This window comes from Pseudoalteromonas sp. T1lg65 (assembly GCF_051930985.1).
Lineage (GTDB): Bacteria > Pseudomonadota > Gammaproteobacteria > Enterobacterales > Alteromonadaceae > Pseudoalteromonas.
This window is the reverse complement of record NZ_CP196837.1, coordinates 1269217-1326887: the sequence shown is the minus strand read 5'-3', so window position 1 is coordinate 1326887 and position 57671 is coordinate 1269217. Positions and strand designations below refer to the sequence as shown.

Annotated in this window: 59 protein-coding genes and 1 tRNA gene (2 of these 60 only partly in view); 10 read left to right on the top strand and 50 right to left on the bottom strand. The window is 42.3% G+C overall.

Annotated elements, in window-relative coordinates; genetic code table 11:
• The 29 genes from ACSLBF_RS05640 to ACSLBF_RS05500 form a co-directional block, all read right to left on the bottom strand.
• Positions 1-180 carry the beginning of a class I adenylate-forming enzyme family protein gene (locus ACSLBF_RS05640; protein ID WP_440055627.1) on the bottom strand. 1323 nt of this gene lie to the left of the window's left edge, so only the first 180 of its 1503 coding nucleotides appear in the window; the start codon lies at positions 178-180; the stop codon falls past the left edge of the window.
• Between the two features lie 2 nt (positions 181-182).
• On the bottom strand, positions 183-1775 hold the full coding sequence (gene pseG, locus ACSLBF_RS05635; protein WP_440055626.1) for a UDP-2,4-diacetamido-2,4,6-trideoxy-beta-L-altropyranose hydrolase: 1593 nt from the start codon (positions 1773-1775) through the stop codon (positions 183-185).
• Positions 1772-2014 carry an acyl carrier protein gene (locus tag ACSLBF_RS05630; RefSeq protein WP_440055625.1) on the bottom strand — a complete coding sequence of 81 codons (243 nt, stop codon included), beginning with the start codon at positions 2012-2014 and terminating at the stop codon, positions 1772-1774. Before ACSLBF_RS05630 ends, pseG begins: the two co-directional genes overlap by 4 nt.
• Positions 2014-3054, bottom strand: a complete 1041-nt coding sequence (pseI, locus tag ACSLBF_RS05625) for a pseudaminic acid synthase (RefSeq protein WP_440055624.1) — start codon at positions 3052-3054, stop codon at positions 2014-2016. The genes ACSLBF_RS05630 and pseI overlap by 1 nt, the downstream gene beginning before the upstream one ends.
• Positions 3055-3056: 2 nt before the next feature.
• On the bottom strand, positions 3057-3818 hold the full coding sequence (locus ACSLBF_RS05620) for a cytidylyltransferase domain-containing protein (protein ID WP_440055623.1): 762 nt from the start codon (positions 3816-3818) through the stop codon (positions 3057-3059).
• Positions 3819-5114 carry a DUF4910 domain-containing protein gene (locus tag ACSLBF_RS05615; protein ID WP_440055622.1) on the bottom strand — a complete coding sequence of 432 codons (1296 nt, stop codon included), beginning with the start codon at positions 5112-5114 and terminating at the stop codon, positions 3819-3821.
• Between the two features lie 14 nt (positions 5115-5128).
• Positions 5129-6451 (bottom strand): aminotransferase class III-fold pyridoxal phosphate-dependent enzyme, encoded by a 1323-nt coding sequence (locus ACSLBF_RS05610; protein WP_440055621.1) that lies wholly within the window; start codon positions 6449-6451, stop codon positions 5129-5131.
• Between the two features lie 68 nt (positions 6452-6519).
• Positions 6520-7023 carry a GNAT family N-acetyltransferase gene (locus tag ACSLBF_RS05605; RefSeq protein WP_440055620.1) on the bottom strand — a complete coding sequence of 168 codons (504 nt, stop codon included), beginning with the start codon at positions 7021-7023 and terminating at the stop codon, positions 6520-6522.
• Positions 7023-9092, bottom strand: a complete 2070-nt coding sequence (locus ACSLBF_RS05600; RefSeq protein WP_440055619.1) for a motility associated factor glycosyltransferase family protein — start codon at positions 9090-9092, stop codon at positions 7023-7025. Before ACSLBF_RS05600 ends, ACSLBF_RS05605 begins: the two co-directional genes overlap by 1 nt.
• A 4-nt stretch (positions 9093-9096) precedes the next feature.
• Positions 9097-9390: a hypothetical protein gene (locus ACSLBF_RS05595; protein ID WP_440055618.1), complete on the bottom strand. Its 294-nt coding sequence runs from the start codon at positions 9388-9390 to the stop codon at positions 9097-9099.
• Positions 9383-9817 carry a flagellar export chaperone FliS gene (fliS, locus tag ACSLBF_RS05590; RefSeq protein WP_440055617.1) on the bottom strand — a complete coding sequence of 145 codons (435 nt, stop codon included), beginning with the start codon at positions 9815-9817 and terminating at the stop codon, positions 9383-9385. The genes ACSLBF_RS05595 and fliS overlap by 8 nt, the downstream gene beginning before the upstream one ends.
• Before the next feature lie 16 nt (positions 9818-9833).
• A complete protein-coding gene (gene fliD, locus ACSLBF_RS05585) occupies positions 9834-11255 on the bottom strand; it encodes a flagellar filament capping protein FliD (RefSeq protein ID WP_440055616.1) in 1422 nt (473 codons plus the stop codon).
• Between the two features lie 21 nt (positions 11256-11276).
• Positions 11277-11687, bottom strand: coding sequence for a flagellar protein FlaG (locus ACSLBF_RS05580; protein WP_440055615.1), 411 nt, complete (start codon positions 11685-11687; stop codon positions 11277-11279).
• An 82-nt stretch (positions 11688-11769) separates the two neighbouring features.
• A complete protein-coding gene (locus ACSLBF_RS05575; RefSeq protein ID WP_440055614.1) occupies positions 11770-12741 on the bottom strand; it encodes a flagellin N-terminal helical domain-containing protein in 972 nt (323 codons plus the stop codon).
• Between the two features lie 150 nt (positions 12742-12891).
• Complete coding sequence (locus ACSLBF_RS05570) at positions 12892-13866, bottom strand: flagellin N-terminal helical domain-containing protein (RefSeq protein WP_440055613.1); 975 nt, start codon at positions 13864-13866, stop codon at positions 12892-12894.
• A gap of 800 nt (positions 13867-14666) precedes the next feature.
• A complete protein-coding gene (locus ACSLBF_RS05565) occupies positions 14667-15638 on the bottom strand; it encodes a flagellin N-terminal helical domain-containing protein (protein ID WP_440055612.1) in 972 nt (323 codons plus the stop codon).
• Positions 15639-15954: 316 nt separating this feature from the next.
• Entirely contained in the window at positions 15955-17190 is a 1236-nt protein-coding gene (gene flgL / locus ACSLBF_RS05560; RefSeq protein ID WP_440055611.1) for a flagellar hook-associated protein FlgL, read from the bottom strand.
• A gap of 2 nt (positions 17191-17192) precedes the next feature.
• Positions 17193-19217 (bottom strand): FlgK family flagellar hook-associated protein, encoded by a 2025-nt coding sequence (locus tag ACSLBF_RS05555; RefSeq protein ID WP_440055610.1) that lies wholly within the window; start codon positions 19215-19217, stop codon positions 17193-17195.
• A 1-nt stretch (position 19218) separates the two neighbouring features.
• On the bottom strand, positions 19219-20193 hold the full coding sequence (gene flgJ, locus ACSLBF_RS05550; protein WP_440055609.1) for a flagellar assembly peptidoglycan hydrolase FlgJ: 975 nt from the start codon (positions 20191-20193) through the stop codon (positions 19219-19221).
• A gap of 102 nt (positions 20194-20295) precedes the next feature.
• Positions 20296-21372, bottom strand: coding sequence for a flagellar basal body P-ring protein FlgI (locus tag ACSLBF_RS05545; RefSeq protein ID WP_440056196.1), 1077 nt, complete (start codon positions 21370-21372; stop codon positions 20296-20298).
• Positions 21373-21416: 44 nt separating this feature from the next.
• Positions 21417-22100 carry a flagellar basal body L-ring protein FlgH gene (gene flgH / locus ACSLBF_RS05540; protein WP_440055608.1) on the bottom strand — a complete coding sequence of 228 codons (684 nt, stop codon included), beginning with the start codon at positions 22098-22100 and terminating at the stop codon, positions 21417-21419.
• 12 nt (positions 22101-22112) lie between these two features.
• Positions 22113-22901 (bottom strand): flagellar basal-body rod protein FlgG, encoded by a 789-nt coding sequence (gene flgG / locus ACSLBF_RS05535; RefSeq protein ID WP_440055607.1) that lies wholly within the window; start codon positions 22899-22901, stop codon positions 22113-22115.
• A gap of 16 nt (positions 22902-22917) precedes the next feature.
• Positions 22918-23682: a flagellar basal body rod protein FlgF gene (locus ACSLBF_RS05530; protein ID WP_440055606.1), complete on the bottom strand. Its 765-nt coding sequence runs from the start codon at positions 23680-23682 to the stop codon at positions 22918-22920.
• A 133-nt stretch (positions 23683-23815) separates the two neighbouring features.
• Positions 23816-25216, bottom strand: a complete 1401-nt coding sequence (flgE, locus tag ACSLBF_RS05525; protein WP_440055605.1) for a flagellar hook protein FlgE — start codon at positions 25214-25216, stop codon at positions 23816-23818.
• Positions 25217-25257: 41 nt separating this feature from the next.
• Entirely contained in the window at positions 25258-25941 is a 684-nt protein-coding gene (locus ACSLBF_RS05520; RefSeq protein ID WP_440055604.1) for a flagellar hook assembly protein FlgD, read from the bottom strand.
• Positions 25942-25958: 17 nt separating this feature from the next.
• Positions 25959-26396 carry a flagellar basal body rod protein FlgC gene (gene flgC, locus ACSLBF_RS05515; RefSeq protein WP_440055603.1) on the bottom strand — a complete coding sequence of 146 codons (438 nt, stop codon included), beginning with the start codon at positions 26394-26396 and terminating at the stop codon, positions 25959-25961.
• A 2-nt stretch (positions 26397-26398) separates the two neighbouring features.
• Positions 26399-26809 (bottom strand): flagellar basal body rod protein FlgB, encoded by a 411-nt coding sequence (gene flgB / locus ACSLBF_RS05510; protein ID WP_440055602.1) that lies wholly within the window; start codon positions 26807-26809, stop codon positions 26399-26401.
• Between the two features lie 528 nt (positions 26810-27337).
• Positions 27338-28171 (bottom strand): CheR family methyltransferase, encoded by an 834-nt coding sequence (locus tag ACSLBF_RS05505; protein WP_440055601.1) that lies wholly within the window; start codon positions 28169-28171, stop codon positions 27338-27340.
• Positions 28172-28188: 17 nt separating this feature from the next.
• Positions 28189-29121: a chemotaxis protein CheV gene (locus ACSLBF_RS05500; RefSeq protein ID WP_440055600.1), complete on the bottom strand. Its 933-nt coding sequence runs from the start codon at positions 29119-29121 to the stop codon at positions 28189-28191.
• Between the two features lie 140 nt (positions 29122-29261).
• Between ACSLBF_RS05500 and flgA the strand changes: the two genes are divergently transcribed.
• The 3 genes from flgA to flgN all read left to right on the top strand — a co-directional run bounded on the left by flgA (position 29262) and on the right by flgN (position 30786).
• Positions 29262-29969 carry a flagellar basal body P-ring formation chaperone FlgA gene (gene flgA / locus ACSLBF_RS05495; RefSeq protein ID WP_440055599.1) on the top strand — a complete coding sequence of 236 codons (708 nt, stop codon included), beginning with the start codon at positions 29262-29264 and terminating at the stop codon, positions 29967-29969.
• 72 nt (positions 29970-30041) lie between these two features.
• The gene (flgM, locus tag ACSLBF_RS05490) at positions 30042-30365 is read left to right on the top strand and encodes a flagellar biosynthesis anti-sigma factor FlgM (protein WP_440055598.1); all 324 of its coding nucleotides are present in this window, start codon (positions 30042-30044) and stop codon (positions 30363-30365) included.
• Positions 30358-30786, top strand: a complete 429-nt coding sequence (gene flgN / locus ACSLBF_RS05485) for a flagellar export chaperone FlgN (protein WP_440055597.1) — start codon at positions 30358-30360, stop codon at positions 30784-30786. The genes flgM and flgN overlap by 8 nt, the downstream gene beginning before the upstream one ends.
• Positions 30787-30797: 11 nt before the next feature.
• On the opposite strand, the gene ACSLBF_RS05480 is transcribed toward flgN, so the two are convergent.
• Positions 30798-31277, bottom strand: a complete 480-nt coding sequence (locus ACSLBF_RS05480; protein WP_440055596.1) for an LPP20 family lipoprotein — start codon at positions 31275-31277, stop codon at positions 30798-30800.
• 172 nt (positions 31278-31449) lie between these two features.
• Between ACSLBF_RS05480 and ACSLBF_RS05475 the strand changes: the two genes are divergently transcribed.
• Complete coding sequence (locus ACSLBF_RS05475) at positions 31450-32655, top strand: flagellar assembly protein T N-terminal domain-containing protein (protein WP_440055595.1); 1206 nt, start codon at positions 31450-31452, stop codon at positions 32653-32655.
• Positions 32656-32801: 146 nt separating this feature from the next.
• Positions 32802-32987 carry a hypothetical protein gene (locus ACSLBF_RS05470; RefSeq protein WP_440055594.1) on the top strand — a complete coding sequence of 62 codons (186 nt, stop codon included), beginning with the start codon at positions 32802-32804 and terminating at the stop codon, positions 32985-32987.
• A 125-nt stretch (positions 32988-33112) separates the two neighbouring features.
• Here the strand turns inward: ACSLBF_RS05470 and ACSLBF_RS05465 are convergent.
• The 10 genes from ACSLBF_RS05465 to ACSLBF_RS05420 all read right to left on the bottom strand — a co-directional run bounded on the left by ACSLBF_RS05465 (position 33113) and on the right by ACSLBF_RS05420 (position 41346).
• Positions 33113-33189, bottom strand: a tRNA-Arg gene (locus tag ACSLBF_RS05465).
• 229 nt (positions 33190-33418) lie between these two features.
• Complete coding sequence (locus tag ACSLBF_RS05460) at positions 33419-34063, bottom strand: FlgO family outer membrane protein (RefSeq protein ID WP_440055593.1); 645 nt, start codon at positions 34061-34063, stop codon at positions 33419-33421.
• A gap of 9 nt (positions 34064-34072) precedes the next feature.
• Positions 34073-34729, bottom strand: a complete 657-nt coding sequence (locus ACSLBF_RS05455) for a FlgO family outer membrane protein (protein ID WP_440055592.1) — start codon at positions 34727-34729, stop codon at positions 34073-34075.
• 11 nt (positions 34730-34740) lie between these two features.
• The gene (locus tag ACSLBF_RS05450) at positions 34741-35322 is read right to left on the bottom strand and encodes a FlgO family outer membrane protein (RefSeq protein ID WP_440055591.1); all 582 of its coding nucleotides are present in this window, start codon (positions 35320-35322) and stop codon (positions 34741-34743) included.
• Between the two features lie 54 nt (positions 35323-35376).
• Positions 35377-35979 (bottom strand): SPOR domain-containing protein, encoded by a 603-nt coding sequence (locus ACSLBF_RS05445; protein ID WP_440055590.1) that lies wholly within the window; start codon positions 35977-35979, stop codon positions 35377-35379.
• Positions 35963-38893 carry an MSCRAMM family protein gene (locus tag ACSLBF_RS05440; RefSeq protein WP_440055589.1) on the bottom strand — a complete coding sequence of 977 codons (2931 nt, stop codon included), beginning with the start codon at positions 38891-38893 and terminating at the stop codon, positions 35963-35965. The genes ACSLBF_RS05445 and ACSLBF_RS05440 overlap by 17 nt, the downstream gene beginning before the upstream one ends.
• A 17-nt stretch (positions 38894-38910) precedes the next feature.
• Positions 38911-39654, bottom strand: coding sequence for a hypothetical protein (locus ACSLBF_RS05435; RefSeq protein ID WP_440055588.1), 744 nt, complete (start codon positions 39652-39654; stop codon positions 38911-38913).
• Between the two features lie 59 nt (positions 39655-39713).
• Positions 39714-40166, bottom strand: coding sequence for a DUF4402 domain-containing protein (locus ACSLBF_RS05430; RefSeq protein ID WP_440055587.1), 453 nt, complete (start codon positions 40164-40166; stop codon positions 39714-39716).
• Between the two features lie 9 nt (positions 40167-40175).
• Positions 40176-40745, bottom strand: coding sequence for a DUF4402 domain-containing protein (locus ACSLBF_RS05425; RefSeq protein WP_440055586.1), 570 nt, complete (start codon positions 40743-40745; stop codon positions 40176-40178).
• A 91-nt stretch (positions 40746-40836) separates the two neighbouring features.
• Positions 40837-41346 (bottom strand): hypothetical protein, encoded by a 510-nt coding sequence (locus tag ACSLBF_RS05420; protein ID WP_440055585.1) that lies wholly within the window; start codon positions 41344-41346, stop codon positions 40837-40839.
• Between the two features lie 453 nt (positions 41347-41799).
• Here ACSLBF_RS05420 and ACSLBF_RS05415 point away from each other — a divergent pair, with 453 nt between their 5' ends.
• Both ACSLBF_RS05415 and ACSLBF_RS05410 read left to right on the top strand, forming a co-directional pair.
• On the top strand, positions 41800-44061 hold the full coding sequence (locus ACSLBF_RS05415) for a S8 family serine peptidase (protein WP_440055584.1): 2262 nt from the start codon (positions 41800-41802) through the stop codon (positions 44059-44061).
• A gap of 60 nt (positions 44062-44121) precedes the next feature.
• On the top strand, positions 44122-44586 hold the full coding sequence (locus tag ACSLBF_RS05410; protein ID WP_440055583.1) for a hypothetical protein: 465 nt from the start codon (positions 44122-44124) through the stop codon (positions 44584-44586).
• Positions 44587-44661: 75 nt separating this feature from the next.
• On the opposite strand, the gene ACSLBF_RS05405 is transcribed toward ACSLBF_RS05410, so the two are convergent.
• From ACSLBF_RS05405 to rppH, 5 genes are read right to left on the bottom strand one after another with little or no spacing between them, the layout of a single operon-like run.
• Entirely contained in the window at positions 44662-45495 is an 834-nt protein-coding gene (locus ACSLBF_RS05405) for a thymidylate synthase (RefSeq protein WP_440055582.1), read from the bottom strand.
• 13 nt (positions 45496-45508) lie between these two features.
• Positions 45509-46321 carry a prolipoprotein diacylglyceryl transferase gene (lgt, locus tag ACSLBF_RS05400; protein ID WP_440055581.1) on the bottom strand — a complete coding sequence of 271 codons (813 nt, stop codon included), beginning with the start codon at positions 46319-46321 and terminating at the stop codon, positions 45509-45511.
• 9 nt (positions 46322-46330) lie between these two features.
• Positions 46331-47140, bottom strand: a complete 810-nt coding sequence (locus ACSLBF_RS05395) for a sulfite exporter TauE/SafE family protein (RefSeq protein WP_440055580.1) — start codon at positions 47138-47140, stop codon at positions 46331-46333.
• Positions 47141-47187: 47 nt separating this feature from the next.
• Positions 47188-49476 (bottom strand): phosphoenolpyruvate--protein phosphotransferase, encoded by a 2289-nt coding sequence (gene ptsP / locus ACSLBF_RS05390; protein WP_440055579.1) that lies wholly within the window; start codon positions 49474-49476, stop codon positions 47188-47190.
• A gap of 24 nt (positions 49477-49500) precedes the next feature.
• Positions 49501-50028, bottom strand: coding sequence for an RNA pyrophosphohydrolase (gene rppH / locus ACSLBF_RS05385; RefSeq protein ID WP_440055578.1), 528 nt, complete (start codon positions 50026-50028; stop codon positions 49501-49503).
• Between the two features lie 436 nt (positions 50029-50464).
• Between rppH and mutH the strand changes: the two genes are divergently transcribed.
• A complete protein-coding gene (mutH, locus tag ACSLBF_RS05380) occupies positions 50465-51139 on the top strand; it encodes a DNA mismatch repair endonuclease MutH (RefSeq protein ID WP_440055577.1) in 675 nt (224 codons plus the stop codon).
• Between the two features lie 132 nt (positions 51140-51271).
• A complete protein-coding gene (locus tag ACSLBF_RS05375) occupies positions 51272-51478 on the top strand; it encodes a hypothetical protein (protein ID WP_440055576.1) in 207 nt (68 codons plus the stop codon).
• 293 nt (positions 51479-51771) lie between these two features.
• On the opposite strand, the gene ACSLBF_RS05370 is transcribed toward ACSLBF_RS05375, so the two are convergent.
• Complete coding sequence (locus ACSLBF_RS05370; RefSeq protein ID WP_440055575.1) at positions 51772-52152, bottom strand: DUF4440 domain-containing protein; 381 nt, start codon at positions 52150-52152, stop codon at positions 51772-51774.
• 129 nt (positions 52153-52281) lie between these two features.
• On the opposite strand from ACSLBF_RS05370, the gene ACSLBF_RS05365 reads away from it, so the two are divergent.
• Entirely contained in the window at positions 52282-52842 is a 561-nt protein-coding gene (locus ACSLBF_RS05365; RefSeq protein ID WP_440055574.1) for a hypothetical protein, read from the top strand.
• A gap of 244 nt (positions 52843-53086) precedes the next feature.
• On the opposite strand, the gene eno is transcribed toward ACSLBF_RS05365, so the two are convergent.
• The 4 genes from eno to relA form a co-directional block, all read right to left on the bottom strand.
• Entirely contained in the window at positions 53087-54379 is a 1293-nt protein-coding gene (gene eno, locus ACSLBF_RS05360; protein WP_440055573.1) for a phosphopyruvate hydratase, read from the bottom strand.
• A gap of 307 nt (positions 54380-54686) precedes the next feature.
• Positions 54687-56321, bottom strand: a complete 1635-nt coding sequence (locus ACSLBF_RS05355) for a CTP synthase (protein WP_440055572.1) — start codon at positions 56319-56321, stop codon at positions 54687-54689.
• 133 nt (positions 56322-56454) lie between these two features.
• Positions 56455-57282, bottom strand: coding sequence for a nucleoside triphosphate pyrophosphohydrolase (gene mazG / locus ACSLBF_RS05350; RefSeq protein ID WP_440055571.1), 828 nt, complete (start codon positions 57280-57282; stop codon positions 56455-56457).
• On the bottom strand, positions 57266-57671 hold the end of the coding sequence (gene relA / locus ACSLBF_RS05345) for a GTP diphosphokinase (RefSeq protein WP_440055570.1). Its footprint extends 1745 nt past the window's final position; 406 of the gene's 2151 nt are visible here — the last part of the coding sequence; its start codon lies off the right edge, out of view; it ends in the stop codon at positions 57266-57268. Before relA ends, mazG begins: the two co-directional genes overlap by 17 nt.

Sequence of the window (57671 nt, the reverse complement as noted above, 5' to 3'; positions counted from 1 at the left end):
TGGGGCAAATAGCGCGACTCTGTGTCCAGGCTGAATGCCTAATTGTGTTAAAAAGCCAATTAAGCGCTGCGTTCTATCTATCAGTTCAGCATAACTGACGGATTCTTCTTCATAAATAACCGCCGCTTTTTGGGGCGTAGCTTTGGCGTGCGCTGCTACATATTCATAAAGGTTTTGCATCTTTACCTCACTGGCTTTTGAGCATTGCGATAGACGTAATTGAAAGCGTTAGGGTTAGCATTAGGAAAAGCCTGCTCTATCGCTTGGCTCAGTTCTGTGTCTTTGCAGCCAACGCGCTCAAAGCCCATATACTGATTAAGCAAATTAACAAATTGGTTGGATTTATCGATAACCGCTATCCACGTTGCATCGGGATGAATTTCTTGGGTATGTTTAAGCTGCCACTGCAATACTAACATGGCATGAGAGAAGTCTACCTTGCGATCACTAGTCGTAAACCAGCCACCTATTAAATAGTCACGGTCGTTATAGTTAACCAATTGATGCCAAATAATAATTCTATCGATGCCTTCTTCCATTAGCACATAAGATTGACGTCGGTTATTAAACCACCAGTTAATGTGCTCACAACGACCTACAGACGTTTTGATGGTCATTTTTTCTGCATTTGATGGATGGTTTCGAGAGGCTAGATAGAAGTTGATATCTGCATCAGTGACTTTTCTTAGCAAGAACTTTTCTGAAAGCACTTGAAAGACCTCGGGCTCAGGCTCTGGATTGTGTGCTGTGTTGGTTTGCGATTGTCCAAGCAAGCTTTGTGCTACGCGCTCTGCGCCAAATCCATCGACCGAGACCAAAGCGTTAAACACCAAGGCCGTGACTCTGTTTATGTTGTTGAGCAAACTTGCAATGGTTTTGACAATTAGCGCGGTGTCATTTTCTAACAGGTTATCAAGATGGAAATAATGCCCTAGCGGTTCAAGATCTTGCCAGTCATTTTGTTGGTTAGCCGCAATGCTAAAAGTCAGCGCCGGCGTTTTTGTTGCGGCCAATTCGTACAGGGAAGTCCCCAACGCTCCAACAAATAAACGACAAGCAGATAAATAGGGCTGGATAGAAGATGGTGAATCAATAATCTCAACTCGCTCACTGTGACTCACTAAGTTTTCAAACCAGTCGGTTCCTGTCGCAGTCGGCCCCTTTATTATTTGGATCCGATAGTCCGATAGCTCTCGACTGTCGATTAGCGCGGCTAGTAAAGGCTCTAATAAACGCCAATTTCCGCCCCCACCTAAAGAAAACAGCAGGGTATTTTGTCTTTGCGCTGTACAATTTCGATATTTGGGGTTCAGCAAACTGTACTGTGGTCCCAACAACATTTTGCATGACTCTGGGGATTTATCGGCGTATCGACGCTGCGCTCCATTGGCAACAAACTTTTGATCAATTAATACATCGGCCAGATTTTCTCGGCCAAGATCATCAATTACGACCAAGCGATGTCCGGCCTTTTTAATTTCAACCTGCCATTTTAGTCCTAGCTCATAGCTATCGAGCACCACGGTAACTGGCTCGCCGCCACAATATTGCAAAAACCACTGCGCGTCTTGTTGTTCCGACTGAAAATGGACGTCTTGATCATGCCTTGATGCAACTAGCCTTAGTGCAATTTCCGAAGTTGTCCCCTGTTGAATTTCTCTATCGCAAACAAAAAAGCATGCTGCGCCAGCTTGCTCCAGCTCAGTAGCAAGCCAATGACACCGCATCAAATGCCCAAGCCCCTGAGTATTATTTATGCGAAAGTAAAAACTCATGGTTTTTGGCATAACGTGTCAATCAACCCCTTAACAGTCGCATTTTGCTGCGCACTGAGTTCTTCTGGTGACAGTGACACCCCAAATTCGGTTTCTAACTGCATCACCATGGACAGGATCTCAAACGAATCCAATAGCCCAGACTGAACAAAATTAAACGCTAGGAGCTGCTGATCAGATACGGTAACGCCTCTCGATTCTAAGAAGTGTTCAAAAAAAGCGATTAACTCGGCCTGCATTAGTCTAAATCCCCCCAAGCCAGTTGCGTGCCTCTTGGCATGTCTTGCTTAACTTTTCGTCCAATCAAGCGAGGAATATCCTTAGGTCTGATCTCTCCACCACCGGGTCTCATTTGCACCAAGTTCTCTTCGCTTAAGCGCTCGCCCGCTTTTACATCCTGACTTAAATACACACAGCGGCGCGCTTTTGATGGCTCTGTAGGATAGTGAATCGTGCCGAGGGCTTTTTCGATTTGTCTCACTCCTTTCACCAGCTGCTCTAGTTCGTTTGGCGTCATAGAGAAGAAACTATCTGCTGTATTGTCTGACTTATCCATCACAAAGTGCTTTTCAATCATACAACCACCAACGGCAACAGAAGCCAGCGGCACATCGTTACCTAGTGTATGATCAGAAAGCCCTACTGGAACCGAAAAGGTGTCTCTTAGATGCGCCATGGTGCGCAGATTGATAGACTCAGGTGGTGCCGGATAGGTGCTGGTACATTTCAAAATACACAGCTCAGTGACACCCGCTTGCTCAGCGACTTTTACCGCTTCGGATATTTCTTCAAGTGTTGCTCCTCCAGTGGACAAAATAACGGGTTTTCCTGTTTTAGCCACATCGCGGATCAATTGATGGTCAATTAGCTCTGGTGAAGCTATTTTGTATGCCGGAGCGTCTAACTGCTGTAACAGGTCAACGGCGGTTTTATCAAACGGAGACGAAAAACACGTAATACCGATTTTGTTCGCTAGCTCGAACAACTCCGCATGAAAGTCCCAAGGCATGTAAGCGCCTTCGTAGAGGTCATACAAAAACTGCCCTTTCCATGGGCCATCTGAGATATAGAAATGCGGCAAATCACATTTCATTGTCAGGGTATCTGCACGATAGGTCTGTAATTTAATGGCGTCTGCCCCGGCTTCTTTTGCCGCATAAACCAGCTCTTTAGCGCGTGAAAGGCTCTGCCCATGGTTAGCAGACATTTCAGCAATAATGTAATTTGGGTGATCATGGCCGACCTTTCGGCCATCAATAATAAGTTCTTGCTTAAACATAGTTAGCCCACTTGTTTTTGTTCTACGTGCTGGTTGATTTCTAACAACCCCGGGGTGGAGTGAATTTTTTGCTGTAGCTCAGCAAAAGTGAAATCGACTCGGTTATCGAATAGCGCATAGATTTCATTTATCAGTTTATAATCATCGACTTCATCCAGAGTCAGACGCCAATCACTCAAATCCTGGTGATAGCTATAGTCAGCCACTCTCAGGTTCTTCGAAATGTATTGCGTGACGTGCTCTCTTTCAAAGTCAGCAGTCGCATTATTATGTGCTTCTAGTAAAGCAGAATAGGTAAAAACTTCAGTATCAAAGCCATTGGGATAACCACAATGCGGACCCGCCGACACGTAATCGAAGTGCTCTCTTATCTCAAAAAAATGCGAGATCACGTCAGCGGTCACCTGCGGATCAATCAGTGGGCAGTCGCTGGTGCAACGAACTACGACAGTTTGCTCGTTGGCGCCTACCGAATCAGCAGCAAGCATATATCGACCTAAAACATCCTCGGTATCGCCTTCAACATATTTAACATCCAATTGCTGACACAGCTCGACGATAGGTGATTGAGAGCCATCGTTGGTCGTGGCTATCACGATTTTATCTTTAAAGGGCGATAAACGATCTAGCATGGTTTCTAGTACCGTTTTACCGCGCAAAGGCAACATGACTTTTTTGGGTAATCGTGTGGATGTCATCCTCGCCTGAATAACGATGATAAAATCTTTGCTACGTAAACTTTCTAGTCGCGCATTTAAATTCATTTAATCTACCACTTCTAACAAGTTCTCAGTTACTAACTTATCGGCAATATCGAGCAGTTCAAAAGGACTCACCTGAATTAATTCAGCAATTTCCAATAGATCCATGGTGCCATCTGCGTATGCTAGAAGATTAGTCATCTTTACAACATAGGAATAGTCTTGTTGCATATCACTCACACTTGGATATAAACCGCGCTTTCCTAACTGCGGTTCACCGAGTACTGTTGTTTTGTAGCGATAGTTGTTTTCTAACAGCACAATCGCAGCCCATAAGGCGTCCGCACCACCTTGCAACCCTTTTGGGGTAACCAAAGTCAAGTCATCAAGAGAGGTGTGATACTCTGGATATTCCCCGTATTTACTTCTCATGATTGAACAAACAGGTAAATCGACACCCGGTGCGCAGTACTGTCTTTCATCACTGCCTCGTTGCAGGTAGTGATAGCTTTTATAGTCACCCGCAACACTCTTAAGTGCACTTTTTGCTGCTCTGTCCGCTAACGTATTACCGTCTCTGGAAGCAAGATAAGAGTAGGCACGTTCATCCCCGATACAAGTCACAACAAAGCCCGCCGCCAGTTTCTTCTTAAGGTGAGATAAATGACTTGCCAAGTAACTAATTGCACCGATTGTTTCTGGCACAAACAATATGCGGTAGGTAAAGCGCCGTTTTGACTGTTGCAGCAGCTTCTCAATTATCGCCATCGACACAACTGGCCCTGAAAGCTCATTATTGGCAAGCGATGGATGACAAATATAAGTCGACAGGAGTATTTCTTGCTCGCTTTCACCTGGCAAAATTAATTCACCGTAATTCAACTCACCGTCAAATAGCTTGGACTTAATGACAACCTGATATTCACCTTCTTCCAACTGTGCTCGTTGTTCCGTGGATAAACAAAATCCCCAGTTTTCTTTGTAATATGAAGTAACGTAAGGAACCGCAGTGGGTAAACTTGGAATATCATATAAGTGAGGCTGAAGCTGTTCCAACGTCATTTTTTGATTAACTGGAATGGAATAACCCATTAAATGCACGTTGAGCTGTTTAAAATCACAGATTTTTTGCCCTGATGGTGTGATGATGTATGCATCTTCAGCATACCATTCTTTTGGCACAGTCCAATCGAGGACAGATGTACCAGAAGGCACACCTTTGATCGTTAACTGAGGAAATAGCTTTTGTATGTAGCGTAAGGTCTGACGAACACCTTCGCCAGTTAAACTACGATTGATTGGAAACAAGTCTCGCGCCCAACTATGGAAGCGAAGCCCATCCTCTATCTCAAAAAACATCTTGATTTCCTTACTTAATTTAAACGCTTAAAGCCCGAAGTTGACGGCGTAATGTGTGCGAGTAATTCAGGATTGTCTTGTGCTTCTTTGATAGCGGCAAAGGCGTAATCAACCGCTTGTAAATATTGTTCTACGTGTTCGAACTGGTGCGCATACATAGCGTAATACATGTTTGTCGCAAGAATATTCTTGTCTAACATTTTTTCTATAAACAAGGCCTTTAACTTAAGTGGTTCAGGGTGTTCGAAGCCAAAGTGACAGAGTGCCGAAATGCCTGAAACATGGATCTTTAGCTGATGCTTTGCAGCTAAATCAAGCCAACCTTGTTTAATTTTTTCGCCCAAGGAAGCCAAATGCTCATGCACCTTGTTGCTTTGATAGAAATCTATTGTTGCTAGTGCGGCAACAGGCCCTACACGCTCAGTCCACATGGTACTAGAAATAAAGCTTGATTGTGCGGCATCCATCCATTTGGATTTACCTATCACAGCAGCCATCGCATAACCATTTGCCATTGCCTTTGAGAACACAGCGATGTCAGGGTTTATACCTAATTGCAAGTGAGAGCCACCGGGACATATTCTAAATCCCATTGAGATTTCATCGATGATCAAAGGAATATGTAGCTCACTAGCTAGTGCTTCGACTTGTCTCCAATACTCCGCTGACGGTGAGAAATTCCTCATTGGCTCCATCACAATCGCAGCGAGCTCTGTTCCATGGTGTGAAATCACATCTTTGAGCGCTTGAATATCGTCAAATGGGAATGGGATCGCGGTGCCTTTTAATGCTCTGGGTACGCCGCGCGGAGAAAGGCCAGGGATCAAATGATCATCTAAGTTGCCAGTATCGCTAATGTTGGCGGACAAGTACCAATCATGCCAACCATGGTAACCACAAAACGCTATTTTATCTTTGCCAGTTGCGGCACGTGCAATTCTTACCGCTACAGTCATCGCTTCGCCACCACAGCGCGCAAAACGAGCTTGTTCAGCCCAAGGGTGGATTTCACATAGTTTTTCAGCTAGCAGCACTTCTTCAGGGCAGTTTAGGCTTGAACTTACTCCGTTTGTAATAGCTTGAATCACCTCATTGTCTACTGCCGGCTCGGCGTATCCTAAGATATTTGCGCCGATCCCTGATATCGACATATCTAAATATTCATTACCATCTAAGTCCCAAACTTTCGCACCTTGCGCTTTTGAGTAATAACCCGGCCAATGTTCTGGATTGAACATATCCGGTCTCTTGGATAATAGTTGCGATAGGCCCGGAATAAGCTTTTTGGCTTTTTGTTGTAGCTCTAGGCTTTTTTTGATGTGTTTTTGATTTGTCATGAATGTGCGCCGACTCGTTGAAACTGAGTTTTATATGCAAAGCTAATACCAAATAGTACCGATACTAACTATAAAATAAGTCTCATTGTAGCGTAGTTGGGATTGTCATTACCATCCAGCTGATACTCAAAAAAGCCAATTTTCTCATAGGCTTTCATCGCTGGCTGGTTAGTACGAGCAACGCCCAACCGCAGCGATTTCAAGCCAAATTGTTCTTTTACAAACTGTCCCGCTGCGGTGATAATCTCCCCTGCCACCCCTTTTCCTCGCCAAGCATCTTCTCCGATTAAGATGCCTAACGCGGCTTCTTCAAGGTCCCATTCAATTGGTTCAAATTTCAAATTACCAATATGCTCGCCACTATCCTGCGTAAATACTCCCCAGAATAAACATGTGTCGCTGCTAAGTTTGTCGTCAATATATTCCTCAAGTGCCAACATTTCTGTAGGCTTATAGGTAATATATTCCACTGAATTTGCTTTAGAAAACCAGCTCAAATACCGCTCAGATGCGTGCTGTTTTTCTAGTATTTTAAGTACAAATCGTTCGGTTTGGATATCAGCGACTTTCATTAACGGCACTCGTTATATCTTGCTTCATATAGTTTAGGACAATCACGAATGAAGCTGGACCAGATTGATATCGCTTTTTTGAAATGGGGAATGATCTCTTCATCATCGCCAAAATTATGTAGAAGCGACAATAAGATGGAAGCGGTATATAACGCTTCACCCTCAAGCAATAAGTACAAAGCCAGATGATTAGCTGAGTTGCGGAATGAATAGAGGTAACGAAGGCTTTTCAATAGTACTTCTTGTGCTTCTTTACGATCCTCGTAAGGCTCATCGAGAATATCAGCCATGGTTTCGCACAGCAGCGAAAAATCTTTGATGTTTGTTAGCCGCTCTACTGATTCTAAACTTACTTGCGCGGTAAACGCTTGTTGTTTGATTAACTCAACCGCTTGAGACTTTGCTGCTTCATCAGACTCTAAGATAATTTCATCGGCAGGTAACGGAATAGTGCCGTCAATTTTTGCGCCATTACTACAGTTAAAACAGTGAACTTCACTATTTTTAAATTGATCTAACAGACGGCCCATTTGGGTGTTACCGACCGCCATAAATTCATCCGTCAAAACGGTATCAACAAAGTTCCCAGGAATGGCGATTTGATTACCAATCTTGGTAGGTTCAACAACGGTTTCCCCTTTTTTATCGTAATAAAAGCTGGCTTTTGAGTGATGATGCTCAGGATCGATGTAACCATTATCAACACCAAACAAATAGATATCTCTAAAGCCCATATTACACGCAAAGCTAAGCGCGGTATTGCCTACCAATGGATTGGAATGTGACAAGGAGCGTAGTACTTTTTGATCGCTTCGATAGTAAGCGAGTTGCAACATCTGTGTTCCAGACTCACCCGGCTTTAAGGCAATACCTGTCCAATTAAACAACGCTGGCACATCAGGGTGCATCACATTGGTGACCAGCAAGTTCATTTTGCTGCGGTATTCTTCTGGTAAATTTTCTTTCAAAAAGTCATAGGTTGCTTTTGTTCTTTCAAGTGCAACGTGAAAATCTGGGATAATGCCATGTTTAAGCAAAGCAGTGGATGCTGAATTACAGGCAAATATCACAACTTTGTCTTTGATAGACTTTAAGACTTCTATCGATGAATCTAAAGATGGACCATTAGCAACAATAACAGCCGGAACCGAAGCTAGGCTCTGCATTTTATCATCTTGATAAAGCATGAAGTTTCTTTTATTGGCAACATTACCTAGTGAATGCGCCAAGCCAATCATCGCATCATCGAAAAAGCCAAAACCAGCAAAGAACTGATGATAATTTTTTTTATATTCTGCAATCCAACGATTAACTTCAACTGATGGATAATGTTGATAAAACCAAGAATGGCAGACACTGGCGACGCTCACTTCACGAGATCTTGAGTAGATTTGCTCGTAAATCTCTTTCTCACTAAAGCCAATTCCTAAATATAAGTAGGCGCCCTGATTATTAACTTCTTCCAGTATTAAGGACCAATCTGCGCAAAAAAGGCTGGCAAAAAAATAGTCTTCATTAGGCTCTAGAATATTTATATAACCACTGTGACTGGTTTTTATTACTTCTAAAAGGTGGTATCCCAACCCGATACCAAAAATCACTTTGCTTGGAATTGAAGCGCCTAATTTGTAATTGGGTTTAAGCTCATCTCTGGCCTCAACATATACCTTACCCAGTTTTTGCATTAATTCGATGTGGGTAAAATTTACTTGATTTTCAAGGTGCATAACACCGGAGTGATCTAGACGCCCAATTATTGGGTGCTCAATATTTTTTTTGACTTGGGTCGCAGTTTGTTCTTCTGGGTCCTCATTGTACATAGGAACACCAGTATTGTAGTCAATAATATTTGCACTACCGTTTGGGTTTACAAAAAGCTTAAACTTGTCACTCGGTTGATAAGTTAGGTATTTTTCATAGATTTCAGGGAAAGGGTCCTGCAACGCTTTAAGATTCTTTTCAAACCGTAAATTGGCGGCTTCAATAAATAATGCTTCTCTTTGTGCGTTTTCTTGAACTGTTTTAAGCTGTGACTCTATATATTCGAGTTGTTCTTTGAGTGAATCCATTGGCTTACTTAAACTGGTTGTATTTTTTTATTGAGGATTGATTCTTCTGCATACCCAGAAGTTGGTTTTTGGTGGTATTGCGCTCTGCCGTCAAGAACTGGGAAAGATCGTCTATGAGCGCTGATGTGGAAGTTATAAACTCTCTCTTCTCTTCCACTGAATCAAGTTGTTCTAACACTGTACGAATGCGATTGCTAACAGCTTCGGCTTTTTTTGTCGCCTCTTCTGTTTTGCCCTCTTCAGCGAGTTTTTGAATCTCGGCACAAAACTCAGCTAAGGTTTCATACGAGCTATCCATTGCTCGCATCTTGATGTTGAGCCGACTCGTCTAATGTCTTCATTCTGACGTCTACCGGAATTTGGTCCCATGCAGACTTAATCTCTTTTAACAAACCTGATACTTCTTCTACTATTGACGAATCATTTTGAATCGATGCATCAACCAGTCTCTCTAGCATATAGGTATACAAAGCATACAAGTTTTCAGTTACTTCGCCACCAACTTTGAAATCCAGACATCCACGCAGTGCTTCAAGAATAGCGGAAGCTTTTGACAGATGCTCGGCTTTAGCTTCAAGGTTCTTTTTATCAATAGCCACCTTTGCTAGTACCATCTTCTCAACTGCACCCGCCATAAGCATCTGGATGATTTCGTAACGGTCCGCACCTGCTACTCGAGTTTTAAGCGCTTCGCGCTGATAGTTTTTCACTCTCGCATTGTACATCGTTATAACCCCTTATCTACTTAGATTTTGTGAAACCTGGCAGGTTCGCAAGTTGTGCGCCTAAATACGACTGTGTTTGTTGCATTTGCGCTATTAATACGTCTAGACCGGCATATTTTTGCCTTAAGCTCGCCTCCAAAGATTTCATTCTTTCTTCGTGATTGAGCACGTCGTCATCAAGATCATCAAGCTGAGCATTCAAACTCGTTTCTCGTTGCTTAATAACCCCACCAGAATCAACATAGTTACCAAGCATCTCTTCGAGTTTCTTAGCAACACCATTTGGACCTGCAAATGCTGTGCCAATATCATCAAAGTTTTCATCCATGGCTTCATTGAGACTGCGAACTAATGATGACTTTTCTAAATAACCTTTATTATCGACACCTAAACCGATATCAAATATAGACTCAAATGGACCCGCATCTGTCAGTGTTGAACCTAGCGTTGATACTAACTGTGAACTTAAACCTCGCATTGATGCATCCCCATTAAGCGGTTTGCCAATCCGAGTTTGAAAACCAATGTTACCAACTAGGTTATTATAATTGGTGATAAGCTCATCAACCAATTTAGTTACCGACTCTCGGTCATAATCAATATTCAATTTAGCAGTTTCATAACCTGAAGTATCATCACCAGCACTTTTCTCAAGGGCTCTGATTGTCATGTCTTGAACCGCATCTTTAAAGGTGTTGGTAGCGCTTTGTACTTCCAGCCCATCCACAGTAATAATGGCGTTACGCGCTGCATCGTCGGCACCTTGTGTCATGCCGCCGGTAGGATTTGTTGTCGCGTCGTAGGTTTCAATTGCATCTAATTCGGCGGTGTCACTGGTAATTACTAAATCGTTATTGTCCCCACTCACGTTGGATGAAAGAACAAGTTTGGTTCCAGCAGTTGTAGTGCCTGTATTAACGATGTTTGCTGTGACTCCGAAATTGGTGTCGGAAGCATTAATAGCATCACGAAGCTCAGCTAACGTCATACCTGCTGTAACTGTCAAATCGAAAGTTTCGGTACCTGCTGTAAAAGATAAGGTGCCACCAGATGCACTTACAACATCATCGGCAGAAGTAAATGCATTGTCCGCGGAAGTAACTCGGCTACCTTGTGCCAATTGTTTGACGGCAATATTAAAATTACCCACTGAGATATCAGAAGTCGGCGTTACACTAATAATATCGCCACCAGCTGGTTGGCGAATATTCGCGACACGTTTACCAAAATTATCAATATCGGCTAACTTTTCAATCGTATCTTTAAGTTTGGAAATAGCTGACTTTATTTCACCTACTGCAGATAACTCTACTTTGAGCGACTCTTGCTTCTGAGCAAAGTTAATCATTTTAGGTCTATTTTCAGCATCAATTGATGCCTTAATAATAGACTCTAAATCCAAGCCAGAACCGACACCTGCGGATGTGATAAGTGGCATAAACTACCTCCAAAAACTTAATTAGGCTGTTTTATCAAACAACAAGCCCTGCTTAGTGATCTTATCGGCAAACTCTTCCAAAGCTTTAGCCACTTCCCTGAACTCCTCTGAAGGAATTTCTCTGATCACTTCTTTACTCTCTTTATCCATTACCTTGATCACCGGAGTTTCACCTCCTTCATCAAACTCGAACTGTAAATTCGTTGCTGTAACGGGTATAAACTCATCCAACTTAGCCAAGTTTTCTTTGACCTCGACGAATAGCTTTTGCTGAGTACTCGACTTGTCATCCATCTCTTCAGTCTTGTTACTCGATTTTTCCGCTTTCTCGATCGCCCGAGATGTTTCAACATTTGTATCAGCACGTTTCTGTTCATTTAGAGGAACAGTGTTCTGATACCCTAAATTTGATTGGGTTTGAACTTCGCTCATGAACAACCTCCTGCGCTAGACTTAAATTGAGTATACGTCAAGTTTGTAGATACAACCAAACTTGACGTTACACATTTAGCGATTAACCGAGCAGCGACAAGGCAACTTGTGGACGCTGGTTCGCTTGACTCAAGATTGAGCTACTTGCTTGTTGCAAAATTTGCATTTTAGTCAAGTTTGCGGTTTCTTGCGCGAAGTCGGTATCTTTGATTCGAGAGCGCGCAGATGATAGGTTCTCTGAAATGTTACTTTGGTTACGGATCGTTGATTGGAAACGGTTTTGAATCGCACCAAGCTCAGCCCGCTTTTTATCAACCACAGCAATCATCGAGTCCATCGCCGCCAGTACCTCTTGTGCATTTTCTTGCGAAGAAACACTAATTATAGTCGCAGCCATATTGGTAAAACCAACAGTTGCTTCCGTTTTACCTGTACCTACGTCACTGATACCAGCTGCAAGAGTTGACATGGTTTTACCAGTTACACCCGATGCAACAGCAGCAAGTCCTGACATGGTAAAGCCACCATTTGCTGTCAGTGAATTATTACCATTAGAAGATGTACCGATGTCTTTCATACTAAAACTGATAGTTTGAATCGCATCCGCACCAACTTGGAAGTTAGCTTGATATTCACCATTAAGCAGGCTTTGTCCACCGAAAGTGGTATCTTCTGCCACACGGTTTACCTCAGCTGCCAATGAGCGAATTTCTTCTTGAAGTGCTAAACGGTCTTCATCTGTGTTTGAACCGTTTGATGCTTGTTGTGCAAGTGTACGGATACGCTGAAACATTTGCGTTGTTTCATCTAATGCACCTTCAGCTGTCTGGGCAAGTGAAATACCATCGTTAGCATTTCGAACACCCTGATTTAACCCGTTTATTTGACCAGTAAGACGGTTAGAGATCTGCATACCTGCAGCATCGTCTTTGGCACTGTTTATCCTAAAGCCTGATGAAAGTCTCTTAAAAGACGTATCAAGCGAATTACCTGAGTTCATTAGCTGTCTTTGCGCATTTAATGAACTAACGTTGGTATTTACGTAAATAGCCATAATTAGCCTCCGCTTTATCAATTAACATCAATGCTACGAGATACCCCTACCCAGTAGCATCGATAGAGTTAGAGCCCTATAGATGTAGTTCTCTAACTCAGGTATCGACTGATTAAGATAAAGCTTTAGCTTTTTTTTAAACTTTTTTAATTAACCCTGTAATAAGCTTAATGCAGCTTGTGGTCTTTGGTTAGCCTGGCCAAGAATTGTTTGGCTAGCTTGTTGTAATATTTGGTTTTTTGTCAACTTCGCAGTTTCTAAAGCAAAGTCTGCATCTTTAATACGAGATTTCGCAGCAGACAGATTTTCAGAAATATTTGCCTGATTTCGAATCGTTGACTGGAAACGGTTTTGTACCGCACCAAGTTCTGCACGTTTTTTATCAACCACGGCAATCATCGCATCCATCGCAGCGAAAACTTGTTGAGCGTTTTCTTGTGATGATACACTGATCACGGTTGCCGCCATATTAGAAAAACCAGCAGTTTGTTCAGTCAAACCTGTACCTACGGTACTGATCCCTGCAGCCAACACTGACATGCCTTGACCAGTTACCGCTGAGGCAATGCTGGCAATGCCAGACATAGTGAAACCACCATTAGCGGTCATTGAGTTATCACCATTGGTAGTCGCCCCCACTTCACGCATACTAAACCCAATGGTTTGAATGGCATCAGCACCGACTTGGAAATTGGCTTCATACTCACCATTTAGCAAGTTTTGTCCACCAAAAGTAGTATCACTCGCGACTCGGTTTACTTCTGACGCCAATTGACGAATTTCTTCTTGCAGTGCAAGTCTATCTTCATCAGTGTTCGAACCGTTTGCTGCTTGCTGCGAAAGCGTTCTAATACGCTGGAACATTGAGGTCATTTCTTCCATCGCACCTTCAGCCGTTTGTGCCAGTGAAATACCATCGTTAGCATTTCGGTTACCTTGACCCAAACCCAAGATCTGCGACTGCAGACGGTCAGATATTTGCAAGCCAGCCGCATCATCTGCCGCACTGTTAATGCGCATACCTGATGATAGACGCTTAAAAGAATTATCTAGTTCGTTACCCGAATTAGTTAACTGTCTTTGTGCATTAATCGCACTGACATTGGTATTTACATATAAAGGCATGATTCACTCTCTCTCAGTCAAATCATTATCTAACGCATTAGATAATTGGATGACAAAGCGGCAACCCTACAATAGGTCTTCAACATGAAGGCAACGACTTGCCACTTTGACGCTAATTTTTTATTCACTGAGTAAAAAGCAAACTTCGAGCCAATATTACATTGCGCCTGTTATTTTTTATCATTTTTCTTATCGAGTACTTTGCAGCAAGGAGGAGAGAATCCGTGAATATGAGAGCTTTGTTGGAATATTTGATTCCTTATCGTAGCCATACTAAACAGATCGATATCCCGTACAATACCCGAGTAATATAAGACCAATCCGTATATACATCACCAACTGCGAGGCTCGACAGAGACCGCTAAGTGTGTAAAAAATCTCTTCGTTAAAAACTAAAGAGCAAAATTTTGCCTTACTATCAAAAAGAGGATCTTGCCTCAGGGTTGCCTAATTAAATAAATCAGACATAAACACCGTCAATTAGTCGCATGTAGTCAGGCTGGAAATTTGACTCGCACTGTGTCAGTAACAGATCATTGCTATATCTGTGGATGTCAATGCTAAAGCAGCAAGAGTTGCTGGTAGTGGTATAGACAAATAAAAAAGAGGCTGGATAGCCTCTTTTTTGGAATTTTGAGAGTGAGTGTCATTTTTCTAGCACATTATTGGCATACATTGTGCTTTATAAAAACGTGTTCATTTTTTTATGAACGCTATTGGATTTTTAAGCTACTCCGCTTTATCCAATTACGGTGTCTAGGCAAATACCCCATCAGCCTAGACACCCCTTTCTTCACTTATTATCCTAGTAGACTTAGTGCAGCCTGTGGACGCTGATTAGCCTGACTTAAGATTGTTTGGCTAGCTTGTTGCAGAATCTGCATTTTAGTCAAGTTAGCTGTCTCTTGAGCAAAATCGGTATCTTTGATTCGTGATTTCGCTGCTGACAAGTTTTCAGAAATGTTTGACTGGTTACGGATGGTAGATTGAAATCTATTTTGTACCGCACCGAGTTCTGCACGTTTCTTGTCAACTACCGCTATCATTGAGTCCATTGCTGCTAGTACTTCTTGCGCATTTTCTTGCGAAGAAACACTGATGATAGTTGCCGCCATGTTGGTAAACCCAACAGTACCTTCCGTTTTACCGGTACCTACATCACTGATACCAGCTGCTAGTGTAGACATTGTTTTGCCTGTTACACCTGAAGCGACACCAGCGATACCCGACATGGTGAAACCACCATTTGCTGTAAGCGAGTTGTTACCGTTTGACGAAGCACCTACGGATTTCATGCTGAATCCAATCGTTTGGATAGCATCAGCACCGACTTGGAAATTCGCTTCGTACTCACCATTTAGTAAGTTTTGGCCACCGAAGGTGGTGTCTTCTGCAACTCGGTTTACTTCCGATGCTAAAGAACGAATTTCTTCTTGTAGTGCTAAACGGTCTTCGTCTGTATTAGAGCCGTTAGCTGCTTGCTGTGCCAAGGTACGAATACGCTGGAACATTGAGGTTACTTCGTCCATTGCACCTTCAGCAGTTTGTGCAAGAGAGATACCGTCGTTCGCGTTGCGGTTACCTTGGTTAAGACCGTTGATTTGTGATGTTAAACGGTCAGAAATTTGTAGGCCTGCTGCATCGTCAGCTGCGCTGTTGATACGGAAACCTGATGAAAGACGTTTGAATGAGGTATCTAGTGCATTACCAGAATTCATTAATTGTCTTTGAGCGTTCAATGAACTTACGTTAGTATTTACATAAAGTGCCATGATGATTCTCCCACTTTAAATCGAGTTATTCACTCTCAAAACATGAATCTTTCCAGCCTTTGAATCATTTTCACTCTCCGGCCTGGTTAATTAAGTTATCGGTCGGCAAAAAAATTCCTTTAATCTTTTTTGTAAAAAAATTCTTAACAAATGTTTTTTAAGGCTTTTTTTATTCCTGTTGAAAATACAGGTACAGCAGGTTATTTTTAGGAAAAAGACAAATTGGAGCCTGTTAATAATCTGATAATAAAAGGCTTTTATTCAATTGATGTGAATTATGCGGGAGTAAAGGTGTAGCCTATTCAAGGCTACACTTTTATCGAATAAAGTCGAGTAAAGAGAGGTTTGCTAGTCGACCAAACGTAGATTGTGATGCCTGTAGTGCGGTTTCATGTTTAGTCAGCTCAGAAATTGCCGTGTAAAAATCAGCTTCTATCAAATCCGCTTTCGATTCTTTGTTATTGGCATCTAAGTCATGATTGGACTGCTCAACCAACTTCGCAGAATTAACTCTTCCCCCTAATCCAGCTTGAGCTTGTGAAATACTGACTTTCGCTTTGTCTAGACCAACCGAAGCATCAGCCATCCGCTGCTTATAATCTTCAAGGGAGATATTCGGATCGGTAAGTGTACCAATCAAATTTTCCAAAGTGTTTAGCACATTCTGCTTTTGTGGTTTTTCTAAATCAAAGCTGATCGTACCTGAACCCGTTCCTTCATATTTAAATTCTAACCCTGCTACTCTAACAGTATCTCCTTCGAAGCTCCCTGTTGCTACCGGCGTCCCACCTTGTTCTAGCTGAAAGGTATTAGGAGTTCCAGCGGTTATAACAAGGTCATAGGTATTTGCCCCAGCAGGTGCAGCGGGATCAGCGTTATAGTTATTACGATGGAAATCATCAAACACCGACTGTTCTGCGACATATACGGTTGATGAAGTGATGAGACCACCGACGGTTCCAACATTTGAGGTCACATCTAACCGCTTCTCAACATTTTCGAAAACATCAAAGCCATTATCGCTTGAACGAATTTTTACTCCTTCTGCGACTTGAATACTATGCTGTCCCTGATCTCCGCCATAAACATACTTACCTTGTGCAGCATCAAAGCTGTATGTCTGAGCATTGTCCTGATAACCCGAGAAAACAAACTTGCCGTCTTCGGTCTTGGTATTGGTCAAATTAAGGATTGTATCTTGGATAGATTTAAGCTCTTCGGCAAGCGCTTCACGATCCACATTTGCATATCCACCATTACCTGCCTGTATTGCCTTGGTGTAAGCGGCATCAATTGAGGTTTTTATGTTCTCAAGGACAGATTCCTGCATGTTTAGACGACCCGTTAACACCGTCAAATTTTTGCTAAACTGGTCGTTTGCTTGAATTTTATCGTCATACAACAGTGCCCGCGCCACCGCAGATGGATCATCCGAGGCACTTTGTACACGCTTTTGTGTATTTATTTGCTGTGTGGCTTTGTTCACCTCTTGCTGATTTTTTAAAATCGAGCTGAGGTTATTGTTGAAGATTTGATTTTGAGATAAACGCATAATTACCTCGCTGCACTTAATAAGGTGTCAAACACGGTTCTTGCTACCGTAATAACCTGTGCTGACGCTGAATACGACTGTTGAAAGCGGAGCAAATTTGCCGCTTCTTCGTCCAAGTTCACACCGGACATGGATTCAAACCAAGCTTCAGACTGATTTGCTAAAGCTTCAAACGCCGCGCCATTGGTTTGTGCCTGATTGGTGATTACACCTATTTCAGTCACCAGCCCTGCATAAGCCTGATTGAAGGTTTTATGATTGTCTGCATTTGCCCCAGCTACTACATTTTGCCTAACTAGCTCCGAGTTTTGCAGCTGTGCAAGCACCAAACCATTTCGGTTGTCATCAACACCACTGGTATTAAACTCGATGGTAAATGTGTCGCCAGTGTTTGGCACACCTTCTATATCGAAGGTAAAACCTGGATTGTTGAACGGCGCAGGACCAGCGGCAGCTGCGTCAGCCATAATATCCTTACCATTGTTGGTGGAAGTAAAAGTATGACTTGGCGTTCCACCAGCCCCTTCTATAATGTATTCGTTCAAATTCGCCGTTTTAGTTAATGTATAAGGTCCAGCCGAAAGCGCTGGCGTTGCTAAAAAAGCACTGCTTGCGGGATCTGTGCTGGTTATCACGCCATCTGAAATACTAGCAGCACTGGTGTTATCGATAGAAGTGGATAGCCTAATCGGCGAAGCAAGCGCTAATGCTTCTGGACGTGTTGTTGCCAACGTCATGCTAGTGGAAGCAAATTGGTTAAGCTTAATTTGAAACTGGTCACCATTTGCAGGCGCACCGGTTACGGCAATAGATAAACCAAATGCCTCACCACCTGTGATGGTCGATGAATCAATAACCCCTGCTGTAACATTAGCGGTAGAAGGCGTGCCAATAACATTGCCCTTGGCATCGATAGCAGCAATCTCAACGGTAGTAGCACTGGTAAAAGTCACCTGAAAATCGGTAGCTGGTAGCTGATTTCCCTCTCCGGGAGTAATGGTAGCGGTCAGACTTCCCGTACCAGTATTGTCAGCAAATGCCAGTCCTCCAGCAGTTGGGATGTTAAAGATGTCGCCACCAAACTCGCCATCTAGATTCAGGCCCAGCCTGTTTTGTTGATTAAAGGCATCAGCTACAGCCAAGCCGATTTGGCCTAGCTGGTTTTGTGCTGGGATCAACACTTCATCTCTGAATGCCATTAAACCGCCAATCTTGCCTTTCAAGCTGCCACTGTCTAGCTCCAGTTGCACGACATTTTTATCTTTAATATCTAGCAACAACTCTTTGCGATTGGGATCAGGATCACCTTTAATTGCAAACAAATTAAAGGCACCACCTTGCATTACAAGCGCGTCGCCGGTGCCCAAAAACACCAGCTTTTCTCCGTTTTCGCCATCTAATGTTTCAATATCAACTAACTCAGCAAGGTCTTTAATCGCTTGATCTCGCTCATTTAAAACGCCGTAGTCAACATTATTAACATCAGACGCGGCTTTGCTTGCTACTTCTTTGTTTAACTGACTGATTTTCTGAACCAGGTTGTTCGCTTCTTCCGAGAAAATATCCAATTGGTCATTAACAATGGTATTTTGGTCTACCACAATCCCAGATAACCGGTTTAACTGATCGAGCGTATTTTGCGCACTCGTCATAAACAATGACCGATTGGTAGATGAAGATGGTAAATTCAGTGCTTCTTGCATACTGCTAAACATCTTGTTGATGCTTTTACTTAAGCTTGTGGATTCTTGCCCGAATAAAGAGTCAACCCGCGAAGCCTCACTCACAAATTGTTCGTAATAAGTCTTATTAGATATATCTCGGTTTAGTTGTCGCTGTGCAAACTCGTTGATAAGTCGAACAGTTTCACCACGGCCGACCATATTACCAACTGTTGTGGCATGTTCTGTTCTCTCACGAATGTAGCCTTCGGTGTTGAGATTCGAGATATTTTTACTGGTAGTTTGCAGCAGCTCAGTATTCGCTCGAACACCTGCTGCACCAATATTTAAAAGATCAAATGACATTTCATCTGACTCCCTTAGTTAACGCACCAGAAACTAGATCTGACAGTTCGATACGTTGTAAAACCGATTTAATTTTATCCGCATAATTAGGATCGGTGGCATAACCAGCCGATTGCAATTCATCAAGATATGAATGGCTGTCTTGCGCATTGGATAATGCTTGTTGATATCTCGGATTACCTTTAATGAAATCTACATAATCAGAAAAGCTGTCGGCGAGTGAATCGTATGCTCTAAAGCTTGCTTGCTTTTTAACTGGCAAGCCTTGCTCAAATTCCAACGTCACTTTTTTGGCACTGTCGCCTTGCCAGCGGTTATCTGATTTAATATTGAATAAGTTATTGCTACTGTTGCCATCTGGCTTGGCAATAATGTGTTTTCCCCAGCCGGTTTCTAAAGCGGCTTGCGCCACCATTACAGCAGGGTTTAACCCGAGCTTCTTAGCAGCGCTTTTAGCAAAATCCCATACCTGTTCAACAAATTCTTCAGGCGAAGAAAACACACTTTGTTTGTCACTACTTGATGCCACATCATTATTTATTTGTGGCTGTGGTGCTTGGCTGCTGACTTTCGATTGCTGCGGTGAGGCTCGTTCAGGCAAGCTTCCATCTGCTCTTATTACTGACGCTGGCTTATAACCTTCGGTATTAGGAGATAGCTGCTGCACGATAAGGTCTGCAAGACCCAAACTCCCTTTTTCTGAAAGATGCATAGCCAACTGTTGATCGTGCATTTCTTCAAAAAACTTCACACCGCTCGAATTAAACGGACTGTCTTTGTCTTCCAATGCTTCGTTGGCTTTACGCATGCTGGTTAAAAGCATTTGGGTAAAGATCGATTCAAACTGTTGCGCTGCTTTTCTCAACGCTTGCTTTGACGCATCTTGATCACCAGCACTGGTCAACGCCTCTTTACGAAGCGAATCTAAGTTACTTAAATCAAAGAAGCTCTGATTTTTTAGCTGATCGGTATTCATAATCTCAATGCTTTTGTCATCTGATAGTGATAACAATGCAAAATACGCGCCAATAAAAAAGCCTCGCTAAGCGAGGCTAACTGATTGATTAATAAACACTCTTTATATGACGACTAATTGACCATTGATAGCCCCAGCTTCTTTTAACGCTTCTAATATCGCCATTAAATCACCAGGTGCTGCGCCTACTTGATTGATTGCTCGAACGAGGTCATCAAGGCTCACACCCGGATCAAACACAAATGCACGCGAGTCATCTTGGTCGACATCAATAATGCTTTGCTGAGTTGCGACTGTTTCACCTTCTGCAAATGCGTTCGGTTGAGAAATGTTGACTTGCTCCGCAATCGTCACTGTTAATCCGCCATGCGTAATAGCAGCTGGCTGTAATTTGACATTTTTACCGATAACAATGGTACCGGTACGAGAGTTCACGATAATTTTTGCAGCGGTATCGGCAGGTTTAAACTCGAGATTTTCTAGCGTAGATAGATACGCTACTCGCTGAGACGGATCTCTGGGCGCAATAACTCTTACTGAGGCTGCATCCATTGGTTTTGCACTATTTGGCCCAACTAAATCATTAATCGTGTCAGCTAAGCGTTTTGCAGTGGTAAAGTCAGGGCTATTTAAATTAAATGTAATATAGTCGCCTTGTGAAAAGGGACTCTGTACTGCACGCTCAACGGTAGCGCCGTTGGCAACTCTGCCCACTGTCGGTGTATTAATCACAACTCGACTACCATCCGCCCCTTCCGCACCTAAGCCTCCAACAATCAAACTGCCTTGGGCTATCGCATAGACGTTACCATCCACACCTTTCAAAAACGTCTGCAATAAGGTACCTCCACGTAAACTTCCAGCACTACCGATAGAAGAGACGGTGACATCAATGGTTTGGCCAGGTTTAACGAACGGTGGAAGATCTGCGTGTACTGCAACGGCTGCAACATTCTTGATTTTTGGTTTTAGGTTGGCAGGCATTGAGATACCGAAGCTATTCAGCATGGCCTTGAAGCTTTGCTCGGTAAAGCGCGTTTGCTCTCCCGTACCAGGAAGACCTACAACCAAGCCGTAACCAACTAATTGGTTAGAGCGAACACCTTCAACCATACTGACATCTTTAACTCGCTCAGCATGAGCAACCTGTGTCACTCCACCTGCAACGACTAACAACATGCAACTCAGTAATTTAAAGATTTGGCTTTTCATAATGTACATCCTTAAAAAGGCATGATTGCGCTCATAAAGAAGCTGGTAAGCCAACCTGCGCTCTGCACTTCTTGCTGATCACCTTTACCTGAATATTGAATTCGCGCATTCGCGATACGATTAGATTCTATGGTGTTATCCGCTTTCACATCTTGAGGCCTGACTAAACCTTCCAAACGAATAAATTCCTCACCGGTATTTAGCGTGAGCCACTTTTCACCACGGATCACTAAGTTTCCGTTTGGTAGAACTCGAGTTACATTCACTGAGATATTACCAAATAAACTATTTGATTGATTTGACTGCGAATCGCCTTCAAATGAGCTTTCTGAGTTAGCTGACAACTGAATCGATTCCTTACCGATGTTTACCGCGTTTCCACCTAAACCTAGAATCGGTTCAAACCCTATTTCACTCTCTTTCTCTAGCGTTGAATTTGCCGCTTTACTCGCTTGCGTCGTCTCTCTTAATACAATAGTGATAATATCTCCAACTCGCAGCGCCTTCTTGTCAGCATATAAATCATTTGAAAACTGAGTATTAAAAAGCGATCCCGTCGGTACCAGTTGCGCCTGTGTTTCTTCAGGATAGATAGGTGCATAATATGGGTCATCACGCACCACACTGCTGTTTTGAGTTGTGCTGCACCCGCTGAGCGCAGCCACTGCCGCGATGGCAAAATATAATGCACGCATACTATTCTCCGATTACAGTTGCTGGTTGATATAACTCATCATTTGGTCAACTGAAGAAATGACTTTGGAGTTCATCTCATAGACTCGCTGAGTCTCTATTAGATTCACTAGTTCTTCGGTTACGTTCACGTTTGAGGTTTCTAGCGCCCCTTGAACAATTTTCCCAAGACCTTCTATGCTTGGGTTGCCTTGCACAGGCGCACCACTCACCGCTGTCTCTGTGTATAAGTTCTGACCGATTGGCTCCAGACCCGATGGATTGATGAAATCACTAATAACCAACTGACCAATAACCACATTTTCAGCCTGCCCCGCAACCCGCACCGTCACTTCACCATCTTGAGAAATAGTGATTGATTGGGCGTCATCTGGCACATTCATTTGCGGCTGGATTGGGAAACCTGCACCAGATGTCACTACACGACCTTCTTCATCAGTAGTGAACTGACCATTTCGCGTGTAGGCCGTAGTGCCGTCGGGCATTTGAATTTCAAAAAAGCCGGGGCCTTGGATCATCCAATCTAAAGAGTTTTCAGTGCTCAGCATGTTACCTTGCGAAAAGTTCTTTTGGTTGGCGACGACTTTTGCACCTGCACCTAACATTAAACCTGAGGGAAGCTCCGTATCTTGTGAAGAACGACCTCCTGGCTGATTAATATTTTGATAAAGCAAGTCTTCAAAAATAGCTCGGCTCTTTTTATATCCAACCGTACTGGCGTTTGCCAAGTTGTTAGAGATAACCGAAATATCGGTTTGTTGGGCATCAAGACCCGTTTTACTAATCCACAATGCTGGGTTCATAATCTTTACCTCACCCTTAAACTATACGTAGGAGCGAAGTGTGTCGCTCGTCAATTTCTTCAGCGGTTTTCATCAGTTTGACTTGCATTTCAAACTGCCGCTGATGATTAATCATGTCTACCATTTCATGTACTGGGTTCACGTTAGACATTTCAAGAAAACCACTCATCACTTTTGCCGTTGGTGAAATCTCACAAAACCCGCAAATACCATCAATTAACAGGTCTTCTTTAGGTCTGAACAACCCGTCATTACCTTTTGCCAATTTCGAGTTATCGGCGTCTATAATTTTTAGACGGTCAACCACTTCCAAAAAGTTTGCAGGCGCGCCTTGTGGGCGAACTTGAATGGATCCATCATCACTGAATACGACTTTTTCAACAGGAATGGGTAAGACGATAGGTCCGCCTTCGCCAATAAGTTGGCGACCATGACTGGTAACTAGCGCACCATCACTACGGATATTTAACGTTCCAACCTTGGTGTACGCTTCTTCACCGCTAGCATCCATGACACTGATCCATGATTTATCATCAACAGCAATATCTAGATCTCGACCAGTTTCAACAATGGCTCCGCCCGTCAAATTTGTACCTGGCCTTTCTTGCAAGGCAAACACCCGTGTTGGCATCCCTTCGCCAAACGCTTGCATAGAGCGAGCTTGGGCAAAGTCAGCTTTAAACCCGGTGGTATTTGCATTTGCCAAGTTATTGGCTTTTAACGCCACGCCACGCAAGCTTTGTTTAGCACCTGACATCGCGATGTAGACCATTTTATCCATGACGGTGACCCTAAAAATTAATACTTACCGTAGTTAAAGCAAAAGTAGTGCCAAGGTGAGAACAAATATTTGACGGATAGATAAGAGATAAAAAAGGCCATCACAATGGATGGCCTTTGGAGGGCATAAATTATTAACGGATCTGTAAGATATTTTGTTGTAGCGTTGAGTTAACTTCCAGTGCTCTCGAGTTCGCCTGGAAATTACGCTGCGCACTGATCAAGTCGACCAGTTCATTGGTTAGGTTAACGTTCGACTGCTCGAGTGCCGATGAGTTGATTGAACCCAAAGTACCAGTATTTGGCTCACCCGCAAGCGGCTCACCTGAAGACAAACTTTTCTTCCACTCAGTATTACCAATGGCTTGTAACCCCTGTGAATTAGGGAAACGAACCAGTGCAACTTGCCCTAGGTAAGTAGAGTCACCGTTGGTATACGAAGCAACAACTTTACCGTCTGAACCAATATCAATTCCGGCTAGTCGGCCTACCGTGGCACCGTCTTGTTCAAGTGCTTTTACTTCAAAACGACCAGATGAATATTGAGTCGGCAGTCTTTGCGTTGTATTCGCTTCATCACGCCAGTTAACAACAATGTCGTTCGGGAAAGTGGCACCGTTATTTAGTAGATTTGACATACCAATTGTCGGATCGACTGTATCTTGAGGACCAGCTAAAGTTAACGGATTAAAAGTGGTCCCCGTATTAGCGCTAAAGGTCAGTGGCGTTGCTGAGGGATCGTCTGCTGTTTGACTTGGAATACCACTGGCATCAAAACGGAAAACACTTACCGGCGTATACGGTACTGCAGGTGTTGCTGCAGGGTCGATTAATTGCGCATTATGGTTAAACGGCTGATCGTCTAATGTTGCATAAGTAGACCACTCATTATCTGAGGTTTTTCTGAAAAACAACTGTAATGTGTGAGATTCACCCAATGAGTCATAGACGGTAATTGCCGTTCTTGCATTATACGAGGCTCGTTGTGTTGGATCAAAAGCAATTGTAGGTGGTTGCGCTGTCGCGTCTAAGTTAAACGATGTGTAGATTTGCGACGTTGCACGAGGCGAACCTGAGGCATCAGGGATCTGAATTGGCGACGTCTGGCTTAAACTCAACGAGGTATTATCACCAGTAGATGGGTCCACTGGAAAGCCCTGTAAGTAGTCACCTTTGGCATTCACGATAAAGTTATCTTTATTCAACTTGAATGCTCCAGCCCGAGAGTAAGTAAAATCTTGCGACTGTAGTGAGTCAGACATCGCAAAGTAACCTTCGCCTTCAATCGCCAAGTCTAACGAGTTTTGCGTAAACTTTAACGAACCTTGGTGAAACTGCTGTGCAACCATCGTCGTTTGCACACCGTCACCATTCTTTGTTTTGCCTGAACTAAACACCGATGAAGCGTAGACATCTGCAAACTCAGCACGAGATTCTTTAAAGCCCGTTGTATTAACGTTAGCAATGTTGTTTGCTGTGACATCTAAGTCTTTTTGCGCGGCAGCTAGACCAGTTAGTGCTATATTAAAACTCATACTCTCACCTCTAAGTTCTTAAGGTTAATTCTTTAAAACTATTATGCTATTTCAGCAATATCAGTTAAGCGCACCGCGCCTTCTTTAGTGTTAATGACGATGCCGTTAGCACCATTGACATTAACGCTGTCTATATTTCTAAATGTCGCCACCGGTAAAGTTTGATATTGACCTTCAACCATACCTTCGGCTTTGATGGTGTACTCACCTGCAGGCATCATGTCACCATTTTTGTTCTTACCATCCCACTCGAATCGCACTGCACCCGCTGACTTTTCGCCAAGCTCAATAGTGTGCACCAATGCATCCGTTTCATCGTAAATATCGATGGAGAGGTTTTGCACAGGCTCCGGCACTATGACTGATCCTTTGGACAATGAATCACCACCGTACTCCAGAGTATTCGATTCAAGCAGAGCCTTCTTACCGATTAAGGTTGAGGCCTGTAAGGCAGAATTCGAGGTCATTGATGCTGCCAATGATTCAAACCTTTCATTGAGATTTGAAATCCCTTCCGCCATTGTGAAATTAGTCATCTGGGCGATCATCTGATCGTTGTCAGCAGGTTTACTAGGATCTTGAAATGACAACTGCTGAGTGAGCAACGAGAAGAAGTCTTCTTGCGTCAGTTCATCATTCGCCTTTGTCTGTTCGTTTTGCTTTTGCTTATCCCAACGCAATGAATCCATATACGTTGATGAAGCAGCATTCACATTGTTACTCATCAGCAATCACTCCAATACTAGCGCTGACCAAGTTGCAGTGTTTTACTTAGCATCTGCTTTGCAGCATCTGCAACTTGAACATTCGTTTGGTAAGACCGAGAGGCTGAAATCATGTTAGCCATCTCTTCCACCACGTTTACGTTTGGTTTGTAAATATAACCATTTGCATCGGCGCTAGGATGGTTCGGGTTATACTCCGCTTGCAGCGGCTTATTACTCTCGACAATACCCAACACTTTCACACCAACAGACGCCCCCATCGCATTCGTACTGTTCTGGGAAGCCGCGGCTTTAGTAAGTTCAGCTGCAAAAACTGGGTGTCTCGCACGATATACTTTATCTTGACTTGAGCTCACCGAATTTGCATTCGAGATATTACTCGCAGTGGTGTTCAGACGAACATTTTGGGCGCTCATTCCAGAGCCTGCTATATCAAATACGTTATAAAGACTCATAATTAAGCTCCTTGACCACCGAGGGCCTTTTTCAGGCCACTAAACTTACCAGAAAGAAATTGCAAACTGGCTTGGTACTCTAATGCATTCTGTACATACAAGTTTCGTTCCACTTGTATGTCAACGGAGTTACCATCACCTGTATCTGCTTGATTTGGCGTACGATATAGTTCATCTGAGTTTGTCATCTTGCTTCCGCCAGATAGATGATTTCTATCTGTTTTGACCATATCGTTGCCGCGTTGTTGGGAAGACTTTGCCGCTTTAAAGGCACTGGCAAAGTCGATATCTTTTGCCTTGTAACCTGGAGTGTCGGCATTTGCTATATTACTCGCCAGTAGTTCAGCACGTTGTGAACGGATCAACATGGTATGTTGATGAACACCTAGTGCTTTATCGAAACTGATTGCCATAATTAGACTCCAAAAAATTGACTCAAGTGAATTAAGCAATTAATGGGCCAATAATAAAACACCGATAACCCTCTGAAAAGTAAATACTTTTAAAGTGATTTATATATTTTTAAGCGCTATTAACTTGGAAAACCAACAACCATTATTAAGTCTTGGCTGTTACACAAAGCACAAATTACACCATCTATAATTTTGCTTAATTTGCTTTTTATACCAATCCACTTAATGAAGTGATCTAATTTGAAGCAAGAATACCTTGTCGATAGTTCCGCTCTCGCGTCCTGCTACCGCTAAGGTACCTACATCCATGCAGGCAAGGCAAAAATTTCGTTATTTAGTTGTTCTAAATGAGAAATTTTTAACGCAGCTATCGTCAGGTTTAATCTTTCAAAATGATTAAGTGTTATTGCGGATTAGTATTAGACACCTTCATAGGTGGTAATTTAATACCTAGAAAAAGAAAAGCGGCTAGATTTGCTTCGCCGCTTATACTGGAACTTGCTAAGAAATGTTAACGATGAATCTTAATCAGGTTTTCTTCTGATAAATTATCCCAGGGTTGCACCTAAGCATATTAAAGTGGTCACTCAGTCCTGCCATAGATTCAGAAGCGCCTAAAAATAAGTATCCTTGAGGGTTAAGTGCCTGGGAAAACTGCGAGATAATTTTCGCCTTCACCTCAGGGGAAAAGTAAATTAATACATTTCGGCAAAAAATTACGTCAAATTTTCCCATTAAGGCGTAAGAGTCAAGTAAGTTTAGGTGTCTGAAATTGACCATTTTCCTGACAGGTTCAATGACTTTTGCCATGCCATTACCACTGTCAACAAAAAACTTTTTCCTCCGCTCAGGAGATAACCCCCTCGCTAGCGCTAAGGCGTCGTATTCAGCGTTTTTACACATATCAAGCATAGTATTTGAAATATCAGTGCCTGTGATCTGCACTCCCATTTTCAATGCAGAAGGTGATTTAGCTAAGTACTCACTGGTTGCCATCGCTATGGAATACGGTTCCTGCCCAGAGGAACTCGCTGCAGACCAAATTTTCACTGGTCTTCTTAAGTCCTTAAATTCAGGCAAGATCTTGCTTTTCATTAACTCAAATGGATAGGTATCACGAAACCACAAGGTCTCGTTTGTTGTCATCGCGTCCACGACAGCGGCACGAAGTTGCCGCTCATGAGGGCTCAACGTCTTTGCAACTAGGGCTGAAAGTGTATCGACACCAAAACGAACCATCAATGGAGCCAAACGACTTTTAACCAAGTAAAGTTTGTTGTCCCCTAAAACGATGCCACATTGTTGTTCAAGAAAGGTTCTAAATTGGTCGTACTCTTTCTGCTCTAAATGTTTATTTTCCAAATCGCTACCACCATGCTCTAATCACAATGTACCCATTTTTTCACAGCTGCTGCTAATTCATCAGGGTTAAACTTGGCAATAAAGTCATCGGCTCCGACTTTTTGAATCATCGCTTGGTTGAATACACCACTAAGAGAAGTATGTAGAATCACATGTAACGGTGCTAATTTGGGATCAGCTTTGATCTCGGCAGTTAGAGTATAACCATCCATTTCTGGCATCTCTACATCTGAAATTAACAGACCCACTCGCTCCGTGACATTATTTACGCAGTCCATTTCCGCAATTTCACGCAATCTGATAAGCGCCTCTTTGCCGTTTTTAGCTAATTCTGTTTGCACCCCTAACGGTTCTAACGCTCTCTTAACCTGGTTTCTCGCTACCGCAGAGTCATCTGCTATGAATACGATTCGTTCGCCAAGATCTTTTTGCATTTCACCATCAGAAACAATATCGGCACTTACTTCTGTATTTATAGGGCAAATTTCATTAAGAATTTTTTCTACATCTAAAATTTCTACGAGTTCATTCTCAATTTCTGTTACCGCGGTCAAGTAAGAGTAACGCCCAGCGCCTGACGGTGGTGGCATTATTTTTTCCCAGTTCATGTTTACGATCCGCTCTACCGCACTGACCAAAAAACCCTGAACTGAGCGATTGTACTCGGCAATGACTACAAAACAATTTTGGATATCTTCAATTGGTGGGCCACCCACGGCGAGTGACATATCAATGACAGAAATGGTTTGACCACGAATATGAGCAACTCCGCGGATCAGCGCGTTGGACTTTGGCATATTTGTCAAAGGTGGGCACTGAAGTACCTCTCTTACCTTGAAGACATTAATACCGAAGCGTTGACGACCTTTAAGTCGAAAAAGTAACAGCTCTAGCCGGTTTTGCCCAACCAGTTGTGTGCGTTGGTTAACCGAGTCTAAAATACCTGCCATTGCATTCTCCTACTAATTAAACCGCTAATCGGAACGATCTTTGCTTCGACTTTAGTATGGCCTAACACCCTTGCATAGGTGATGTTATTAAAGCAGAATCTTTATACCTTGTTTCACCACATAAGCATAGTCGAAACATCATGAGTTTGTTAAAAAAAACCGGATGCCAAGCTTTTTTTTATTTGGTTGTTTGTTTTATCGTCATCGGTAGTGCCCATTGTAGAGAATATGACAATAGCGAGCTTGAAAAAGCAGCAGTTGATTATGTGACTCCTCAAGTTGAAAGCGATACCGACAGCCAACTGTCAGTAACCGCTTTGCCACTCGATTCTCGGTTGCCTGTAAAACAATGCCAAACACCGCTGTCTCTATCGACAGCGACTCCTCCTCCCTTTAGTATTCAGGTTACTGTCCAGATTCGCTGTGAGGATCTCACTGGATGGACGCAATATGTTCACGTTCGCATCGAACATTTATTTCCTGTTTTAGTCAGCACAACCATGCTCGCCAAAGGGAGTGTGATTACCGAACAAGATATTAAGACCGAGTATCAACCCAAACGATTTAGACGTGCAGCCTATATTGAAGACGAAAAACTGCTCGTAGGTAGTCGAACCAAACGTAACATTCGTGAGGGACAGCCATTCACAGACAATCAGATTTGTATGGTGTGTAAAGGTGACACCATCATCATTTACGCAAAAACCAGAACATTGACGATAAAAACTTCTGGTGAAGCGCTCCAAGATGGTAATATAGGAGAACAAGTAAGAGTAAAAAACTTACGCTCAGGCAAAACCTTGCGTGCAAAAGTGATTGATATTGAATCAGTAGAGGTTAATTTATAAAAAATTTGCTAAAGTAAAGTTGTTCAAGGCCGATAACTAGGTCGAGAGTATATTTTAATTGGGTCGATTATCATGGTTAACAATATTAACGGTCAAAACCAGTCTAGCTCGGTTGCTAATAATGTAAAGCAGCAACGTGCTGAATTACAAAGAAATGAAGCTAATAATGCTTCATCAAAAACTCCGGCGTCCCCGAAGGCTGCTGCTGATTCAGTAAGTCTGACACCGCAAGCTCAGCAACTGAAAGGGCTAAATGAAAAAGCACAGCAGTCTTCCGGATTCGACGAGAAAAAAGTCGAACAACTGAAAAAGGCAATTGCTGAAGGCAAGTATCAAGTAGATGCTGAAAAGCTAGCTAAGAACATCGCGGCATTTGAGTTTGATGTGTATGGATGATCTAACGCATTTATGTATTCACAAATTAAATGACCAAATCTCTTCGCTAGAAGCAATGACCCAGCTTCTAGATGAAGAGTTAAATGTGCTCGCCTCCAGAAATGGAACGGAACTTAAACCCCTCGCCAAACAAAAACTTACCCTGATTTCCCAACTACAAAAAGTAGATAAAGAGTTAAGCCAGTTTAATCCTGATTTATTCAAAGCTGAAGATGTTATTCCCTTGGTTGATAAGGTGAAATTGCTACTTAACGAGTGTAAACGCAAAAACGAAGTTAATGCCAAAGCAGCTCATCAAGCAAACCTCAGCACTCGCGAACTAAAAGAAATCTTGCTCGGTGCCCCAACCTCAGTAACTTATGGACAGGACGGTAGCGTATCTGGAAGTGCTGGTGAGCTAGTAAGAAACTTAAAAGCCTAGTATTTGGCTTTTTATTTAAGACTATAGTGAATTTTCTTTATCTTCTTAGGCTTCGCCTGAGCTATATACAAATCATAGACTTGCTTCATATCTAACTCCAGCTCAGTTGCGTATGTGTCACCCACAGCATAAGTCTTGATAACTTTAGCACCTCTTACCAAGCCCTTAACTTGTGCTTTTAGACCATCATTTTGAGCTATTGCGCCCTTTACTGTCATGGAAGAAGTTAAATTTTGACCGTAAAGTTGCTCAGCAAGCTCACGATAAGCCTCAAGTTTAGACACTTTAATTGCCAGCAACTGTTTCTGGCCCTGTGTTTCTCCAGGCTGAGCACTCAATGGCGCGTAGCCTACTGCTCTTAAAACCGGATAGGTATCAGGCTGGATTGTTTCATATTCGACATGCTTATCAATTAAGCTCGAACATCCTGTTCCCGCCAATAGTGCACCATTTATCATTAATATAGTTAAAACTTTAGCGGAATATTGCATGATAAGAACTCCACAAGATCAATTAAACTCTATACTAAGACCTACTTATTTAATGAAAACTAGAAACGCAGTAAGGTCGTAGCAAACTTGCTTAGTTATATGCACGATTCTTGCCAAAATTTGGCACAGGTATTGCTGCTATTTTATAAGATGTATTTTTGGGCTTGTAGCAATGAAAAAGTTTGTCGGTATTAGTTGTACGCTGTTTTGTTTAGTCGCAGGAACGCCAGCCAGCGCAGAATGGTTTGAAGTTACAGGTATGGCGAATATTAAAAATGGTGATCATTCCAAAGCACGAAGAAAAGCAGTCAATGACGCAATCACACAGGCGTTACTGTTTTCCGGTGCCTCCGTCACCAGTGTACAAACTGTCACCGATGGTATTTTAACGCAGGATCAACTTAAACTGAGTGCCAATGCCGAAATTCAGAGCGCCAATGTAATTTCAGAGTCACAAGTCGGTGACACTTGGCAGGTCACATTACACGTTGACATCATGCCGCAAACTGAAAAATGCCCAATCAGTGCCTACAACAAACAAATAGCGATCACTCAAAGCCAATTGAAAAACAAGCATCAAGCCACTTTGGGTCAAATTTTTGACATACACAAGGCTACCAGTGAACGTTTATATCAGACGCTCAATTCTCAACGAGCAAGTCTAGAACCTGTACCTTATTACGCCCAACCAATTGAAGTTAACAAGTTTTTTAATCAACGATTTGATTACAATGAACAGCTCATTGAAACGGTAACTGCAAATACTAACAGCCAATATGTTCTGTTGAGCCAAATCACCGATATCTCAGGTGGAGAAAAGCTCAATGGTAGCTTAGCATTTTGGAAAGATGACAAATACGTCAGAAATTTTAAAATGGACTTCGCACTGTTTGATGCCCTATCTCATGAGCGGATTTGGCAACAACAGTATTCTGCACAAGGGATCTGGCCTTTTGAAAAGACCAAGTTAATTGATGTATACAGCGATACCTTTTGGCAAACAGACTTTGCCGATGAAATTCAGTCCATTTTAAATCAAGTTGTAATCGACCTAAATGGTGCTGTTGCTTGCTTGCCTACCAAGGGAAAAATCCTTCATATTGAAGGAGATCGCGTCGTGATAAATCTTGGTAGAATGCACGGTTTAGAAAATGGTCAACTCCTAAATATTGCCCATAACAACCCGATAACGGATGGAGACGGTAGAAAGTACCTACATCAGATTAAAACCATTAACCAAGTGAGAGTGGTGCAGATTAACGCTCAAAACGCCATTGCCGTAAATATCAGCCAGCGTCCTTTGAACAATATCCAACTGAACGACTTGGTAGAGATCCAAGTAGAACCAAACGAGTCGTTTTCGCTGATTGATGAATAACAGGCCATCTCCCGCGGTTGTGGCCTTAGAAGAATAAAAACTTCCAGAAATAATCTCATTGAACGCTAATGATTGACTCCTTATCAAAGCTCAATTAGCTTATTTATTCGCCAATTTGGCGAGAGGATAACTTTTAAGGAGAAACGATGAAATTATCACTCAGAAAAAAAGCGATCAAAAGCCTTTCTAAAGAATCAAACATAGCAAAAAATGTGACGCCATATATTGCAGGAGGCAACTGGGATTTCTCAATTGCTTACACCTGTGACTATGGAGATTACTGCTTAGGTTACACACATAAATATCGTTGTAGACCTACCGACTTTTGCTAGTTAACCTCACCTGAGGTTGATTAAAGCCCCGCAGACTCTATGAATTAGGTCTGCAATTAGCACCGCTGGTTTTCATTGCTTGATAGCCATTGCGGTTGAAATTAGAGCGATGGAAAGGTTAACGATGGCCGAAACGATGGGAATCGAACCCATAACCTTCCCCTTAGGAGGGGGATGCTCTATCCAGTTGAGCTACGTTCCGGCAACAGACAGCAAACGAGCCTGCTCATTATTTCCTGACAAGTTTTAGTATACTTATTCCATCTAAGTTTTGAACCCCTAAGAGCAAAAAATGATGATTGTCATGAGGTTAGCTGCATATTTCAATGTCATTGCAAAATTTTACTGGCTTAGTTTGTTAAGACTGCATAGGGGTAATTGCGGACGAGTTGAACGGAGTTGGTGATAGGTATAATCTGGATTGATCATACCTATCGTGAGGCGGTTGCCTGGTCGTCTAAAATAAAATAAGGAATGGTAACCGAAGAACTTGCGATAACTAGGTTCGTAGCAAACTCCATCATACGTGCATTCACCTCAACTCCGCGTTCTCGATATATCAAGGTGCCACTTAATACATGACTCGGCTTAGCCTTGCTAAGTAACCTACTCGCATCTCGACTAAACAAGAAGTCTCCTCGCTCAGTCACATCAATACGACCTGTAGATTTAAAATCCAGTGCTTGAAAGCCGAGCTGCTGCATTTTTAACATCAACGTCTCAGCAAGTTGGTTACCAAGCTGATTAGTACCACGTAATGAACGGTTAAAGTCCACGAAACTAGTCACGGCCACAGAGCGTAAATTTTGATCTAGCGCCGAGTCTGCCAACTCTAACGCGATCTGCTCGGCGTAATTGGCAATTTCTTTTCGGTGACGGTAACTAACAAAACCTATGTCACCGATTTCTTGCTCACTGGCTCGTTGCTCTTGTTCAGCCATCATCATAGCGTAAAGAGCTTCGAGATCGGCTTGTTCGTCTTGCCGCTCTACTTGGTCAACAGGCTGAAATTGCTCACTCAACTTGCATCCACCAAGTAGTGCCAAAGTTGTGGCAAAAAGTACTACATTTTTCATGCCATGCTCCTAGTTCGCTTGCTCTAGTTGTATACCGTCATAAGCAGCGCCATCTTGCAGTGCATTCACTACATTTTGCGGCAAGAAGCCTTGTGCGGTTCCAACCACATGCTTGCTACGTAATCCAACAACTCGAGCGTTGATCATAATGCCCCCTTGATGGTTCACCAAAGTGCCACCGAGCACATATAAAAATGGGTGCTCATCAGAGAGCTCTAAAAAATCTCGACTAAAAATAAAATCGCCTTGCGGGGTAACGCGAATGTAATCCGTCGTTTTAAAATCAATCACAGGAATACCAAAAGTATGCAGTTCATGAATGAAACTCTCTGCTATTTGATTTCCCAACAAGGAACCTTGGTCATATTGCTTGTCTAAAAACACAAAACTGGACACCGCGATAGGTGTTTTTTCGTTAACATGCTTTAGGTTAGCCACCATGTCTTGCATTAAACCTTGGACATAATGGGTCACGTTTTTGCTCGCCATACGCTGAGACACTGAAAACTGCTTCATGCCGTTAGGATTATTTTGGAACATCGAGGTCCCTTGAAACCCATTTCGGGTCGACTCATTATCGGATTTTTCAACCGCGAAAAAATTTCCTTGCGCACAGCCGGCTAACAGCGAAAGGGGCAAAATCAAACTTAGTAACTTATTTTTCATTGTCTTCTCCGCTAATACTGGCTTCTGATCAAACGACCGTCACGTGTTGAAACTCGTTCTTTACCCCACATTGCTGACTTAGGAATAGCAATTGAAGCAGCCGAGATTGCTTTATTGTGCAATGTATCAACGAGGCGTGCATTTACCATAAATCTATCTCGGCTTTCGACAACAGTCCCAACAACAGCAAGGTCAATTTTCTGACGTTGATTGAGTGTTTTCAGCTCTCTGCTTAACATACTATCGGCAGAGTTTCGCAAAGATAAAGAGTTTCTCAGCCGATATTCCACAACTTCAGCCCCCATTTGCGTCAAATGAGTAATTAACGATTCTTGTAGAGCCAAACTCAGTCCCGCACCTTGATCTTGTGTGACCTCATTGAAATCATCTGCTTTGAGAAAGCTCATTACCGCTATCGTTGAATTAGGCTTGAACGTTCGGACATACTGACCGAGCTGTGCTGCAAGTTCAGCACCAAAGTCATCAATTGAAGGAAGTTCTTCTTGCTGTAAAGTAGCTTCTGACTCAACTACTCGCTGCGTGTTCGTACACCCGACCAACAACACAGCTAATACTAAGGCTAAATATTTCATGATTCCAAGCTCGTGGTAAACTTGGAATCAACTATGCAAAATATACACCAACAGTTAGAGGCGCTGATTAGTGTAATGACTCACTAAGCAGTTTAAGCCGATACTTTTAAGTTGCTGACAACTTTTAAAAGCAGCTTTTTTATCTGCAAATGCCCCCAGCTTCAAGCGGTAGTAATCCGTATTTTTGATATTTACCTGCTCAATATTCACTTCACTTTGTTTGAATTCAGTGGGTAGTTTCTGTTTAATTTGCTCGTAGGTTTGCCTAACTTTTGCATAATCAGGCGTTGAAGCAAGCTGAATAGCAAATCCAGCCGTTGTAGATTGTGGCTCGGCGGCAGTTTCAGCAATGATTTCTTCTTTTTCTTCCACCTCAGGAGCAGTATCATTAGCCGCTACTTGTGTAGAAATAATCGTCTCGGCCAGTTGCGTCGCGATAATATCCAAGTCTTGCTGGACTTCCTCAAAACGTTCCACTTGCTGCTTGATTTCCCTAAATTTTTCAACCTCTTTTTGTAATTCAGTTACCTGCAAACTCAACAGAGCCAACTGTTTTTTAACTTCTAGAGGATCCAGCGCTTCCTTATTTGCTGTCGATTGACAACCTGTCAAAGCTACAGCCAAAAGCGCTAGTGCAATTCTACTCACTCGTTTCATTATTTGCTGTTCCATAAATAGTTAAAGTTTCCAAATTACAAGCCACATTATAATCCGACAACGCTTGGCAAATCTTTGCCGCAGAGCGCTCTTCTGGATGCGCCAAAATAAGCAAATATTCACTTTCACTATTTTTTTTCGCGTACCTAAATCCATCCGATAAAATACCTGGATATCGTTTTGCCAAGATTGCAGCATAGACCTTAAGAATACTCAACGTATTAAACCTGCCAGCGACGGCAAACTCCTTTTTGTGCGTTTTCAATGCTGTAAGTTGATGATTAACATCTAACAACACATCTCCGTTGGCGCTGAGTTCCACTTCAATTATCTCTTTACTGGAAATTGAAAGCTTTTCTGCATCTGAAACCGCAGCTCGATAAGTTCCTGGTTTTAAACCAACAAAATAGTAAAAACCATCGTAAGCTGTTTTAGTTCTGGCCACTTCTTTACCTGAACTGTCATACAAACTAACGCTTGTAAATCCGAGTGGTTTACTACCCTCTTCTTCTGTAAGCTCCACAACCCCTTCAATTTCTGAGGAGTGTACAAATGGAATTTCCGCATATTCAATGAAACCAGGACGAGGTGTAAACGAAAACCCTTCAGACGCAGGAATTAGGAATGGATCAGGAATGCTGTCTGGCTCAATAACAATATCGGTTTTTTTATAATTGACCATTGATGGCAACAGCACGATGCCGTTTTCGTCAGTTTTACCTCGGGCAAAGTTTTGACGTGCTCTCACTACCACTTCAGGCAGAGGTTTCTCTCCTTCATCATAATAACCGTTATTATTATCATCAACAAAGGCCTTGACCATGAGTGAACCCGTTCGGGACAATCGTTTTGAGGTGATAAAAACATCATCAAGCGTATGAGCAGTTCCAATACTAAATTGACTCGATATGCTCATATTCCAATCATCATTACTGTCATATTTGAAATCACCGAACAACCTAAAGTCGTCATGATTCCAACTTATTCCTATTTTGTTATAACGGTAAGACTGGCGAGAATCATTGAAGTGGGTGAAATTTAAATCGAACGCTTCAGCAATTTGTTTACTTAACTCTGCTTCTAAGGACTGAAATTCAGCCTCAGGTTGAATGTCGTAGCGCGCGGTCATTCGACTGTAAATACCGAAGATCCTTCTTTGCCAACGAAAATACCCTTCTAAATCTGAATTATTACCATCAACTTGTCGCCAAGTAAGTTGATTACTAAACCTGCCCCAATGGTTTCCTATACTAAACAAAGATTGAAACGTCTGACGGTCCGCCTGCAGTTCATTTTGAAACAAGTTGTACTCAAAACGATAAGCTACCTTAGGCATCTGCCCGAGCATAAAATCACCGAGCATTTGTATGTTCAACCTCTCAGCGTCGTTATTTGTTTCTTTATCACGCTTGATTTCGTAGCGAGAACTGATCTGTTGACCCAACAGTTTTGTTCTGACATTTAGTGCCAAAAAATCATCATATTCACCATGATTAAAATCGACATCCAATAACACGCTCTTATTGAGGTTTGCACTGACACCTGCCGTCACATATTGTTCATCAGCAAAGTTTTTCTTGCCTTTAATATGCTGATATCCTGCATACACGGCCAGATCTTCTGTTAGGCCATAATCATAACGCCCATTGAGCTGCCAGCTAGCATTACTTGCCGTGTACTGTTCGTCACCAAACACTGATTTCCCTATTTCAGTAAGCGAAACCTCGTAAAAACCCCGACCTTTTTTCACCGCATTTTGTTGCGTATAGTATGTCTGAGTTTCTTTAACAACTTGTCCCTGTTCTCCATACATAACTAGCTCAAAGACGTTTTCTCCATATAACAGATCGACGTTTTCAAATTCGTATCGACCTATTTCTATATTGTTTTGCTGTGCAATGAGTAATCCATTACGGTATAGCTCTACATCCCAACCTACTTGTACAGGTCCGGAAATAAGTATTCGTTGGTTGTTAATTGGGCGGGTTAGTGGCCTATCGGAAAACCTTACCCCTCTGCCTTGTTGTGCAAACATATTCGCACCGATCTGAGTTGCTTGAACATCACCCACAGAAACCTCAGTGAACGTGCCAACAGATAACGCTTTACCACCAGGGTCTGCCCGATGCAAAGCTATCTGAGAGCGTTCGAATAAATCACCTTTTCGTCCATAAAGAAAGTAACTTGCTTGCCAATTCACAAAATCTTGTGCACCAAGTACCGAATAGGAAATATTATTTTCGTCATTGTCAGCCAGCATTCGGAGTTGACCATCGATTACTGGGCGGCCTAGTGTTTGATATGGGCTAGGTTTCCAAGGCAGAGTCGGCTCTGAGCTCGATCGCGAAGCAGAAACTTCTCGCGCATGCCGACGCTGCTGAGCTTCTATAGGTAAAGACCTTTTACTCAAGAGTTTAACTGATAAGTCTTGAGTGCTAGTGAGTAACCGAACATCGAATAAGGTGTTTACCATGACATCAGAAATAAACACTTCGTCTTCTATGAGCTGAAACTCATCAGCCGTAAGCGTTATTCTTTCACCATTTATTTCGACAATGCCTGTTTTCATGTCAAGGGAAAAGGTATTTTCAGGCTGGAAAAACCAGCCTTCGTAACGATGTTCAGCTTGAGGGTAAATCGCGAACCCAACCGCAGCAAAGAAGCTTTGTAGCTCTACTTTGACACCTTGCTCTGCTGTTACAGCGATTATTTCACCAAGATACAAGTTACCTTTATGCGCAGACAAAAACAGCTCAGTGCCAACAGCTATTCGCTCTTGGGTAAAGGCAGACTGGCGCAGTTGGAGCTTTTCTTTAACCCGTTGAACACGTTCCAGTAACTGCTGCAAAGATTGTTTTTGTGGTGTTGCTTCACAAGGCTTAGCATAGACCGCCAAGCCCAGAGTCAACACCATTAAGGCTTTAGCGTACACTAGCGAGATAATTGAATGGTTTCGGTGAAAAAGGTATGGCCTTGATATTCTCCATCACCTATATACTTGAGCGTTAACTTTCCCGGTGGCGTTATTTGCTTCGTTTTGTCGATATCTAAATTAACTTCTCGCTGATTAAGCTCTGGATAAATTGAAAACTTACTTAATGCACTGACAAGCCTTTGACTGGTTTGCCCATCAGGTTGCCATAACGCTTCAAGTTGACCAAAACTACTGTATTTACCCTGCCGGTTTAGCCTGATCGCTAAGCTTTGCATACCATCAGCGCGCTCTACAAAGTCTACTTTTTCCAAAGCGACTTTCGCCTCGGCCTGACCGACTCGAAACAGTACAGGGATGGTGTAATTCATCAACAGATTGATATCTATCCCACCACTATTTTCCGATACCCTCTTGTCCTGAGCTGAAGGTAAAACACTAAACAATAGATGTGAACGATATTCACCTGCCGCCATATTCGCCCTTCTACGTAATGCCAGCTTAACCACTTGTCGTTCTCCAGGCGCTAACGTCACTTGCTTTGGAGACATCCGAATAAAAGAACTAGCAGCCATCACGTTGGCCTCTGGCTCTACAAAGTTACTATATCCGCCTTCTTTGAGCGCCAGCTTTTCCTGAAACGTCATACGGTAGGTTTTAGTTTGCTCTCCGCCATTGATCAACGTGACAGTGGCAATCCGCTGCCTATCATCAAAGGCCACTCGTGTAGGAGTAATAAGCAAACTAGCTTGGCTTTTAAAGCAGAAGAGCAAAAGAAAAAAAACAACAATATTTTTCATAGTTAATAACTTATCGTCATATTTATAGTGACTTGTTGACCACCGTCAGCAACTAAGTGTCCTTGTCCCTCAAACTGCAGCACTCCGCCTACATGGAATGCCGCGTTACCAACCGCATCGGTATGCAACGTGCTTGGATGTTCTAACTTCACTAATCGCAATGCATCTTGAGTGCTACCATCATCTGAACGAAAGCTCACTGGCACAGCAAGAAACTCAATCGCCAGTTGAGTTGATGCGGGGAAATTAGATAACGAGACTTCAGCCGGGTGGCCCGCTGACACAATCAGCAAACTACCAGAGGCTTTCACTCCGGTAGATTGGCTTACGGTCATTGAACCATTTTGCTGGTAATTTGAAATTGCTATCGTACCAAAGCTCAGTGTTGGGTCGATAACAACATCGGCTGCCGCTACCACTGATGGGAAGGTTAGCAGCCATAGCAAAGTCCGCATCGTAACAGATTAATATTCAAGTGTAATTTGTAAATCTGCCGAGAAGTCTCCATCTTCATAACTGTTAGTTGAGGCGACCGTGCTTATAGTTGCGCCCATACTGAAAGACGCGTTACCTAAGTTATCCACTTTAATCTTATTAGCGACAGGGCCTGTGGTTCCACCACTACTTACATAATAAGTAAAATCGCTCAGGGTAAAACCCGGACCACTTGTTCCTTTAATGTCAAGATTAGTAGGATTGGTAATCGTTAACTCTTGATTAGGCGCGGCATTTGTCACTTCAAATGTTGCGGGTGAACCAGGTTCGATAACACTGATAGCTGCTGTTCCATCCGGGTTTGTCGGATCCTGAAGTTCTGCATCTGGTTTTGCTAACATAACATAGGTTGCAATATCTGAATCATGGCTTTGCGCTCTAATCGTTCCAAAATTAAGCGGATTTCCATTGGTTACTTCAAATAAGTTTTGTACTTTTACCGAGGCTTTAAATGTTACATCTACGGCATTTGCAGATGAAGAAAGTAAAGCAGCAGCTATAGCAGAAGTGATAAAGATAGGTTTAATGAGTGCTTTCATTTAAGTTCCTTTATAAAAATTACTGTCGAAAAAATACCGTTTTTTACTGACATTCAATTTATCGTTCCCAAAGTCGAAAACTTTAGGAGATTTATAAAATTATTTTCTTACAATCAATACTTTGTATGGAAAATAATCGGCAGTACAGCGCAGCTTCTTGCATTGAGTTAAGTCCATTTAATGTTGCCCACTTTAAATTACTGACTTCTTCAACCTGAATGTAAGAGTTAGCGAAAATACTTGGAAATCTGCGTTTTACCGCAACCAACAGCTGCTCATGGCGCTGCAACTGTTGTTGAGAGCCTGCGCTTGTTGAAACTGGAAAAAGTTTTACTTGAACACCGGTAGCGACTGCCTCTGGCTTTTTTTCAGGCGCTTTATACACTCTTACCGTTGAGGTTTGTTCTGGTAGCTGCTGAATATCGCTCACGTCCACTTGTTGTTCAAGCAGTGTTAATAACTGAGATAAGTCTTGTTTTAGTTCGCTTAGCCGTTTTAGATCCTCAACTTGCTTTTGGCTCAAAGGAGGCTGCTCAGGTGTTGAGCTACAGGCTACTTGCAGTACAATCAGCGTACAAATGAAAAAAATACGAATATTCACAGTCCGTTAGAAACTTCATCCTAGAAATTACCCAATATAGTACACAACGATTTGTGATGTTCCAATCCTTTTTAACGCAAATATTCTAAAGATTAACTCACTAAACTTGAGTAAAAAAAAACCATGAGGAGCAATGATATAATCAAAGCTAAACAGTAACATTAGCTTTTGACTAGATTAGAAAAGTGATAAAAACAACCAGCCCCAAGTTGTCCACGCTAATTTAAATGCGTTTTTTATAATAAACTCAACGCAAGTTCCATTACTGTTACATCTTACATAGCATAAAACAAGGCTCATTAACCATAAAAACCAACCGAACACCATTTAGCAAACCAAAACAACCTGAACTTAACCCCATTAACAAAAAAGTTGCCAAAATCTCATTTTTCCCCTAATCTCCCGTCTCCTTTAAAGGGACAATACCATAATGGTTTTTAATAGGTAGTAAAAATGATTAAAAAATGTCTTACGCTGTTATCAATATCAACAGCTTTTGCGTCGTTGCAAATCTCTGCAAACGAGAACAATGAAGCCCAAAATCAAGCTTCACACCCGCTCTACTATGAAGTACTTAATACTAAGTATCTGTCAGAAAAAAACGAATTCAATACGTTGTTAAACGAGCTGAACTCTATACAAATTACACCTTATTGGATCAATCAAACAGGGTTAGACGCTATCCCACAGCCGTCTGGCGAAAAGTTAAAAGTGTGTGTTATCGATTCTGGAGTAGATTCCAATCATAACGATCTATCTCAGATGAGTATTAATGGATACTGGAACACCTATGGTGGTAATTGGGGTGAAGATAATATTGGTCATGGTACACATATTTCAGGGATCATAAGTGCACTAGACAACGACTCGGGTGTAAGAGGCGCAATTGACAATGGTCATGTCGATGTCCATATCCAAAAATTAGTTCAATCTGCCCGTGGTGCTGACTCAGCAATTAATGACAAGAATCTAATAGAATCTATAGAAGTCTGTGCATCTGCTGGTGCAAAAATTATCAACCTCTCACTAAGCGGCATGAATTACTCAGGCGAATTGAGAGATGTTATTGATAGGTTGACCTATCAGAATGATATTATCTTTGTTGCCGCTGCTGGCAACCATGGCACTGCAACAGGATTCGATGGCCCGGCTTATCCTGCAGCATATCGCAACGTCGTTGGAGTGGGTGCGATAAATATAAATGGCGAGCTTGCTGATTTTTCTCCATCTTACTCTGGTGTTTCTCTGGTTGCACCAGGTGTTGACATCCTCTCTACCATTCCTAGTAGCTATAACAAAGTATCTTCTGTTTATTATGAAAGCAGCGAAGGCTATGTTGAATTTGACCATTATCAAATCGATAAAGGCCTCAGTTATCCTGAAACTTTACCAACACAAGATAGCTGTTACCACAATTTGTCAGCAACCGCTTTATCTGAGCAAATAAAGAATAAGGCATTGAGTCAAGCTTCAATTAATGAACTTGACCAGGCTTCGACTCAGTGTAGCGCTGATGGTGGCTCTGTATTAGTCGTTTCATACGACTATCTTGAGGCATTGGAAAAAGAAGAGTTTCGTACATTCAATCCATGGTTAAGTTCTTTGGATTATGAGGCTTCAATAGCCACGCTATTAATGCCTGGGCTAAATAACGACGAGATTAATTTCTTTAAAAATGGTGAAATCCGTGTCACATCGCAACAGCAGGGTTATGCGGCAGTAACTGGTACTTCCCAATCTGCAGCAATTGTCACTGCTGGAATAGCAAAATTATGGTCAAACTTCCCTGCTGCAACTGCTGAGCAAATACTAAATGCAGTTAAAGGTTCTGCCCTTCAATTAGATCACGACTACCCTGCTAATGCAGTAGGAAATGGTGCTGTTCACTTTGGTAATGCGTATGCGTACATGCAAAATTATACAAGTGTTCATAAAACACCTTCATGCCCTGCTGCTTGGTATGATAATAAGGCTTACAATACGTCCGAGCAGGCCACATTTAAAGGTGATATTTACGAAGCCAACTTCTGGACAAAAGGGCAATTGCCAGATTCTAACAGTGTAGAATATGGCCCTTGGAAAAAAGTCGCTAGTTGCGCAAATCCACCAAAAGAAGCATTCGACTATGAACAAGAAGTTAGTGATTCAAATTACGCGCTAAATGAGATTGAGCGAATTGAAGTTGTTTACAAATGTACTTCATATTCATTCAGCTGCGGTGGCGGTGGTGGCGGCTTTGGCGGCTGGGTTGATTTTGGTGGTGGCTACGGCGGTGGTGGTAACTACGGTGGTGGTGAAGGCGGCGGTGGCGGCGGCGGTGGCAGCAGCAACTCCGATAAAAATTCTGAAAAAGAAAAGCAAAAACAAAAAGAATACGAAGACATTAAAAAAAGAAGTGAAACCACACCAAAACAAAAACCGGGAGAATCTAAGGAAGATTACAATAAGAGGTTATCTGAATACTTCAAAAAAGTAGCTCAAGATTATAAAAAGTGGGATGATAAGTACAATAAAGGAAGACATACTAAGAAAATTCAAGAGCTTACAAACAGATCTCAAAAATATCAGAAGGCTTATGAAAATGCGGTAAGACACCGCCAAGTCACTGAACAGTATAAAAATGGTAAAAAGCCTAAGAGCCCAGTGTGTAGAGCAAAAACTAGAGGCGTTGTAAAAGTGATTCAAACCATCGGCTGCATGTTTGACGAGCCTTAATTACCAATTGTACCAATTGCAACAGGAGTAGACTTTCTGCTCCTGTTATTAAGAGGTTTTATGAATAATACAGAAACACAATCAATCGAAAGTATCTGGCAAGAGCAACTTTCAGCTCATGACTGTGACCCAGATTTGGCTTACGCCAAAGAAACTTTTTTTAATCAGACTGAAGAGCATATTTCAGCAGCATTTTCTCGCAGCGTGATTGAAAGAGCAAATGAGCTAAGAGTCATGCCTGATGCATTATTCAATACGTACTTTCACTACTTTATTCTCTATTTAATCGAAAAAGATCACGATCAATTCCATGCTTCTGAAATAGCTAACTGCTTCACATCCCTTCTCACAGAAAAACTGGATTCGAAATCGATTACTCGTTCAAAACTCATCGAGCAATCCAAAAGTGCCGTTGATTATTTAACGCTTAACACTGACTTTTTTAATGAGGATGCAGATATATACGGCGATCTAGAGAACAAGCTATTGGTTTTAAAAGACCAACTAAGTGCTTATCAGATTTAGATTAAAGTGTACTAGATTAAAAATAGTGGCCAACTCAAGTTGGCCACTACAAAAGTAATGAACGCTTCAAATGCGTTAGATTGCTACTGGCGCCTTGATATGCGGATGAGATTGGTAGTCAACTAATTCGAAGTCTTCAAATGTAAACCCAAATATATCTTTAACCTCTGGGTTAATTTTCATTGTTGGCTTTGGATAAGGCTGACGGCTCAATTGCTCTTCAACCTGCTCCATATGATTGAGATATAAGTGCGCATCACCAAACGTATGCACAAAGTCACCTACTTCTAAGTCGCAAACTTGTGCAACCATCATCGTCAACAACGCATAACTTGCGATATTAAACGGCACACCAAGGAAAATATCAGCACTGCGCTGATACAACTGACAAGACAGCTTACCGTCTAAAACATAGAACTGAAACAATGTATGGCAAGGTGGTAAAGCTTGTTTGCCCATCGCTGCATTTTCTTTTGGAGAGTAGTCAGTGTCTGGCAACAGTGCGGGATTCCACGCACTCACGATTAAACGGCGCGAATCAGGGTTAGTCTTGATTTGTTCAACCACATCTTTAATTTGGTCGATAGTTTCGCCATTTGGTCCTGTCCAAGAACGCCATTGGCTTCCGTACACGGGACCAAGATCACCGTCATCTGTTGCCCAACCGTCCCAAATGCTTACCCCATTCTCTTTGAGGTAGCGAATGTTGGTATCACCGTTTAAAAACCACAGAAGTTCATGAATAATCGAGCGCAAGTGACATTTTTTTGTGGTAACTAACGGAAAACCTTCTTGCAGATCAAAACGCATTTGGTAACCGAATACACTGACGGTTCCAGTTCCTGTTCGGTCTTCTTTTTTAGTGCCGTTATCACGTACATGACGCATGAGTTCTAAATATTGCTTCATCTTCACTTACTCTCTAATTCTTTGCTTGCTGTGCTGGTGCACTGTTTCCTGCTCGTTTGTACGCCCAAACAATCAACGCGGCACCAACAATAATCATCGGCAACGAGAGGATTTGCCCTTGCGAAATAACCCCGCCATATAAGCCTATATGCGCGTCAGGCTCTCTAAAGTATTCAATACCAAAGCGGAACACACCATATCCGGCTAAGAACAATCCGGCCACACTACCTGCAGGCCTTGGCTGTTTTCTGAACCAGATCAGCATTAAAAACAGTACTAGTCCTTCAAAAAATGCTTCATATAGCTGTGACGGGTGTCGAGGTTGAGGACCGCCTGTAGGAAATACAAATGCCCAAGGTACGTCGGTGACTCTGCCCCACAGCTCACCATTAATGAAGTTTCCGATCCGACCTGCAAATAATCCAACTGGCACCATCGGCACCACAAAATCCCCTACTGATAAGATCGACTTTTTGGTTTTAATTGCAAAAACAATAATGGCCGTCACTACCCCTAGCACGCCACCATGAAACGACATACCGCCTTGATCTATTCTAAATAAATAAAGTGGATTTTCGATAAAGTGACCGAATTGATAGAACAATACATAGCCAATTCGTCCACCTAGAATGACACCCAACATACAATAAAATACCAGATCACCTACCTGATCTTTGTGCCACTTTGAATTTGGTTTTGCAGCTTCTTTATTTGCCCACCACATCGCAAATAAGAAACCAATTAAATACATAACGCCATACCAGCGCACACTCAATGGGCCGATAGAAAAAATCACAGGATCAATCTGTGGAAACTGCAAAGCCATAGCCTTTCCTTAATTCAATAACATATTGCCGGCGATAATCACCAACAATGCCGAAAATACTTTTTTGATGGTCGTCACCGGTAAATGATGCGTCGCTTTTGCGCCAACAGGTGCCATAAACCAAGATGTCACCACTATACCTAGCAGCGCTGGTAAGTATACAAACCCTAAGAACCCATGTTCAATATCAACATGCCCACTACCTGAGGCAATATATCCAAACGAGCCAAAAATCGCGATTACTATACCACTGGCGGATGCGCAGCCGATGGCTTTTTTCATATCTAAAGAGAAAAAGGTCAGTAATGGAACAATTAACGCGCCGCCGCCAATTCCAATCATCGCAGAAAGTGCCCCCATGACCGAAGTCAACAACGCCAGTACTGGACCGGATGGTAGTGGACGATCACTCTTCGGCGGTTTTCGGGAGCTCCACGCCATTTTTGCAGCAATGACGATAACGCTAACAACAAATATCCATCTCACTAACTTTTCGGGCAACAGAACCGCAGCAAAACCGCTTGCCAATGCACCAATAGCAACACCGACCATCACCCAAGGTGCAATATGCCAAGGTACATTGGCATTTTTATGGTGCGCCTTGGCAGACGCCGTGGAGGTAAAAATAATGGATGCTAACGACGTGGCAATAGCAACCAATACCACTTGTTGTTGGGGAATTATTTCAAAATACGAGAGGATCCAAGATAAGATGGGAACGATGAGCAACCCGCCTCCGATCCCCAGAAGGCCAGCTAAAAAGCCTACCCCGCAGCCCAAAATAGCACACAAAAAAACGATTAACAGGATGCTTTCCATCAATTGACTCTTATTATTATTGCGCCGCTATCTTAACTCAAATGAGGCTAAGAAGCACCTTTAGCCTGATGGCTAGTATATAGTAGCTCAGCAAAGTCATGTTCAATCATAAACTCTTTAATTATGCGATGAACACTTTTAGAAGATGACTGCTGTAAACAGGCATCTAATAATCGTTCCATATCCGTCACATTTAATCTGCGCAGTACCCACTTCACTTTATTCAGAGATGAGATATTCATACTCAAGCGCCGGTAACCCATTGCAATTAGTAAAATGGCACCCTCTGGCTCACCACCCAGCTCTCCGCATAAGCTGAATGGCAGCTCATATTCTTGGCATTGCTTGGCTATCTGATTGAGCACTCTTAGAACACTTGGGTGATATGGGTCAAATAAATCTGCTACTTGCGCGTTGCTTCTATCAACGGCGAGTAAGTACTGGGTCAAATCGTTGCTACCAACCGAGCAAAAGTCCACTTTCTTAGACCATTCAGGAAGTAAATAAACACTGGATGGAACCTCCAGCATCACGCCAACCTCTGGCTTATCTATTTGATAAAATTGATCGGCCCATTCTTCTTGCAATTCGAAGCAAGCTTGTTCAATTAATGCTAATGCCTCGTCTATCTCTTCAGTATGCCCCACCATTGGCAACATAATTTGTAAATTGCCCAGCCCTGCATTGGCCTTGATCATCGCTTTTATCTGATCCAAAAATAGTTCTGGATGATCTAATGAAATTCTAATTCCGCGCCAGCCCAAAAAAGGATTTTCTTCTTTAATATTGAAGTAATCTAGAACCTTATCTCCTCCGATATCTAGCGTCCTCATAATCACAGGCTCAGGATGATATCTGGTCAATACATCCCGATACCAACTTTCTTGTTCAGCCTGAGACGGAAACTGCCCTTTTTGCATAAACCAAGCTTCGGTACGATATAGACCGACCCCATCACAAAATTTGGCACTTAATGGATCAGTCGACAGATCCAAGCCAGCATTAAGCAGCAAGCTGATCCGCTCACCATCCAAAGTCACCGGTGGTAATTCATGCTCAGCTTCAAACTTATCGTGAAGAATATTATCTTTATGTTTTATTTCTATATATTCATTGATTAATACTTGTGAGGGAGAGATATAAAGCCGTCCGGCATAGGCGTCTAGAATCACCTCTTTGCCATCAAATTGCAGCAGCGGAATGTCTTCAATGCCCCAAATTGCTGGTATCCCCATCGCTCTGGTTAGAATCGATGCATGCGAGTTAGCCGAACCATGAACACTTACAACCCCTTTCAACTTTTCTTTCGGCACCTGCGCTAACATAGTTGGCGTTAAGGTGTGTGCAATGAGAATAGTGTTTTCAGGATATTGTTTCACCGCTTGTTCAGTAGAAACCATGTGATTTAACACTCTTTGACCTATATCTTGAACATCAATCGCTCGTTCTTTGATGTATGGATCGGTCATGGTATCAAACTGAGCAAACAGTCTTTCGATTACATGTTTTAAGGATGACTTCGCATTCCACCCTTGCTGAAGCTCTTGTTCAACTTGCTTGCCCAAACTCTTTGCATCAAGTAATTGTTGATAGACTTCAAATACCGCTACAGCTTCTTTTGGCAAATCACTGCTGAGGGTTTTTGCCAGTACGTGAAACTCTTGCCGTGTTGCCGCAACCGCTTGATGAAACAATTGTCTTTGTTGTTCCAGATCATCCGCTTTTTGCGATTCAATGCTGGCGAAAACAATATTCGGCAGCACCACATACCCATGTCCAAGCGCAATGCCCGGAGCACTGGAAACCCCTTTTAGTACAGAAGTACGGTGACTAGACGCATCTTGCTCTAACAATGACTGCACTTCCGCGTTGGCAAGTTGTGAGGCTAATTGTGCTGACAGTGTAATTAAAAAAGATTCTTCGTCATGACTAAAGACTCTCGCCATCTTTTGCTGAACGACGATGACGCCAAGTACTTTACGTTGATGTACGACTGGCACCGAAAGAAAAGCATTAAAGCCTTCTTCATTCACTTCTGGTGATAAGCGAAATCGGGGGTGGGATTGGGCGTGAGCAATATTTATAGGTTCTTCTCGCTGAGCAACAAGACCGACTAATCCTTCTGTAAAACCCATTCGAAAAGTACCGACAGCCTTTTTATTTAGGCCATCGGTCGCCATTAACACAAAGTTATCTTGGCTATAATCGGCGAAGTAAATAGAGCAGCATTCAGTCCGCATAGCTTGTTTTACCATGCTTACAAAGCAATTTAACGCGCTTTGTAAGTTACCTTGTTGGGCAACCGCCTCAACAATTGATCTTAACGTCGCTAGCACTTTGTTGCTCCCCTATCTAATTCCTTAACGCTTTGCTCGCCAGTGTTCCTTTTGATGATGTTGGTTTTCTCTCCTGCCGAAAGGCATAGCAAAAGGAGCAAACTCCTTCATTACTCTGCGATACACATCTCGCTTGAAGGAAACAACTTGCCGGACGGGGTACCAATAGCTCACCCATCGCCAGTCATCAAACTCAGGATGATGAGTATGTAACAAGTCAACATCCTCATCTTTACACCTTAACTTCAACAAAAACCATTTCTGCTTTTGCCCGATACAAACAGGGCTAGAATCTCTGCGGATCAGTCGTTTTGGTAGCTTATATCGTAACCAATGTTTTGAACTTGCGACAATCTCGACATCTTCAGGCTTTAAACCTACTTCTTCATGTAACTCTCGATACATGGTTTGCTCTGGAGTTTCGCCTTCATCTACTCCACCTTGAGGAAATTGCCAAGAATGTTGTCCATAACGTCGGGCCCAAAATACTTGCCCTTGATTATTACAAATCACAATTCCGACATTGGCACGAAAACCTTCGGCATCAATCACCTTAGTGCCTCTTTTATAAGTCGATTTTTAATGATTGTTCCACAAGTGTGAGTTTACGGCAAATTTAATTCCACCTTTTACTCAAGTTACCCACAAGTTGTGCATAACCTTGCTCATTCTCGGTTATTTATCAAACAAATCCACAATTTAGCATTCATAAACTGACTTTCTCCACAGAAACTGTGGATAATTATGTTTATATGCCTGTATTTATCCAAAGCCTAAGAGAGTCACTGACCAACCAAATTAAAATAAATAACAAAAACACATTATTTATCATTCAGTTACTCAAACCATACTCCATGTAAGTAAGTAATAACCTGCGGTAAAAAACAATCTGAACATAAATTGAACGCTTAATTTTCTGATACCGTCCTTACTATTATATGCAGACGTGGAATTTGTTATCATTCAACTTTAACGCTAGGACGATATCGTGAGTAAAGTCGCACCACCACATTCAGTCGGAGAATTAATCAGACGAGTTGATCAGATTGCGGGATTGACCCTTGGCGAACTGGCCGAGTGTTATCAGTTTAAAACTCCTGAGCATTTACAACGAGAGAAAGGTTGGGTTGGGCAATTACTTGAATATGTACTTGGTGCAAATGCCGGTTCAAAGCCTGTACCTGATTTTGAACAGCTTGGTATTGAACTAAAAAGCCTACCAATTAGCGAGCAAGGAAAACCCTTAGAAACGACCTATGTTTCGGTCGTTCCTCTCACTAATCTCACTGGTTTGCGCTGGGAAAACTCAAGTGTGAAAAAAAAGCTTAGCCATGTGTTATGGTTACCAATTTTAGCTGAGCGTAGTATTCCCATTACAGAAAGAGTCATTGGACATGGCTTTTTGTGGCAACCTAGCCACGCACAAGAACAAGCGTTAAAGCGTGATTGGGAAGAACAGATAGAACTCATAGCAACGGGTCAAATTGAAACGATATCTGGCCACCTTGGAGAAGTTATGCAGATACGACCCAAGGCGGCTAATAGTAAAGCGCTAACTAACGCAATTGGGCCGGAAGGCAGCATAATTCAAACGCTTCCAAGAGGGTTTTATTTAAAAACGAGCTTCACACAGGCGATATTAATACAAGAATTTGGAAGTTAATTTTTTCACAATTAAAAAACAGCTTTGTTGACTTTGTTTATAATAAATGTGAATTTGAAATTATTGTTAAAAACAACAAGTGCTAAAAATAAAATTCTCAGAAGAGAAACTGGATCAACAAGGAATCAAGTCATGAAATTAAAGTTTAATAAAAAGTCAATTAAGGTATTAACGCCTAGCAATACTTCACTTCCCGTCCAAATGACACCACAGATTGGTGGCGGCGGTACGCTAACAGCGCGAACGGTTGATGTGACCTGCAACTCAAATGTAAATATGAGCTGTTGGACTTTTAGAAATGGACAAGCACATTGTGAATTATGGGAGCCTGAACTCTAAGGCATACCAATTCTTTTAATTAGTTGAGCAATATTGAGTCGAGGAAAGCGAGTTGATAACTGGGCTATTTCAATTTAGTGTACTAAATGAGTAATTTTTAACGCGGTTAGCGGCGGCTTTTATCTCTCGAATTGATCATATATTAATGTGAATTGGTATTGTTCAGTTCAAAAAACAAACGCTGGCATTTTTAGCCAGCGCTTAAGACAATCTTTCTCAACCGCTTTTCCCGCAATCTTATTCGTAATCACGATTGCGGCCAGTTTTGACTACACAGACCGTTCCCACTAAAATTACTGGCCATCGGCACGATTAACTGGAACAGCCTGATGAAGCACCAGTTTCCAACTCCCAGCATCATTAATCCAAGTAGACAGCCGTTTAGCAACTCTGATCTCTTCGTTTTTTGGCGAGACCAGAGCACTGAAATACTGCAGTGAAAATGAATTATGATCACCACATATTAACCTATAATCCCTAACAGAAATGCTATGGCCTCTTAAATCTTCCCCATTTACCGCATTAAGTACAAAGCTTCGATCTTTAAAGTTGCCGTCATAATCAATTTCTATAAAGCGTTCGCTGAGAAGACTTCCTAATTTTTCTTTACTCTCTCTCACACTTTTATCAAATATTTGCCTCTCTATTTCGATCGCTTGGTTCAGTTTCATCATTATCCTTAGCTGTGTATTTACTAAAACGACTTGTAGTCCAATTTACATTTTATTTTCAAATCAGTCTATTTTAGTATTGATTTAGGCACCAGGGTTTTGTAGTTTTTAGATAAATTAAAGGAGTATAATTTGAAAGCGAATACAAACTTAGATGAGTCAATCGAATTTATAAATCAATATGAGTTGCCCGTAGACGTCATTGATTACTTTGATTGGCACGTAGAAAGCCAGTTTAAGCAGAGGCTATCTTTAGACGAAATCAAGATTATCGTCGAAGGATTAAAAGACTACTTTATTTATATTCTGCTTTCACCCAAGAAAGTGGCTGCGGCCAGTAAACTAGTTGATGAGCTTTTTCATTGCTTTATTCTTCACACCCAAGATTATATGGACTTTTGCGACGGTGTGGGCCGGTACATTCACCACTTCCCCATTCAAAAGAAAAAAGTCAAAGGCCACCTTACTAATACCAAAGATATCGAGTTCAACGAACATTATCAGTCAATTATTAGAACTTATTGCATCGCTTGCCAAGCCTCAGAACTTGATCCGCTGACAACAGATATTACACCTTACTTCTTTCGAATTGATTCAATATTAAGAGAAGAATTTGCCACTTCTTTTGATATCAAGTTTTTCCAGTCTGCTTTACAAAAGCTCGACATGAATGACTTTATATTGGAAGAATAATTAAACTAAAAAGGAGCACACTATGAAACATCTAATAAATCGAGCAAACGTTAATAAAGAAGCGCATGAAAAAGTTGTAATAGAAATTAAAGCGTCAAAAATATTTTATGATGTCTGCTTGGGCGGCTGGGGTGGTTGGTAATAGCAATTAAACGCGTGCAACTTGCAGTATAAGGTTCACACCGAAATAAAAAAGCTGCTTCGTTATCGATAGCAGCTTTTATTTTAAATTAGCGAATTAGAATTACTGACCTTTGATCTCGCTACGACCATTATAAACCGCTTTATCACCTAACGCTTCTTCAATACGAAGCAATTGGTTGTACTTAGCAACACGGTCTGAACGGCAAAGTGAACCAGTCTTAATTTGACCTGCAGCAGTACCAACAGCTAAGTCAGCAATCGTTGCGTCTTCAGTTTCACCTGAGCGATGAGAGATAACCGCAGTGAAGCCAGCTTCTTGTGCCATTCTGATAGCATCAAGCGTCTCAGAAAGAGAACCAATCTGATTAAACTTGATCAAGATTGAGTTACCAATGCTTTCTTCAATACCACGCTTTAAGATCTTAGTGTTAGTTACAAACAAGTCGTCACCAACTAGCTGAACTTTATCGCCAATTTTATCCGTTAAGATTTTCCAACCAGCCCAATCACTTTCGTCTAGGCCATCTTCAATTGAAACAATTGGGTAACGTGCAGCAAGATCAGCTAAGAAACCCGCAAAGCCTTCAGAGTCAAACGCTTTACCTTCACCTTTAAGGTCATACTTACCATCTGTATAAAATTCAGACGCTGCACAGTCTAGCGCAAGCGTGATATCTTTGTTCATCTCGTAACCCGCAGCAGCAACCGCTTCAACGATGACTTCAAGCGCTTCTTCATTCGATTTAAGATCTGGTGCAAAGCCACCTTCATCACCTACGGCAGTGTTTAAGCCACGTGCTTTGAGTACTTTTTTCAAGCTATGGAAGATTTCCGCACCCATACGCAATGCTTCGCGGAAGCTTTTCGCGCCTACTGGTTGAACCATGAACTCTTGAATATCAACATTGTTATCAGCGTGTTCACCACCGTTCAAAATGTTCATCATTGGAACTGGCATAGAGTACTTACCAGAAGTGCCGTTGATATCAGCAATGTGCTCGTATAACGCAACACCTTTTTCTTGCGCTGCTGCTTTCGCCGTAGCAAGAGACACAGCAAGAATTGCATTAGCACCTAGTTTTTCTTTGTTTTCAGTGCCATCAAGGTCCAACATGATTTGGTCAATTTCGCGTTGCTCAAGCGCATTTTTGCCAGCCAGAGCTGACGCAATGTCATTATTAATGTAATTAACCGCCGTCAATACGCCTTTACCTAAGTAACGCGCTTTATCACCGTCACGCAGTTCTAGTGCTTCACGAGTACCTGTTGATGCACCAGAAGGTGCACACGCGCGTCCCCATGCGCCAGATTCTAGGTGCACATCCGCTTCAACTGTAGGGTTACCACGTGAGTCCATAACTTCACGGCCAATTACTTTTACGATTTTTGACATCTTGATTCCTCTTGTTCCCAAAGATGGTGAGTGTGTGACTGCAATAAATTACGCAGTACAATTCAAGTATTACTAATCCGATTGATGAGTCGGTATAAATATTGCCCTATCTTCCCGCTATCCAAAAGTGAAGAATTTGCATTTGCCGCCACTGGAAAATAATGACCAGAAAGCGTTTTATACCCAATTGGTATCATAAAAAAGTTTGCTGATACGTACTGCGACTAAAGTCTATGCAATCTAGGTATCAGCAAAGTTTCTCTTTCTAAACAACAAAAAAGCCGTGCATAGGCACGGCTTTTCAGAATTAAGATGACGCTTTTTGATGCGTGTGCGCAGCTGCCACAAACCCTTCAAATAGCGGATGTCCATCACGCGGTGTCGACGTAAACTCAGGGTGGAACTGAGCCGCAATAAACCAAGGATGATCTTTGTTCTCAATGATCTCAACCAGCTTTTTGTCTTCTGACAACCCAGTAAACTGAAGACCGGCTTTTTCTAGCTCTCCAACATAGTTGTTGTTTACTTCATAGCGGTGACGGTGGCGCTCAATGATTTCACCTGCTCCATAGACTTCACGCACTTTAGAGCCTTCTTTGAGGTGACAAAGCTGTGCACCCAAACGCATGGTACCACCTAGATCAGAATCTTCATCACGCACTTCAATCTTACCATCCGCGTCTAACCACTCCGTGATCAAACCAACAACGGGGTGCGGGCTCTTCAAATCAAACTCGGTAGAGTTAGCGCCTTCAAGGCCTGCAACATTACGTGCATATTCGATTAGCGCTACTTGCATGCCCAAACAAATTCCTAGATAAGGCACTTTGTTTTCACGCGCATATTTAGCAGCGATGATTTTGCCTTCTACGCCACGATTACCGAAACCGCCCGGAACTAATATTGCATCTAGGTGCTCAAGTAATTCAGTCCCTTTGCTTTCGATATCCTGTGAATCTACGTACTGAATATTCACTGTTAAGCGGTTTTTAAGACCTGCATGCTTAAGCGCTTCGTTTACTGACTTGTAGGCATCAGGTAGTTCAATATATTTACCTACCATCCCAATTGTCACTTCACCTGTTGGGTTAGACTCTTGATAAAGTACCTGTTCCCACTCTGCTAAATCCGCTTCAGGGCAATCTAAGTAGAAACGACGACAGATGATGCTATCGAGCTCTTGTGATTTAAGAAGCGCAGGGATCTTGTAAATGCTGTCTACGTCTTGCAGTGAAATAACCGCTTTTTCTTCAACGTTAGTGAACAAAGCGATTTTCGCGCGTTCATTGGCTGGTAATTTACGGTCAGAACGACAGATCAAAATATCAGGTTGAATACCGATTGAGCGCAGTTCTTTTACTGAGTGCTGAGTTGGCTTGGTTTTCACTTCACCTGCAGGGCCTAAGAACGGCACTAAAGTCAGGTGCATATACAGTGCGTTTTCACGACCAAGCTCAGTGCCTAGTTGACGAATTGCTTCAAGGAAAGGTTGTGATTCGATATCACCCACTGTCCCGCCAATCTCAACGATGGCTACATCGTGACCCTCAGCGCCTTCAAGAACACGGCGTTTAATGTCATTTGTGATGTGCGGAATAACTTGAATAGTAGCACCAAGAAATTCACCTTTACGCTCTTTGCGTAACACGTCTTCAAATACTCGACCTTGCGTAAAGTTATTACGCTTGGTCATTTTGGTGCGAATAAAGCGCTCATAGTGACCAAGATCAAGATCAGTCTCTGCACCGTCTTCGGTTACAAATACCTCACCGTGCTGAATAGGGCTCATAGTCCCAGGGTCAACATTGATATATGGATCCAGCTTTAGGATGGTTACTTTTAAGCCACGTGCCTCTAAAATAGCGGCTAAAGAAGCAGCTGCAATACCTTTACCCAAGGAGGATACTACTCCGCCCGTTACGAAGATAAATTTTGTACTCATGCGAACCCTAGAATATCAGGAAAATTGGAATTTAAATCAGAATCAAGACGGGGCGATAGTATAGCAAAAGGCGCGGTGCCATTCCAGAGAAAAATGACACACCCGTTAACTTGCGCGCCTTAGTTAGGAGCTACTATCTGTTTAACTGTTGCCGTTGGCGGCGCTTTACTTCTTCCCAAGCAGCATCCATTTGTTCCAGACTAGCATCGGATAGCGCTTGGTCATTCGACTGCAAGATAGCCTCAATTTGCAAAAAGCGTTCGGTAAATTTGTTGGTTGCTTGTCTGAGCAACTGCTCTGGATCTTTTTTAATATGCCGTGCCACATTAACGGTGGCAAACAACAAATCTCCGAGTTCTTCGGCGCTGTGCTCCGAATACGGATCCTCTGCTAGAGCTTCTGATACTTCAACCACTTCTTCTTGTACTTTCTCAAGTGCACCGTGATAAGTTGGCCAGTCAAAGCCCAACTTGGCCGCTTGCTTTTGTACTTTGCAAGCTTTGCTTAAAGCAGGCAAACTTGCTGGGATATCTTGAGCAAAACCAGCATTAGGCTGCGCTGACTTTTCTTGTTCTTTAATGGCTTGCCACTGCTTTGCAAGCGCTTTTTCTGTTAGCTTTTGCTGTTTTTCGAACACATGAGGGTGTCTTCTCACTAATTTTGTATTGAGGGCTTCCACGATATCGCCAAAATCAAACAACCCCTGCTCCTGTCCTAGCTGAGCATAAAAGATAACTTGAAATAGTAAATCACCCAGCTCTTCTTTAAGATGCGTAAAGTCTGCCTTTTCGATTGCGTCTGCAACTTCGTGCGCTTCTTCTAAAGTGTGCGGTACGATTGATTGAAAGTCCTGTTGTTTATCCCAATCACAGCCAAACTCAGGGTCTCTAAGCTTGGCCATGATCTCAAGCGCTCGAGTGATTTGTTGTTGTGCGTGAGTCGTTTTACTGTCGCTTAGCATCAAATACACCTTCAATTTGATTCAGTTTGGTTAACAGACGATTTGTTGCAGACAAGTCATCGACTTCGACTTTCATCATGAACATGGCAACGTTTTGTGCATCTTGAGTTTGTACATTCATGTTTAGTACATTGACTTTTTCGTTCGCCAATACTGAGCTGATGTCTCTGATCAGCCCTTGCCTATCATGCGCTTCAATTTTCAAATCAATTGCATAAGAGGCTTTAACATCGTCAGACCAACTAACCGCTATTTCTCGTTCTGGGTGTTTGTCAGTAATATGTGCAAAAGAATCACAGTCCGCTCTATGTACCGCAATTCCACGGCCTTGTGTGATGTAGCCAACAATTTCGTCACCCGGAACTGGCTGACAACATTTCGCCATATGG

What these genes read in the sequence shown, in the direction of transcription:
- pseG (WP_440055626.1), bottom strand. Translation starts at nt 1,775, where the DNA reads ATGAGTTTTTACTTTCGCATAAATAATACTCAGGGGCTTGGGCATTTG.
- ACSLBF_RS05630 (WP_440055625.1), bottom strand. Translation starts at nt 2,014, where the DNA reads ATGCAGGCCGAGTTAATCGCTTTTTTTGAACACTTCTTAGAATCGAGA.
- pseI (WP_440055624.1), bottom strand. Translation starts at nt 3,054, where the DNA reads ATGTTTAAGCAAGAACTTATTATTGATGGCCGAAAGGTCGGCCATGAT.
- ACSLBF_RS05620 (WP_440055623.1), bottom strand. Translation starts at nt 3,818, where the DNA reads ATGAATTTAAATGCGCGACTAGAAAGTTTACGTAGCAAAGATTTTATC.
- ACSLBF_RS05615 (WP_440055622.1), bottom strand. Translation starts at nt 5,114, where the DNA reads ATGTTTTTTGAGATAGAGGATGGGCTTCGCTTCCATAGTTGGGCGCGA.
- ACSLBF_RS05610 (WP_440055621.1), bottom strand. Translation starts at nt 6,451, where the DNA reads ATGACAAATCAAAAACACATCAAAAAAAGCCTAGAGCTACAACAAAAA.
- ACSLBF_RS05605 (WP_440055620.1), bottom strand. Translation starts at nt 7,023, where the DNA reads ATGAAAGTCGCTGATATCCAAACCGAACGATTTGTACTTAAAATACTA.
- ACSLBF_RS05600 (WP_440055619.1), bottom strand. Translation starts at nt 9,092, where the DNA reads ATGGATTCACTCAAAGAACAACTCGAATATATAGAGTCACAGCTTAAA.
- ACSLBF_RS05595 (WP_440055618.1), bottom strand. Translation starts at nt 9,390, where the DNA reads ATGGATAGCTCGTATGAAACCTTAGCTGAGTTTTGTGCCGAGATTCAA.
- fliS (WP_440055617.1), bottom strand. Translation starts at nt 9,817, where the DNA reads ATGTACAATGCGAGAGTGAAAAACTATCAGCGCGAAGCGCTTAAAACT.
- fliD (WP_440055616.1), bottom strand. Translation starts at nt 11,255, where the DNA reads ATGCCACTTATCACATCCGCAGGTGTCGGTTCTGGCTTGGATTTAGAG.
- ACSLBF_RS05580 (WP_440055615.1), bottom strand. Translation starts at nt 11,687, where the DNA reads ATGAGCGAAGTTCAAACCCAATCAAATTTAGGGTATCAGAACACTGTT.
- ACSLBF_RS05575 (WP_440055614.1), bottom strand. Translation starts at nt 12,741, where the DNA reads ATGGCTATTTACGTAAATACCAACGTTAGTTCATTAAATGCGCAAAGA.
- ACSLBF_RS05570 (WP_440055613.1), bottom strand. Translation starts at nt 13,866, where the DNA reads ATGCCTTTATATGTAAATACCAATGTCAGTGCGATTAATGCACAAAGA.
- ACSLBF_RS05565 (WP_440055612.1), bottom strand. Translation starts at nt 15,638, where the DNA reads ATGGCACTTTATGTAAATACTAACGTAAGTTCATTGAACGCTCAAAGA.
- flgL (WP_440055611.1), bottom strand. Translation starts at nt 17,190, where the DNA reads ATGCGTTTATCTCAAAATCAAATCTTCAACAATAACCTCAGCTCGATT.
- ACSLBF_RS05555 (WP_440055610.1), bottom strand. Translation starts at nt 19,217, where the DNA reads ATGTCATTTGATCTTTTAAATATTGGTGCAGCAGGTGTTCGAGCGAAT.
- flgJ (WP_440055609.1), bottom strand. Translation starts at nt 20,193, where the DNA reads ATGAATACCGATCAGCTAAAAAATCAGAGCTTCTTTGATTTAAGTAAC.
- ACSLBF_RS05545 (WP_440056196.1), bottom strand. Translation starts at nt 21,372, where the DNA reads ATGTTGTTAGTCGTTGCAGGTGGAGTGACACAGGTTGCTCATGCTGAG.
- flgH (WP_440055608.1), bottom strand. Translation starts at nt 22,100, where the DNA reads ATGCGTGCATTATATTTTGCCATCGCGGCAGTGGCTGCGCTCAGCGGG.
- flgG (WP_440055607.1), bottom strand. Translation starts at nt 22,901, where the DNA reads ATGAACCCAGCATTGTGGATTAGTAAAACGGGTCTTGATGCCCAACAA.
- ACSLBF_RS05530 (WP_440055606.1), bottom strand. Translation starts at nt 23,682, where the DNA reads ATGGATAAAATGGTCTACATCGCGATGTCAGGTGCTAAACAAAGCTTG.
- flgE (WP_440055605.1), bottom strand. Translation starts at nt 25,216, where the DNA reads ATGAGTTTTAATATAGCACTAACTGGTCTAGCTGCCGCGCAAAAAGAC.
- ACSLBF_RS05520 (WP_440055604.1), bottom strand. Translation starts at nt 25,941, where the DNA reads ATGAGTAACAATGTGAATGCTGCTTCATCAACGTATATGGATTCATTG.
- flgC (WP_440055603.1), bottom strand. Translation starts at nt 26,396, where the DNA reads ATGAGTCTTTATAACGTATTTGATATAGCAGGCTCTGGAATGAGCGCC.
- flgB (WP_440055602.1), bottom strand. Translation starts at nt 26,809, where the DNA reads ATGGCAATCAGTTTCGATAAAGCACTAGGTGTTCATCAACATACCATG.
- ACSLBF_RS05500 (WP_440055600.1), bottom strand. Translation starts at nt 29,121, where the DNA reads ATGGCAGGTATTTTAGACTCGGTTAACCAACGCACACAACTGGTTGGG.
- flgA (WP_440055599.1), top strand. Translation starts at nt 29,262, where the DNA reads ATGAGTTTGTTAAAAAAAACCGGATGCCAAGCTTTTTTTTATTTGGTT.
- flgM (WP_440055598.1), top strand. Translation starts at nt 30,042, where the DNA reads ATGGTTAACAATATTAACGGTCAAAACCAGTCTAGCTCGGTTGCTAAT.
- flgN (WP_440055597.1), top strand. Translation starts at nt 30,358, where the DNA reads ATGGATGATCTAACGCATTTATGTATTCACAAATTAAATGACCAAATC.
- ACSLBF_RS05480 (WP_440055596.1), bottom strand. Translation starts at nt 31,277, where the DNA reads ATGCAATATTCCGCTAAAGTTTTAACTATATTAATGATAAATGGTGCA.
- ACSLBF_RS05475 (WP_440055595.1), top strand. Translation starts at nt 31,450, where the DNA reads ATGAAAAAGTTTGTCGGTATTAGTTGTACGCTGTTTTGTTTAGTCGCA.
- ACSLBF_RS05470 (WP_440055594.1), top strand. Translation starts at nt 32,802, where the DNA reads ATGAAATTATCACTCAGAAAAAAAGCGATCAAAAGCCTTTCTAAAGAA.
- ACSLBF_RS05460 (WP_440055593.1), bottom strand. Translation starts at nt 34,063, where the DNA reads ATGAAAAATGTAGTACTTTTTGCCACAACTTTGGCACTACTTGGTGGA.
- ACSLBF_RS05455 (WP_440055592.1), bottom strand. Translation starts at nt 34,729, where the DNA reads ATGAAAAATAAGTTACTAAGTTTGATTTTGCCCCTTTCGCTGTTAGCC.
- ACSLBF_RS05450 (WP_440055591.1), bottom strand. Translation starts at nt 35,322, where the DNA reads ATGAAATATTTAGCCTTAGTATTAGCTGTGTTGTTGGTCGGGTGTACG.
- ACSLBF_RS05445 (WP_440055590.1), bottom strand. Translation starts at nt 35,979, where the DNA reads ATGAAACGAGTGAGTAGAATTGCACTAGCGCTTTTGGCTGTAGCTTTG.
- ACSLBF_RS05440 (WP_440055589.1), bottom strand. Translation starts at nt 38,893, where the DNA reads ATGGTGTTGACTCTGGGCTTGGCGGTCTATGCTAAGCCTTGTGAAGCA.
- ACSLBF_RS05430 (WP_440055587.1), bottom strand. Translation starts at nt 40,166, where the DNA reads ATGCGGACTTTGCTATGGCTGCTAACCTTCCCATCAGTGGTAGCGGCA.
- ACSLBF_RS05425 (WP_440055586.1), bottom strand. Translation starts at nt 40,745, where the DNA reads ATGAAAGCACTCATTAAACCTATCTTTATCACTTCTGCTATAGCTGCT.
- ACSLBF_RS05415 (WP_440055584.1), top strand. Translation starts at nt 41,800, where the DNA reads ATGATTAAAAAATGTCTTACGCTGTTATCAATATCAACAGCTTTTGCG.
- ACSLBF_RS05410 (WP_440055583.1), top strand. Translation starts at nt 44,122, where the DNA reads ATGAATAATACAGAAACACAATCAATCGAAAGTATCTGGCAAGAGCAA.
- ACSLBF_RS05405 (WP_440055582.1), bottom strand. Translation starts at nt 45,495, where the DNA reads ATGAAGCAATATTTAGAACTCATGCGTCATGTACGTGATAACGGCACT.
- lgt (WP_440055581.1), bottom strand. Translation starts at nt 46,321, where the DNA reads ATGGCTTTGCAGTTTCCACAGATTGATCCTGTGATTTTTTCTATCGGC.
- ACSLBF_RS05395 (WP_440055580.1), bottom strand. Translation starts at nt 47,140, where the DNA reads ATGGAAAGCATCCTGTTAATCGTTTTTTTGTGTGCTATTTTGGGCTGC.
- ACSLBF_RS05375 (WP_440055576.1), top strand. Translation starts at nt 51,272, where the DNA reads ATGAAATTAAAGTTTAATAAAAAGTCAATTAAGGTATTAACGCCTAGC.
- ACSLBF_RS05370 (WP_440055575.1), bottom strand. Translation starts at nt 52,152, where the DNA reads ATGATGAAACTGAACCAAGCGATCGAAATAGAGAGGCAAATATTTGAT.
- eno (WP_440055573.1), bottom strand. Translation starts at nt 54,379, where the DNA reads ATGTCAAAAATCGTAAAAGTAATTGGCCGTGAAGTTATGGACTCACGT.
- ACSLBF_RS05355 (WP_440055572.1), bottom strand. Translation starts at nt 56,321, where the DNA reads ATGAGTACAAAATTTATCTTCGTAACGGGCGGAGTAGTATCCTCCTTG.
- mazG (WP_440055571.1), bottom strand. Translation starts at nt 57,282, where the DNA reads ATGCTAAGCGACAGTAAAACGACTCACGCACAACAACAAATCACTCGA.